The sequence below is a fragment of the Bacillus sp. FSL K6-2944 genome (assembly GCF_038005385.1).
GTDB lineage: Bacteria > Bacillota > Bacilli > Bacillales > Bacillaceae_G > Bacillus_A > Bacillus_A cereus.
This window is the reverse complement of the sequence record NZ_JBBOTE010000002.1, coordinates 900,172-957,842: the sequence shown is the minus strand read 5'-3', so window position 1 is coordinate 957,842 and position 57,671 is coordinate 900,172. Positions and strand designations below refer to the sequence as shown.

Genomic DNA, 57,671 nt, shown 5'->3' with positions numbered 1-57,671 from the left:
AATAGTGGGACTTTTTCTGTCTGAAAAATTCACCCAACATACCGAATCATCGCCACCTCATCACAATAATCAACCTTTGGACAATGCCTACAATCAATCCATACTTTCTCTGGCAATGCATCTCTATTCACAAAATCAAACCCGCACTTTTGAAAAAATTCCGTTTCATATGTTAAAGAAATAACTCTACTCACTTTTATTTTCGCAGCTTCATTCATGACATGATTCACTAACATACGTCCAATCCCTTTTCCTGCATATGTATGCGAAACGACTAACGACCGGACTTCTGCTAGGTCCTCCCCTAATACATGTAAACCAGCAACTCCAACAATTCTCTCGTCTTCTTTCATAACATATAAACATTGCAAATATTGATAAAGAGACAAAAGAGAACGTGGTAAAACAACTCCCTCTTTTGCATAAACCTCAATAAGACTATAAATTTCTTTCACATCACTCGTCACCGCATTACAGATTTTCATATTACATCCCCTTGCCCCTCAATATTAATATTTATAACTTAAAATGAATTTTAATTCATAATTTTATATAATAATACATCTCTCTTTTCTCCTCGTCAATCAATTTATACAAACAAAAAACCAAGCAATCTAATCGATGCTCGGTTCCTCATTTCGTATCGGCAATACCGTCGAATATTTAATTTCACGAAGTGTTAAACTTGTCTGTATCCTTGTAATACCAAGCTTATTCAACTTTCTAATAAACTGCTCTAGTTCTTTACGATCACGATTTGCAACCTTTAACAAATAATCGTACTCTCCTGTTAAACAGTGACATTCTAACACTTCCGGCATCGATTCTAATTCTTTCTCCAACACTTCCAGCTTGTCAAATTGATGAATATTTGTACTCATAAAAATAAAACATAATAAATCAAACCCAAGCCTTTCTTGATTTAAAATCGCAACTTGCTTATCGATGAAACCTTCCCCATCCAATCTTTTTATTCTTGCATGCATCGCAGCCGGTGATAAATTAACGCGACGTGCCAGCTCTGCATTACTTACTTGTGACTCCTTCTGCAATATATCTAAAATTTGTACATCCAAATCATCCAACACTTTAATAACAGACGACTCCATTACAATTCCCCCCTTTTTTCTTACCGATGATTATTCGAAAAAACACCTTATACCTTACAAAAAACTGAATATCATTCCGTAAATATCATTCATAACTAAAGATTTTATCGAGTTTTCACCATTATACAAAAGAATATATTACACAATAAAGAAAAATGCTAAAATTATTTACAATTCGTATTGATTACAAAAAAGGGGATTTTAGCATGCCTTATTTTTACGTCTTTTTACTATTACTAACGAGCTTATTATGGGGAGGAAATTTTGTCGTTGGAAAATCACTCGTCGATCATGCATCGCCGATGACACTGACAAATTTAAGATGGATGATTGCGATTGTTTGTTTATTACCGATGGTATGGTTTAAAGAAAAGAAAATCCTTCCACCACGTACCGCAATACTTCCTTTAATATTGATGGGAATTTCAGGGGTCGCTCTTTTTAACATCTTTCAATTTTTAGCATTAGAAAAAACATCCGCTACGAATGTAGGTCTTATCTCTACATTGAATGCAATTTCAATCGCATTATTTTCAGTATTATTTCTAAAAGAAAAAGTAAATTCACTTCAAATCCTATCCATGATTCTTTCATTCTTCGGGGTTATCCTCGTCCTATTAAAAGGTGATTTCTCGCTTTTATTTTCACTACATTTTAATAGCGGCGATTTATGGATGATTGCAGCAGTTTGTATTTGGGGAATCTATTCTGTTTGTAGTAAATGGGCAACAAAAACAACTACACCACTTATGGCAACGTTGTACTCTGGTATTTTCGGCGTTATTTTATTACTACCGTTTAACATAGGTAGCTTCACTGTTTCAAATATGAATACTTCTTTCATCACATCACTTTTATATACTGGGCTTATTTCGACAGTTCTTTGTATGGTATTTTGGAATATTGGTGTACAAAAATTAGGCGCAACTACATCAGGTATTTTTCTAAACTTCAATCCAATTTTCACAGCCATTTTAGCATTCATATTCCTCGGAGAAGAATTAACGTGGATACAAATTTTAGGGACAATTGTCGTTGTAACAGGATGTTATTTATTTTCTCATTTTAAAACTGTTGCCGTTCAGCCTGTTAGACCTTTAATGCGAAAACATTCTTAATGAAAAAACATCGTCATCTGGGTTGGCGATGTTTTTATTTTCTCTTCATTTCTTTTATATACTGCTTTTCCTCTTCTGGCGATAAACGTTCCGTCGCCTTGCCAGTATCTCCACCTTGAAGGCTCCATAAAAAGTTATGCTCCTCAACAGTTTGAGAAAAATCTCCTTTTTCCCATCTATTTATAATAGAAAATAACTTCATTTTATATTGAAAACCTGTACTATTTTCAATATCTCTTTTTACATTAGAAATTTCCTTTTTTGTCATCTCTACAAATCCCCATTTTTCAGAGGATTTTACCTTTTGGTGCACCATTTTATGCATAGTAGAAATAATTTCACCTTCACTAATTTGCGGGGCTTCTTCTGCAGCTTTTTTCTCTTTTTCGTTTGCCGCTCGCTCGGTTTGAATATTTGTATTTTCTTTTTCCACATATGCAAGCAATTTCTTTCCGCCAACTATAGAAGAGATGATTACCATAATGGTAATACATATACCTACAATCCATTTAAAAAGCATTAGCTCTTCATCGCTTCCCTAACAATATGACTATCTACATACTGCTTAAACTTCACGATTTTTCCATTTTCAAGCTGCCATACATGAACAAATTCTGCTTCAAATGATTTTCCTGTTTCTTTATAAACTCCAGAATACATACCTTCAGCAACAATTACATCTTTTCCGTTTACTTCATGATATGTATTTACACTTGCTTTATAAGCATCCCATTCTGATCCTAAACGGCTAAATACATTTTTCATTATAGCTTCCACGCCTTTATATGTTCCGCCGTACGGGAAACCTTCTGCCTCTGTCCATTCCACTTTTTCAGAGAGGGCTTCTGCTAAATGCTTTGCATTCGAAGAAGCTGATCCTTCATACGTGCTTTGAATAATTTCTAAATTTGATTTAGGCATATTACTTCCTCCCGTTTATTTATTTTTACACGAGACGTAACCAATTCGGTTACATCTTGTGTAAAAAAATATTTAAATTGTTTCATTCGTAATTCATTAGTTGTAATCATTATAGTTACAATAATTATTCAAGTCAACATTTATAAATAAAATTTACTTCGTTTTCATTACTTTCTCTTTTAAGAAACGATCTACATATCCTTCTGCTTTTACTACGAATAAATACGCACCCATTGATAATAATGCAAGATCTAATTCATATCCTGGATTCTTTCCATCTCCTAATAAACCTGCTTCTCCATTTACCTTTACAATAGCTCCAGCTAAAATAAGAGCGAATAACAATCCTACATATCGTACACCTAAACCGATAATTAATAATATACCACCAACTAATTCAACTGTTGCTACGCCGTATGCAAGACCACCTGGTAAACCGATGCTTGTAAACCATCCTGCTACGTTATCGATACCTGATTGAAACTTTGCTAAACCGTGTGCAAAAAACGTAACTCCTAACACGATACGAATAATTAAATTCCCAATATATTGATTCATTTTGAACTCTCCTTTTTGTTTTGTTATGGTGAACTTTTATTTACAAGTCAAAACAATACGGTATTTTATTTCATTCGTCAAATACTTTTTTAAAGAAAACAAAAAAACATTATCCGTTTTACGGATAATGTTTTCCTACAAAATAGCGCTAATTCAAGCTTTTATTCTATCGCATAGAAAAATTTGAAACATTTTTCCAGCGCCAATATAAGGCAGTAAAGAAACGTCCTCTTCCACAACTATTCCAACAACATTCACTTTCTCATCTACAGGTAAATCATGTGTAGCAACTTGCATCTCCCCTGCATATCTACCGTACAATTCATTATCAATTGTAATGCTGCCTTTCTTTCTTACAATTGTATGCATCGGCTGTAAAACCACTCTATTTCCTTCCCTTGATTCTACAGATCGAATAACATCACGAGCCGGATCTAGTCTATTTGTATGCACTTGCTCCACCACTTTTAATACTTCTTTATCAGTTATAAATGATTTGTAACGCAATGGAATAATCCCTCTACTCGCACTAGCTACTTCTTGCATACTTTCCAAACTTGCGCTTATATCTCCAATCAATACTTTATCAACACCACAATCTTGAACAAGTTCTAAGTACGCTTCAAGCGGGCGCATATTGCGATGTTTTTCTAACGTTGGTAACCCTTCATATAACGGACCTCGTTTTTCCGCATCTCCTGGAATAAATGCCATCGTCTTTATTCCGCACTTCTGTAAATATTGATTTTGCTTTTGTAAGAAGGACTTTGCTAGTCCTGTCTCTGGACGTGGGTAAAAATTATGCCATGCTTCTACATTCTCTACTCTTATATGTTCTGCAAGTAATTCTTTCCAAAATGGCTTTGTAATCGTACTCGCATTTAAAGCTACTTTCATCTTATGAGATACGCTTGCAATTTCTTTTGGCGCAATGCCGTAATCCATTCTTAAACCGGTAATGCCCCAGTCCAATAGTTCTTCCACATTTTCATATGTTAGCCCTAAATGGTGTAACGATTTTGGAGAAACATCAACCATTAACTCCATTTCATGTGCAAGAGCTTGTTTCCCTAATATTTGAATTAACTCTTTATACGTATTTGGATCATCTTCTGGAATGTGCAGTGATGTAAAAATAGATGTAAACCCATTTTCCTTCGCTACTTTTAGCCACTCTTCTTGTTTCTCTACTCGTTCTTTTGAAAGATAAATGGAAACTCCGATCATATAAATCTCCCTTTCTATTAATAGAAAAAGAGAAAGGAATCCCTTTCTCTATATGTTTTCTGCCATTTCTTCTTTAAATCCGAAGAAGTACGTAAAGATAAATCCGAAAGCATATGCAATTACTAAACCTAAGAAATAGAGTAAATATTTATTGTCAGCAATTAACGGAATTAAAGATAGCCCTGATACGCCAATTCCAAGAGAAGCTGTTTGCATAACTGCTTGGAATGCACCACCGACAGCCGCTCCTAAACAAGCAGTAATAAACGGTTTCCCAAGTGGTAATGTCACCCCGTATAATAACGGCTCACCAATTCCTAAAAAGCCAACTGGCAATCCACCTTTAATTACATTTCGAAGTCGTTTGTTTTTTGTTTTCACATAAATCGCAATTGCTGCGCCCACTTGGCCAGCACCAGCCATTGCGAGCACTGGTAATAAAGGTGTTACGTGTGTTTGATTAATAAATTCCATATGAATTGGTGTTAAACCGTGATGCAATCCGACCATAACGAGAGGTAAAAATGTTCCCGCAAGTACTGCGCCAGCAAATGCTCCGCCAATATTTAAAATAGCATTAATTCCGCTCGTAATACCATCTGATAAGAAACCTGCTAATGGCTGAATGGCTAACATCGTTACGATACTTACAACTAATACAGTAATGAGTGGTGTCACGATAATACCAACTGCGTTTGGCACTGCTTTTCGAACTTGTCTTTCCACTACAACCATAAGCCATGCTGCAAAAATAACTGCAAACAATCCGCCCCGTCCGGGCACTAATGCTTCACCAAACAATTTTACGTTTGCCATCGCCGGGTTGAAAATTAAAATACCAGCAATTGCCCCAAGAACCGGTGTCCCGCCAAATTCTTTCGCTGTATTCCAGCCGACTAAAATTCCTAAGAATGTAAAGATACCGCCGCCAATGAGTAGTAACATTTGTAACCACGTTGCATTTGGATCAGCACCAGCATTTTTCGCAAAGTTAGCAACCCCGTTTATAATTCCTGACGCAACAAGCCCCGGAATTAATGGGATGAAAATACTTCCTATTTTTCGTAAAAAGTTTTTCACCGGTGTATTATTTTTCTTCTTAATCTCTGATTTCATCTCTTGCCCAATATCTTCAAGGTGATGATCTGCTACCTCACCAATTCGTAGTCCTGTCAAACCTTCCATTTCAGCTGCTACTTTATTTACTGTTCCTGGACCAACGACAACTTGAAGCGTCTCATCTTCTATAACACCCATAACGCCTTCAACTTTTTTCAAAAGGTCCATATTTACTTTACTTTCATCATGAAGCGTTAAACGTAGTCTCGTCATACAATGAGCAATACTACGAATATTTTTTATTCCACCAAGTTGCTCCGAAATTTCCTTGGCCATTCTCTCTTCTTTCTTCATAATAGAATCCCCCTCCCTATTACTTTATAGTGCTTTCTTCACAAACCCTTTTGCGTATTTTAGTTTCTCCAGTGCTTCCCCATACTCACACTGCAACAACACCATAACAATGGCAGCTTTTACGTTACGTTCTGCCTTTTCATAATACTCTGCCGCTACTTCATAACTAGCGCCTGTTGCTTCCACAATAATTCGTTTTGACCGTTCTACTAACTTTTCATTTGTGGATTGAACATCTACCATTAAGTTTTTATATACTTTTCCTACACCAATCATCGAAGCTGTTGAAATCATATTCAGCACTAATTTTTGTGCTGTACCAGCTTTTAAACGCGTTGATCCTGTTAATATTTCTGCACCTGTTTCTACTTCCACATTTAAATTTGCATATTTACTTATTTCAGCATTTTTATTACAAGAAATACTCGCTGTACTCGCTCCTACGCTCTGTGCGTATTTCAAGCCGCCAATTACGTAAGGAGTTCTGCCACTGGCAGCAATTCCAATCACTGTATCTTTCTCATTTAATCCAATACTTTTTAAATCTTCTTCTGCTAACTCTTCGCGATCTTCGGCACCTTCCACCGCCTTAGTAAACGTTTTCAATCCACCTGCTATAAATCCTTGCACCATTTTATCATCCGTGCCAAATGTCGGCGGACATTCCACTGCATCTAGGATACCTAAACGACCACTCGTACCAGCACCAATGTAAATTAAGCGTCCCTCTTCTTCAAAAGATTTAATAACAGTCTGTACAACCTTTTCAATTTGTTCTATCTCTTTTTCAACTGCTAACGCAACAGTTCGATCTTCTTCATTCATACTTTGCAATACTTCTTTTATGCTCATTTCATCCAGATTCATTGTTTTCTCATTACGATGTTCTGTCGATAAATTTTCTAACATATTTCCACCCTCTTTGAAATTATATTTCACACTTTTATTATAACTTTAAGAAACCAAAAATCAATAACCCTTTCTTATTTTATGAAATAAAATTTCACAACATGACATATTTGTGTCAAAGATAATAAAAAAGATGAGTCTCCTCATCTTTTCTTCTACTTTAACTTCCGTAACCGCAACGCTTCTTCTCGCGTCTCCATAAATTGATCCAATACTTTATTACCAATTCGGTTGAAAGTAATCACATATAAAGCATCAATCATATTCAGTTGCGTCATTCTCGACGCAATACTTGCAATACGATGATCTTGTTCTACATCTGGCATACAAAGACGAATGTCCGCTTCTTTATATAGGGGTGATGATTGATCTAATTTCGTAATTCCAATAACAGTTGCACCTTGTCTCTTTGCATACTGCGCCATTTCAAGCACATCTTTCGTTCGACCAGATGTTGAAATCGCAACAAATATATCACCTTCTTTTAAATTCGTCACAAGTGGCAACATCATATGAAAATCAGATAGCATCATCGCTGTAAATCCAAGCCGCGTAAATTTATAAGCCCCGTCCATTGCTGGCGTAGCTGATCCCCCTACTCCGTAAAATATAATTTTGCCCGCATTGACAATACGATCCGCTGCTTTCTCAAGTTCCCTCTTATCTATTGCAGTAACACTCGCCTCAATTGCAGCTTTATTCACATAAGTAACTTTATTAAATAAATCATACGGTCCATCTTCTGTATTCATCACTGAAAAATCGTTAATATTATAATCAGCAATCGTTAATTCACGAACGAGTGCTATCTTAAATGCTTTAAAACTTCCGATTCCAATCGATTTACAAAAGCGAACGACACTCGCTTCACTTGCTCCTGCATTCGTTGACACTTCTTTCGTCGTTAAATTCGGTACAATCTCTGCATTCTCCATTATGTACATGGCAACCTTCTTCTCAGCTGGTGAAAATTGATCCATATTACTTTCAATTTTAAATAGTAATGTTGAAGCTTTCACTATTTAACCTCCACTTCTTACGGTTGCGTTCACTTATTTTCTCTTGCTTCAAGAAGGTAATAACCATCATCGCCAGGAGGATGAAACACATTTACAATGCGATTCCCTTTTTGATAAACAGTTCTTTCCCCCTCTGTCCACTTCTTTTCCCAACCGTTCATCCAAATCGCAACATCAGGTAAAAAAGCAGTATATTTCAGCTTCTGACCGTACTCACCATCTGCTTCTTCCGAAAAAATAGCAACCGGAAAATCTTTCACTTTTGATTCTTTCCATGCAGTAAATGGTATACATACTGCAATAAGTACGATTACACCGATAACCTTCTCCTTCGTAATCTTCACACTTCCCTCTCCTTGTCATATCACATACATAGATTTTACCATAATTACAAACCCTTCATGCTATATGATTATTGCTTTTGGGAATAAAAAAAGAGCTTACCTACATCAGATAAGCCCTTCCTGTCTATACAAAATATTTCTTCAAAAGTGGCGGTGTAATAATCGTCGTCAATATAACAACAATAACAATCGCTGTGAAATTTTCTTTCGCTAATAAATTCGCCGTAAGTCCATTTGCTGCGATGATAAGCGCTACTTCACCACGTGATACCATCCCCGCACCAATACTGATAGAAGATTCGCGATTAAATCCTGTCAGTCTTGCGCCTAAGCCGGATCCGATTAACTTTGTGAAAATCGCAACGAGAGTCATAATAATAATGAACCAAAGCTGACTTCCAATACCTTGAAATGTAATTTCCATTCCGATACTTACGAAGAATACTGGAACAAATATTGCATAAGCAATCGGTTCAATTTTATGTTCCACTTCATGCTTATACTCTGTTTGAGAAATAGCAATTCCTGCTGCGAATGCTCCAATAATGCCTGCAATTCCCATCATTTCACTGTAATAAGAAAAAGAGAAGCAAATAATAAGAGCTGCACTAATTAACGCTTCTGTTACACGAAGCGGGACAAGCATTTTCATAATCCAAGGAACGACTTTCCAAGCAATAAAAACAATACTTACAAAGAAAATAATTTTCTTTACAATGACCAGTGTTATATTCACATCTTGCGTTCCTAAAAAACTCATTACAAATGCTAATAAAATAACGACAATGACATCATCAAATACGGCAGCACCTAAAATGGTTGTACTTTCTCTCGTATTCATTTTTCCTAGATCACGTAGCGTCTGCACCGTAATACTAACCGATGTTGCGCAAAGTAATAACCCTAAAAAAATGGCATGGGATTGTATTAATCCAAACAGCAATCCTGTTACATAACCACCGATGAAAGGAAAAATAATTCCACCGGCCGCTACTGCAAACGACGATTTCAAATTCCGATTTAACTCTTCTAAATCTGTTTCAAGTCCCGCCATAAACATAAGTAACAAAACACCAATCTCACTCAATTCATCAATCAGTTCAGAACTATTAATAATACCAAGTACAGCCGGACCGATAATAATACCGACAATTAACTTACCAAGTACAGAAGGCTGACCAAGTCTTACACTAATGTCACCAGCTAATTTCGTACAAAGTAAAATGACGACAAGTTCAAAATAAAATAACATAGCATCTGCTCCTACTTTAACTTTAATCAGTGGGTCGTTAACCCCCGTCCATTTCTGCAAGTAGTTTCCCCTATTGATCCGCATTTTATTTGTCATATTTTTATTTGACAAAATATTCTGAATTATATTAAGATTAATCCAGCAATTTTAAAAAACTACATACCATAACTGCACCTCCACTCGTATATTAATATTTAAGCCCTATTACAGGCTTAGATTTTCTTCTTAATAAGAGCCCTATAAATAAAAATACTTGGACGTCTCAAGATATTTCTAGATAATGATTGTAGGATCATTTGGGACAATTCTTTCACCTCCTGTGGATTTACCACATTTGAAGAGTGTTTCTCAGTGAACGTGCGGGACTCCCTACTCGCAGGCTGAGCAGCCTGCCCCTCGAACCTAGATGATAGTAGCTCTAGGGCGGCTTTCGATTCAGGACTAGCTCTCATACACGAGGTTGTTGGTCGGCGTACACACTAGAGATATCTCGAGACGTCCAAGAAATGATTCTAATATAGAAGGGAGGTCTCTTACATGAGATTATTTGTTGGTTTAGATGTAAGTTCGTTTGATATGAAAGTTTGCTTTTTAAATGGTGATGGAGAAAAACTGGATTCTTTTTCGGTCAGTAATGACCTACCAGGAGCTACTACACTCAAAGAAAAATTATTACAGTGTGTTGCAGGGAAAGAGGTCGACATCCTTAAGATTGGCCTAGAATCCACCTCTGTTTACAGCTTTCATCCTTCTATGTTTCTTCACCATGATATAGATTTACAGCGTTTTGGAGCAAAAGTATTTCTCCTAAACCCAAAGCAAGTCGCAAATTTTAAGAAAAGCTATTCTGACATGAATAAAACCGATGAGATTGATGCCTATGTCATTGCTGATTACTTACGATTTGGCCGCAATCAAATGTCTATCGTAAAAGAAAGCCAGTACGTGGCACTGCAGCAATTAACTCGATCACGATACCAACTTGTCAAAATGTTAACGAAAGAAAAACAACACTTTCTTCAACACCTAAGTTTTAAATGTAATACATTTTCACAAGAGGTGGATACTTCCGTATTTGGTAGCGCCATGACAGAACTATTTCTTGAAAAATTCAGCTTAGAGGAACTAGCTAATATGCCTTTAGAAGAACTCGCTGAGTTCCTACAGGAAAAAAGTCGAAACCGTTTTGGTGATCCAAAATGCGTAGCAGCATCCATTCAAAAAGCTGTGAAAGCTTCTTATCGCTTGGATAAGGTTGTAGAAGATTCAATAGATGTCATCTTAGGTACATCCATCGCAGTCATTCGTACGTTTCAACAGCAAATCAAGGAATTAGAAAAGTCTATTAAAAAAATCATGGCTGGTTTGACCCAAACACTTGAATCTATTCCTGGAGTAGGTCCTGTTTTCGCTGCCGGTATCATTGCTGAAATTGGCCAAATCGAAAGATTTGACGATGAAACAAAAATAGCCAAATACGCTGGATTATACTGGCGAAAGCACCAATCTGGTCGTTTTACAGCTGAAGATACTTCATTATCCCGTACAGGTAATCATTACTTGCGTTATTACTTAGTTGAAGCCGCCAATTCAGTAAGAAAGCATGTATCAGATTATCAAGAGTATTACGTGAAAAAATATAATGAAGTACCAAAACATCAACACAAACGTGCACTCGTTCTAACCGCAAGAAAATTTGTGCGATTGGTGGATGCGCTACTACGTAGCCACCAACTTTTTACGCCTGGAAGGTGTGTGAAAGAATGACATAAATTTTTGTCATCGCTACCTTTCATTATTTTCCAGTAAATTACATTCGTTACTGGTTTAGTTTCGTGATGCCTTTTTTAAACAAATTGACCTTTGGCAACTTTAAACTTTGTTATTTCTCAGTTGACATACTACCGCAGGTCTTCCTTACTTACTCTTTTTTAATGGACTCATACTATAGTCGCAGTTATGGAAATGAAAAAACGGGGGGAGAGTCCAAAGTGAAGTCATTATTACGAAAAAAAGCGCTTAGTACTGAATCACCAAAGCAGCTAGCTAGAACATTAACTGCACTCGATTTAACATTTTTAGGAATCGGCGCCGTAATTGGGACAGGGATCTTTGTATTAACAGGTATTGTTGCAGCAAAACATTCTGGTCCTGGTATTATGCTATCATTCCTTATTGCTGCATTTACTTGTGCTTGTGTAGCCTTTTGTTATGCTGAATTTGCTTCTTCTATTCCTGTCTCAGGAAGTGTGTATACTTACGCATATATGACAGTCGGAGAAGTCGTCGCCTTCATCGTCGGATGGTGTTTAATGCTCGAATATTTACTTGCAGTCGCGGCAGTAGCTGTCGGTTGGTCTGGTTATTTGCAATCATTACTACAAGGGTTCAATATACACCTGCCCGCCATAATCGCCTCGGCCCCCGGCGTAGGAAAAGGTGGTCTCATCGATTTACCAGCTGTCTGCATTTTACTTCTTATTACTGGCCTTTTAAGTTTTGGTATACGTGAAAGTGCACGCATTAATAATATTATGGTTCTTATTAAGTTAGCCGTTATTATCGCCTTTATCGTAGCAGGTGCAAAATATGTAAAACCTGAAAACTGGACACCGTTCATCCCATTCGGATACGACGGTATTATTACTGGGGCTGCCACTGTGTTCTTCGCCTTCTTAGGATTTGATGCAATCGCAACAGCTGCAGAAGAAACGAAAAAACCGCAGCGTGACTTACCAATTGGTATTATCGGTTCTCTTCTTATTTGTACTGTTTTATATATGATCGTATCTTTCGTTTTAACAGGTATGGTTCCTTATACGCAATTAGACGTTTCTGATCCAGTTGCATTTGCATTGCATTTCGTTGGTGAGGATACAATTGCAGGACTACTCGCTGTTGGAGCGATGACTGGAATGACAACCGTTCTCTTAGTCGTTATGTATGGACAAGTTCGCGTTTCGTATGCGATGAGCCGTGACGGTTTACTTCCAAAAGCGTTAGCACGTGTAAATAAAAAAGTAAAAATCCCTTTATTAAATACGTGGATTACTGGCGTTGTTGCTGCTTTATTAGCAGGCCTTTTAGACTTACATTTGCTAGCGAATTTAGTAAACATCGGTACGTTAACAGCCTTTACATTCGTTTGCTGCGCAGTACTTATTTTACGAAAAACACACCCTGATTTAAAACGTGGATTCCGTACACCTTTCGTACCTGTATTACCAGTTGTCGCGATTCTTTGCTGCTTATATTTAATGATCAATTTGTCTAAAACAACATGGATTAGCTTTGCAGTTTGGCTTATAGTCGGCTTATGCTTCTATTTCTTCTACTCTAGGAAACATAGTCATTTAGCTATTGAAAAAACAAATGATGAAAAGAAAAAAGCATAACAAAATAGCTCGCCGTTTTAGCGGCGAGCTATTTTTCTGTACTATTATATTTTTTCGTTAACGACTGTAAAATGAAAAATATGCCGATGCAAGCTGTAAACCATGCCCAATTTCCTATTGGCGTTGCGTATTTCACAATTCCAATACCTACAAGCAATAGGAAAATAATCACCTGATATATGAGCTTCCACTTTTGCATATATTCCCTCCTTTACTTCGTTCCCTTCTTTTTATTCTTCCAGGCATTTAAACTATCAAAGAAGAAATTAATAAATAACGTGCCTAAACCCGCTAATAAAAACGTCATTAAAAATAAAACCCATATACTTTTTTCTTTTAAGAAATAATATCCTACAAGGAGCACAACCGCGATCCATACATATTCAAGAATTCTTTTTAGCTTTTTCTGTTCCAAATTATTCGCTCCTTCATTCTATACTAATTTTAGTATAACAAAAAAGAAGCCTATCATGATAAGCTTCTTTTCTTCTCTCTTATTTGTTTATGCTTTTTTCAACAAGTGAAATCGTATACTCTAATGTACGATTCATTGTTTCTACCTGTGTATCTTTTACTTTTACATCTTTCACTACAGCTTCGGCCACTGTAATTTTTTGACTCAGTGCTTTCACTGAACCGTCCGTTACATTTGCATCTTGCGCTTTTTTCACTACTACTTTTGCAGATTCAATATTGATTTGTAATTTTTCTTTCGGTGTTTTCGGTTGTTCTACTACTTTAGATTGTACAAATGTTACATTAGCTGTTTTTAATTCGTTATATGTTTGAACGATTTGCTCTCCCGTGCTCCCTACATTTTCAAACACTTGTTTTGCATTATTATAGCTTTTCTCTAGTTCTTGAAATGCTTCCTTTGAATATTGACCTGGCTTATCACCAAACTCATACGTACCAGCTAACACTTCTTTCCCTTTTCCAAGCTCTTCATATAACGCGTTCACTTGCTCTAATTTCGTACGGTTAGAAAACTCATTGTACGCTGCTAATACTTCTGAAGAACTTAACGCTTTACTATATAATTTCGCAAGCGCGATTTGTCCATTTAACGGAATGCCACCATTTCCATTGCTATCAGGATCCGCTCCAAGTGCAAATGGTACATTTGGATGATACACTTTCCCTGTAGCTGGTTGGCTATTTACTTTTTTACCATCGACATAAATAGCTACTTCACTTCCGTTATACGTTCCTGTTAAATGATACGTTTTGTTCGCTTCTAATTGAACTCCAACACGTTTATAGCTGCCACCAATGTGAGCCCATAATTCAACATATCCACTTCCTGTAGACTCAAATCCAATTCCGCCGCTCTCTGTATTTTGCAAAATACCTTGGCCACGGATTTGATTCATTGAAAATACCGTTTCTAACGTAAATGTATTTGCTACTTTCTCTTTTTGTGCTGCTGAAAATGGAAGGTATCCAAATGTATTAGATTGTCCGTTTAACTTCATAACATTCTTTTTCAATGCTTTATCATATTCAATAGTCACATTGCCCTTCACATCACCTTTTGTACCAAATGGTGAATTGTCTTTAAATGTACCATCTGCAAAATTCACATCGAAAACATCAGCCTTTGGCACTTTTACATTCGGATCAATCTCATCTTTTTTCGTAGTAATTTCTGCCGTTAAAGGCTGCGCACTTTCATTACCAAACGAATCAATTGCAACAACTTCAAGTGTATATGTTTTCCCGCCATCTAACCCTGCCAGTGTAAACGTAAGATCTTTCGGCACTGGATCACGATAAAACTCTGAGAATGCTAACAATTTATTTTCATTTCACCCGTTTGCTTATCTCTAGCCTGCACACGGTAAGAGTGAACAAGGAGGTTGTCCAACGCTTGTGGGAATGTTACTGTTGCCGCATTTTCTGTTACATTTGATACAGCAAGCTTTACATCCTTAGCAAAGTATGGCTTTTCTTTATCACGATCTTCTACATGTGTAAATGTTTCTTTCTTTGCTGGTAATTTAATTTTCCAAGGCTCGCCTGTCCAAGAATTCGTATGGAAATCACGACGATTAATCGTTACTTCTTTATCATCTACTTCTACTAATAAACCTTGGCTTAACGTACTAGCTCCTGGCGGGATATTCCCTTGTACTTTACCACCTTCAACTTCCATATAACTTACTGAAGATGTACCAACTGATGTAAAGTCTTTTTGATGTATCGATCTCGGATCATCTAATGGATAATGTGAATGACCTGAAAACGTAATAACTTGTGGGTATTCTTTTAATACTGCATTAATTTTTGCGCTATCTTGTGTTCCCCATTCATGACTACCGTATACTGTCTCTTTAATGTGTTGATGTAAAAATACAAAAATCGGTTTTTCTGGATCATCTTTTTGCGCTTTTGCCATTTCTTCTTTTAACCAATTAATTTGCTTGTCCGAATAATAGCCATGAGTTGTTCCATTCTCTGGAGACATAACAAGGAAGTGATAACCTTTTACCACTTTATGATAATAAATTGATTCCATACCTGTTTTTTCTAAGAAACGCTTCTGTGCGCCCTCTACAGATAAACCGTTCCAATAATCATGGTTACCAAGAGAATTCATTCTCACGGCATCTTTATTTGCATTTTCATTATACACTTGCATGAAACGATCATATTGCTGCACTGATCCTGTATCTGTGAAATCACCTACAATAACAAATGCATCTTGCTTTGGTGCTAGTGTATTAAACTGTTCAATCGCTCTTTTCCAGCGAAACGTATCATCTGTTCCACTGTTTTTAATATGCACATCACTTACAACTGGAAAAACTATCTTCTTCTCACTTGATGCCTTTTCTTGCTTTTTCTCTTCCGCCTTGACTGATGTACTCCATGGAAATGATACGAATGCTAATACAAAAAACATTAATAATCCAATAAGGCCTTTTACTTTTCTTAAAGCATTTCTGTCCACGTGAATCCTCCTCATAATAATTGATTCATTACAAGGGCTATTTTATCTAATACATGTTAATGTCGTTTAAATAACAAATGAACTTTATTAGATTTTTGTAAATATACAGTTAATTAGAAATTAAGTCCAACATTACTCGTACTATTGTATACAACCACCTTTTGTCTAAAAGAGTCTGATCATTCTTTTCCTATGACTATTCACATATAATCTTTTCTATAACACTAATGATAAGTTAAGGTTTAAGCCTATTAGACAATCTTAATTTTTAATATTTCCTTCTTTTTTTAACACATCGGCCATGCTTTTACAGTAACTACTCAGCCACCTTTCGGTGTCTTTTTTAAATTTTACTAGTTTCATATGCCTCCCATTTGTAAATACTGAGTATATCAAACAGGGGAGGTGAATCTTATGGTCGATCGAAAAATTATTTTAGATACATATAAAAAAGGACCTGAAGCTGTTATTTCTTTATTTGAAGAAACATTTTCTAAGTTAGAAAAACGTATACAAGAACTAGAAAATGCTTCAAAAAAAAACTCCAAAAATAGTCATAAGCCACCTTCTACAGATGGTTTGGGTAAGCCCGTTACAAAAAGTTTGCGCAAACCGTCTCATCGTCAAACGGGTGGCCAGTTGGGCCACAAGGGACATACTCTTGGTTTGACAGCGACTCCAGATCATACGATTACACATTCTCCTACATATTGTACTTGTTGTCATACTTCCTTGAACCACGAGCCTGTAAAAGGGTATCGCATTCGCCAAGTGTATGACTTACCACCTATTCAGATCGAAGTGACAGAACATAAAGTAGAACAGAAAGAATGCCCACATTGCCATTCTATCCAAGAAGCCCAATTTCCTTCGACAGTATCTCGTCCTGTTCAATATGGTCCAAATATAAAAAGACTGATTCCCTATTTAACGCATTATCAATGCATTTCTTTGAAGCGAACAAAAGAATTCTTTCAGGATTGTTTTGGACATTCTATAAGCGAAGGAACCCTGGTAAATCATACACAGGCTTTCGCTTCTCAATTGCAGCCATTCATAAAAGAAGTAAAGGAAAAGATTCTGCAGTCTCCTGTTGTCCATTTTGATGAAACTGGTATGCGTGTAGAAAACAAAACACAATGGTTACATACTGCCAGTACACCGGAGGTGACATTGCAACATATTCATCAAAAACGTGGAAAAGAAGCAATGGATGCTGGAGAAATCTTGCCATCTTTTTCTGGAATTGCGATGCATGATGGTTGGAAATCGTATGATGCGTATACAGATTGTCGTCACGTTTTATGTAATGCCCATCTCTTACGAGATTTACAAGGAATTATAGATAGTACTGGAGAACAATGGGCACAACAGATGCAGAAATTTCTAACGCAAGCGTTGACGATGAAAAAGCAATCCGAAGGTACCATGCCAAAAGCGACGCAAAAGAATCTGTTTATTATGTATCAATCCATATTGAAAGAACAACAGATTCTTTCCACGAAACAAAAGAAGAAAGGAAAGCAGACGCCTTCTCAAAATTTATGGAATCGCTTCGTCAAGTATTCTGACAGAATTCTAGCGTTTTTAGAACATCCAGCCATTCCATTTGATAACAATCAAGCAGAACGGGATATTCGGATGACGAAAGTAAAACAGAAAGTGTCTGGGACTTTCCGAAGTAAGAAAGGCGCAGAATCTTTTTGTCAGATACGAAGCTTTATGAGTACCATGAAAAAACAAAAACAATCGGTCTTACAAGCGATAAACCAAGTCATAGAAACTAGAACGGTTCCTTGGAATAACACGACTTCATAAGAGAATTTCTCTATTTGGCATAGATTCTTTCTCTGATTGGAGTATTTTCTTTTCATGTTTTCGAATCGGAAACATGTATTTGGCCTGTTTTTTTATTTGAAGAAGCTGAGTAGTTACCTTTTACATTTAATAGTAATAAAAGACAACTTAAAAGGAGGGGTTGTATTGAAGAATAAAAAAAATATCGGCTGTTTCGCTCCTTTATCTATTATTTGTCCAGACCCTTGTCCACCGCCCCCTCCTCCAAATCCAAATTGCGAGCGAGTAACAAATGAATTTGCAGGGAATTTCCTCATAACTAATAACACCATCTCCTCTGCCAAAGATGCATCACAATTAATGATACTATGGCAAAGTGATGGGATACTACTTATATCAGGTACTGTCTCGGTTTACAATAGTACTAGCAGCAACGAAGCAATTACAATTCAAATCGTTGGAACAGTAACCAATATTTTCACTGTGTTTCCTGGTAATACAATATCGTACACAGGAAAAGACCTACAGTCGATCAATATTATCAATATAACAAGTAATCCTTCACTATATTTAGAAGGCAAGTACTGTTGCGAATTTACATGTTGCTTATAGAATACCAATTTCATTATTTCCTTAATATAAAAAGCATACCGTTCACGGTATGCTTTTTATGAGATTGGATAACGTACTGTAATACAAAACTCTCCTTGATTAACAGTCGTTCCTGTCGTAGTAATTCGGACAGTAGTAAAATATCGGACAGTGAAAGTACCACTACTTTGTGGTTGTACAGTAATTGTATCAACCACTGTTGCACCTACTAAAAAATCAACTGTAATCGGGTTGGCACCTACATCATACTTCACGTAACCTGAACCATATACTTCTTGCGTGATATTATTTGTATATACAATTTGAGTACCAGCACCTGTAATAGACCAGTCTGTACATACTTGGTCTTGCACAAGTGTTTTATTAGAACAACAAGACAAACTGGAACTTCTCATTCCCATTTCGATCCTCTCCTATTCTGCTATGAAAGTGGATAACGTGTTGTAATACAAAATTCTCCCTGATACGTTCCAGCAGGTGTTGCAGGTAACACAACTTGTATACTATCAAAGCGGCGATACGTAAAAGCAATACTCGTTCCTGGGTTTAATGTTTGTGTATCAATTGTACCCCCAGCAGAATCAAGTACCTCTACAGTAATTGGGCCTGGTCCAACATCATATTTAACAAAACCAGTACCAATTACGTTTTGGTTAATATTATTTGTATAGAGAACATTATCAATTGCTGTTGCAACTACAGTAGCAGACCACGGACTACACACTTTATCTTGCACATAATTTTTATCTGGACAACAAGTTAATGCTGACCCTGAGCACTCACAAGACATAGTTGTTTCCCCTCTCTCTTTTATATTCCCTATATGTGTATGTCCCCCAGAGTCTTTTGCCTGTACTATTCATCTATTTTCAAAAAATATTCATGTGACTAGATAGATTCTGTTTTGTTTCTTTTTTTCATATATTTATAGACAAAGATACTAGCAACGATAAGAATAACGCCTCCTAATATCGGTAACATATATTGCCCAACAACATCCGCTGCTTTTTCCCAATGTGGACCTAATTTCATTCCAAAATAAACATACAAAGTCGTTAACGGGAACATTGCTACAAATGTATATATGCTAAATTTCCATATGTTCATTTTCGCCATACCACATGGAACAGAAATAAGCGTTCGAACTCCTGGCACAAAGCGTCCAACAAATGCTACAACCGGTCCATATTTCTCAAAGAAATCATCTGCTTTTTGAATTTGTTCTTCTTTAATGAAGAAGTATTTCCCGTATTTTATTAATAGAGGACGACCACCGTAATAACCGAGTGCATATAACGTTAAAGGTCCTGTCGTTCCGCCGAGGGTTCCGGCTAATACAGCAAGCCAAAAATTCATATCTCCCTCGTACACCCAATAACCAACCATGGGCAAAACTACTTCTGCTGGAATAAATTCAAACGTTAATGCTAACACAACTCCAAAATAAGAAAATTGCTTTAAAAACTCGATTATATCTAAAATAATTTGCTCCATATTTTCTACCCCAACTCCTATCCTACGTTTACGTTATGCTTTTCTTGTAATTGAACTGGCGCCATTTTTACAATTCGGTTCAAAATAAATAATACAATTCCAATATCATCTAAAATACCGATAAACGGTAAGAAGTCTGGAATTAAATCGAGCGGCATCGCAACATAACCAACTAAAAACGCAATAGATAAAATTTTCTTCTTTATTGAAACCTCTTTTGAAGTGAAAAAGTCAAATAGGAATGGAACAAATCGGCGAACATGAAATACAACTCTTAATCTACTAATAAGTTTTTTCATTTTTATATCTCCTCTCTTTGTATACAAAAAGGCCCCTACCAAACATGGTAAGGGTCCTAAAAAAGACAATAAGGAGCCTTTACCATTGCTGGTAAAGGTCTCACTAACAACGAAACGTTGCCAATAAAGCCGAGGGTTTCTCCCTGTAATGACGACTTTACTGTAATAAGTTACTCCCCTTTATATACACAATTTTATACAATCACATTAAAATATTTTGGAGGGCTTGTCAATATATTTTATATCCCACATCCTCCTGCTTAACATTCCGTAAAAACAAAAAACGTATAGGAAATTTCTTACTATCTCATAATATACATAATCATTTTTGAATGAAAGGAGAGGCTTCATTTGCATACCGTATGGAAAGGTGCCCTTTCACTTGGACTATTAAATATAGGAATCAAACTATACAGTGCCGTAGAAGAAAACGATATAAAGTTTTTAAGTCTTCATAAAGAATGCTTAACACCTATTAAATATAAAAAATTTGCTCCTGATTGTACGGATGAAGAAATTGATGATAAAGATATTGTAAAAGCCTATGAATACGCACCTCATAAGTACATTATTATGGATGAAAAAGAATTAGCTGAGTTGCAAAAAGCTCACGAACCAAGATCTATTCGTATTATATCTTTTATCCAAAATAACGAAATTGATTCTGTTCTCTACGATCGTTCTTATTTTATAGGCCCTACCTCAGGACATGAAAAATCATATTTATTATTAAAAGAAGCACTTGAACGTACGAATAAACTTGGTCTTATCCATATTTCCATTAGAAAAAAACAACATTTAGCTATTATCCGTAACTTTGAAGATGGGCTTATATTACAAACTATTCACTACCCTAATGAAATTCGCGATATAACAAATACACCTAACTTACCAAGTAACGAAAATTATCCGATTCAAAAACAAGAACTCACAGCAGCAATCAATTTAATCCACCATCTTACAAATCCTTTTGAACAAGAGATGTATACAGATGAGTATAAAGAAGCCCTTACCGAACTAATCGAAAACAAAATTGAACAACAGGAAAAAACCGAAACAATCTCTCCAACTCCAAACATCATCAATATTATGGAGACATTACAGGCAAGTATTGAACAAGCAAAAATAAAAAGAGAAAATAAAGCAGAAAAAGAGGCCAAATAAAATTGACCTCTTTTTTCTTTAAAGCGGATTACATTTTGGCATCTCAAGTCCAGACGATTGTGCTAATTTTAATAAGTAATAACATTCTTCTCTTGCCATATGATCCGCCATTCTAGCAGATAATGCACTTAATATTTCATTCGATAACTCCAGCTCTTCGACCTCATGGAGAAAATGCGAAAATAATTTTAACTCAAGTGAAACATCTTTTGTAAACTTCTTTAATGCAGGAAAATGATGAAGCTCTGTCCGTAAATACCCCGTCATTTCAACTGCCTTTAAATAAAATTGTTCAAAGTGCTTCGTAAATTCTTCGCTTTTCTCTTTTAATCTTTTTTCAACAAGATCTAATCCACCAGAAATAGACCCTGCATGGCCAGCCGCATCCGTTAACCAAACGAGATGATAATGTAATTCATGAAAAACAGGCGGAACTTCTCCTTTATTTAAAAATTCTAACACTGTTATATACTCTTCTACTTCGTTTACCATATGATTGATGAAAGTTGGCGTAAAATGAATAGTGATTTTTCCCTCGAGTTGTTTCTGTATAATACTTAATTTAAACGTTCGTATTTCCTTTGCGGCTCGTTCTGCCTCTTTTGAAAACGCAATGAGATTCACATTACGAACTTTATTTAACAGATTCGTAAATGTTTCAACAAAATAAGTGGCCTTTTTTATATCCTCTTTTTCCTTCGGAGCTAATGCATCAAGTAAAAATTGCGAATGATCAGTAAGCACCTTTAGCCAAAATTGATGCTCAAACAATGCACTTTCTTCATAATTCCTCTCCACTAAATCCCCTCCGTTTATTCGTCCTTCTCTATCACTTGAATTTTATATCCATCTGGGTCTTGTACTACAATACTCTTCTCACTTTTGTTTTCTGTATATGCAATTTTATAAAACACTAACCTCTTCTTTAAGTTCTCTATGTTAGAAATTGAAAATATTAGTACATCAACCGAATCCGTAACACTCTTCTCACGCCCACCCAAACTACGATTCATTACAAAATTAACTCTCATTGAATCAGCATCATACCAAACCCCTGTTACATCTAATTGGGGTCTTTCTAAACTAGGCTTGATTCCTAAAATCCCTTCATAAAAATACAAAGTTTCCTTTAAGTTTTTCACTTCCAATACAATGAATTGTTTCACATTCTCCACATTCATTCCCCCCGTACCTATTACTTTTTTATATGTGTCATAAAGGCCTATTATGTCTGAATACAATACGTAGTGATGAAGAATATAGGGAGGTTTATTAATGGATAAATATATGAAATCATATGTGCCATATCATAGTCCTCAAGATCCTTGTCCTCCTATTGGTAAAAAATATTACTCTACCCCTCCTAATTTATATTTAGGTTTTCAACCGCCAAATTTACCACAATTCTCACCGAAAGAAGCACTACAAAAAGGAACCTTATGGCCTATCTTTTATGATTATTACGAAAATCCTTATAAAAAAGGGCGGTGACTACTGACGTGAACCAGCCACTACCAGAAGAGTATTATCGACTTTTAGAGAATCTCCAAGAATTAGACTTTGTATTAGTTGAACTAACCCTTTACTTAGACACCCACCCAGACGATACAGCAGCTATTAACCAATTTAATGATTTTTCCTATAAACGAAGAGTATTAAAACAACAGATGGAAGAAAAATATGGACCGCTTCAACAGTATGGAAATAGCTATTCTAATGCCCCTTGGGAATGGAGCAAAGGTCCTTGGCCATGGCAAATATAAAGGAGAGAAACTATGTGGATTTATGAAAAAAAATTACAATACCCTGTTAAAGTAGGCACTTGTAATCCAGCACTTGCAAAATTATTAATTGAGCAATACGGTGGTGCAGATGGAGAATTAGCTGCTGCACTACGTTACTTAAATCAGCGTTATACAATCCCGGATAAAGTCATTGGCCTCCTTACCGATATTGGTACAGAAGAATTTGCGCATCTTGAAATGATTGCTACAATGGTTTATAAGCTGACAAAAGATGCGACTCCTGAACAGATGAAGGCAGCTGGTCTCGCCCCTCATTACGTCGATCATGACAGCGCACTTCATTACCATAACGCAGCTGGTGTTCCATTTACTGCAACCTATATACAAGCTAAAGGTGATCCAATTGCCGACCTATACGAAGATATTGCGGCTGAAGAAAAAGCGCGTGCCACATATCAATGGCTTATCAACCAATCTGACGATCCCGACATAAATGACAGTTTACGCTTTTTACGCGAACGAGAAATTGTCCATTCACAACGTTTCCGAGAAGCGGTTGAAATTTTAAAAGAAGAACGCGATAGAAAAATATATTTTTAATACACGTATCCTAGCGATATGTGTTTTTTTTACGTTAAAAGTTAAATCCTTCCTATTAAACATACAAATAGTATATTTATTCGATTTAATGCATTATTTTTTAATTTTTTCAAAATTCCCTATTGCTTTCTAGTCATCAGACCTTTAAAATAATAACAGTTACTCGACAAATTATTTGAATTTTCGACAAAAATACTCATTAGGAGGATTTTCTTTATATGCGTACAACTTTGAAACCAGCGCAAATACTTTCGATTAGTTTATTACTCTTCGCAGTTTTCTTCGGTGCTGGTAATATGATTTTCCCGCCCCTTCTTGGCCTTTCTTCCGGAGAAAATATGTGGGTTTCCATTACAGGGTTTATTATTACAGACGTCGGTTTATCTTTACTTGCTATCGTTGCTGTTGCCCTTGCTGGTGGTAGTTTTAACACTTTAGCGAGCCGTGTTCATCCAAAATTCGCAGCAGTATTCGCTATCATTATTTATCTTTCAATCGGCCCACTATTTGTTATTCCACGAACTGGATCTGTATCTTATGAAATTGGGATTGCACCACTTTTCCCAGATCAATGGTATTCTATGTTAGTTTTTAGTGCGATTTTCTTTACAGTCGTTTACTTCTTATCATTAAATCCATCCAAGCTAGTAGATCATATTGGTAAAATATTAACGCCAATTTTACTTGTAATTATTGCAATTATGGCAACAAAAGCGATTCTTTCACCAGGAACGTTTGCAGAGCCTATCGGTGACTATAAAGACATCCCGTTTTTCAAAGGATTTCTTGAAGGATTTTTAACGTTAGATGCAATTGGCGCTCTCGTACTATCAACAATTGTTGTAAATGCAATTCGTCAAAACGGTATACAAGAGAAGAAATCTATCGCGAAATATACAATCATTTGCGGAAGTATCGCTGCTCTATTCTTAACAATTGTTTACTTCTTACTCGGTTATATCGGAGCTTCAAACGGAAACTTGGGACAATTCGAGAACGGTGGTCAACTATTAGCAACTGTTATGTACCAATTCTTTGGGACAAGCGGTAATGTTTTATTAAGTATCGCCATTATCTTCGCTTGTTTAACAACAGCAATTGGTGTTGTAAGTGCATTCGCCAACTATTTCGCAACAGTATTAACAAATGTTTCTTACAAAAAGCTCGTACTATACGTTTGTATCTTTAGTTTCGTTATTTCAAACTTAGGATTAAGCTTATTAATTAAAATCACACTACCTGTATTAATTATTTTGTACCCAATTACAATCATTTTAATTTTCGTATCATTTATCGATAAATATACGAAACGTAAACCTTCTGTCTACATCGGAGCAATGATCGCAGCATTCATTATTAGCTGTATTCATGCACTTGATAATGTGGGAATGATACCAAGTTTTATCGCTAATATCGTACACACGATTCCTTTTTATAACTTAGGAATCGGCTGGATCGTTCCAGCAATAATTGGTGGTATAATCGGATACTTTATTCCGCAAACAGAAGCTGAAGGTGAAGTTTCTGCAAAGTAAAAAGAAGCAAGCATGAAATCCATGCTTGCTTCTTTTTCTCTTCACATCGTATGTTTAAACGTAAACAACTCTTCCTTTGACTGTACAGCAGATTGTTCCTCTTCTACAACTTCCTTCTTTATCTCTCCCCCTAATCGAACTTTCAACATCGCCTCTTCTAGACTTTTTACAATCATATTTCCTGAAAAAATGGTAAGCCCGAAAAATGTAATTGGGACGAGAGGAATCCATGGATGCACTGTTAAAGATCTAAAATAGACTCCAATTAGCCCTGACCATTCATGTGTGTAAGATTCTATTTCTTCTATCGGTCCTAAAAACTTAACCGTTCCGCCAAAGAATATTTCTAGTAACCCTAAGTGCAGTAAAATAGTAAGAGTCTGCGTAAACTGCTGAAAAAATACAAGTATAAACGTCATATAAAGGTGCGGGAAAAGATGCTTTATAACAATATGTCTTCTCGATCCACCTAATATGCGTGCGGCATCAACAAATTCCTCCGTTCGCAATTTACGAACTTCCTTCGCAACATACAGTGCAATAACTGGCATTACAAGCATTACAAGTAAGACAACTTGAAACGAAGCCCTTTCAAAAAAGGTTGTTGTTTCCTCCCCGCTTCCAAATGCATTTGCAGATTGAAGAAAAAAATACGCAATCATAACTGTCGGAATAACTGTAAAACTATCAAAGAAAGCCTCAATTTTTGAAAATCCTCTTTTTATATACGTTCCGAGTACGACACCGAAAAACACACCTATTACCATTCTAAGTGCCGCAATTAAAATAGATATACCAATCGTCCACTTCGCGCCTTCAATAACTAAATGTAAAAGGTCGTATCCTTTCCGATCTGTCCCGAGTAAAAATTGTAATGAAGGTGAAAACGGTGGCACTTGTGGATTTTCATCCGCATCATATTGCAATGTAACTTGTCTAATATGTCCATCATTCCATAACGTATTTCCGATGCTCAAAAGAACTAATAGGAGAAGAAACCCAATGCTTATCCAAAATCTTTTATCACGTTTTATATACGTCCACATATTATAATCTCTCCTTCATCGCAGCCGGAATGAGATAATGAAACAATTTAAATAAAATAAAAATCGGAATATATATAAGAAGCACACTAACGATGAAAACCTCAACTCTAATACCAAAATAAGATTTCAAAAACATAAAAATACCACCCGTATTAAAAATCCATTCTATAATATATAAATTAGATAACATAAAAAAGATATTCGTTTTCGCAAAGAATAATGTACTAAGCAACACATTTCGTAAAATATGACGATTTAAAATATGAAAGCGCCCCAGCCCTTTCGCCTTAGCAAATAGTACATAATCTTTTTCTAGTTCATTTTCAAAACGAAGCACGACCATTTTTACAAACATAATCGTAGTCGGGATGCTCAAACAAAGTATCGGCAATCCTCTAATTGACTCGCCTCCAATTGAAGCAATTTGAAAAGGTAAAAAACCTGTTTGTTTAAAAAACCATATAACTAAAATTTGTGATACTAAAATAAGAAGGATATCTGGAATAGATTCTAGGAAGATAAGAAATGATTTAATTCGATGTTGTATACGCGGTGAACTACTCATAATTACATAAACAATACAAAATGCTACAAATAATGAAATAAAAAAAGCAGCTAAAAAAATAATAATCGTTTCTTTATAATGGACGAACAGCTGCGGAAATAAAAATTTACCTTTCACATATTGCAAATTGGAAATATCCATTAAGTTCACAAACACTTCTTTTAAACTCTGTATGTACTTTGATACATCCAGCTTAAATCCATAAAACAATTTCGGCAGAGCCCCTAACATAATAATCCCCAAAATCGAAATAATAAATTGAATTGTCACTTCCATCCCATTCAGAAAAACTTTTTTGACCACGTTTTCCCTTCTCTCTCTTTATATTTTACTCTCTAATTTTATTCTTAATTTTCTGAATTGTAAATATTCAAACATAAAAAATCACTAGGTTATGATCCTAGTGATTCTTTATGCGCATGCCTTTCTCTTTTTGCAAACGGCATATACAAAATAAAACACCCAATAAGCGCTGCGAGTTCTAATGAAATAATATAGTAAGGATGCGGTCCTAACATATCGAGTAATGAAGCTGTTTCTGGCTTATGAGCTAAAAACATATAATTACCGCCTGTTTTATAATTCACAAACGAAACAAGCGGAATCAATATGTTTAAAAATATCATCGTACGCTTAATAGATTGCAAGGTCGGTCTATAGCCTTCCACCCAAGTCATAAAGAGTGGTGCCCAAATGAGCAATATATGCGCGATAAAATATTCAATGAAACGAAAATGCGGAAAAGCATACTGCAAGTTTGGCGTTAAAATAGCTTGTGATGCACCAATAATTCCCGTAAAAAATACAATCTCATATATGCGGTAACTTTTTGTTACGATCATAATCGACGCTAATAATAAACTAATCGTACATAATTCAAACGGTAATGAAGTAGCTAGCTCAAAAATCCCCGCTTTCCACTCCCACATATGAAGCCCAATTTCACTACCTATAAATAAAAATGCAATTGCATATCGAACCGTTATATTCCACTCACTTTGACGTAATACATCTTGGTATTGATACAGAAAAAATATCCCCACCAACATAATAAATAATATAAGGGCATGTTGCCTTGAGTATGGAATAAATGGTTTTAATGGGTGTGCGCTAAAATAAGCTTCCATCTTCCTTCCTCCTTTCCTCCATACAATATTATTGTAAGAAAGAAACGACGAGTCAATTCATTTGCTTACACTAGGACAACCTCTACCTTACATTTACATATTCATACCTTACAAAACTGTAAGGTTATTGTAAGCTAAAACGATTTGTCAGATTCTTTACCTCTTCTATACTTAATGTAGATACTAAAACGAACGAAAAGGTGATAAATAGATGAAGAAGAAAAATAAAGTGTTAATTACTAGTGTAGTAGCAATCGGAATTGCAGCTGGATCATACTTTGCATTTGCTGGTGGCGGTTCAGATGTAGCAATGGCATATAGCGGATATAAAGTAACCGAAAAACAAATCCAAAACGCGCAAAAATTTGGTGGCGAAGTTATTCCAAATGGAATTGAAACTATTTCATTCGATCCAACAAAAGGAACATATGAATTAGCTGTGAAAAAAGGCGATGAAGTGAAAAAAGGTCAGCTTCTATTTAAATACAATGATCCGACTGCGAAACAAGGTGTAACAGAAGCAGAAATGCAAAAGAAAATCGCACAAAAAGAAGTAACGTTGCTCCAAAAACAAATTGATGTAGCGAAACAAAAATTACAAAAAGATAAAAATGCAGGCCTTCCTGCTGAAGCATTAAAAGCATCAGAAGCCGAAGTTGGGCAATTAGAATCACAAATTGAAATGAAAAAGTTTGAAGTTGAAAAAGCTGATGAAATGATTAAAGCAGCAAAAGAGAAAGTAAACAATCTTTCTGTAACAAGTCCTGCTGATGGCGTAATTGATGATATCGTAAAAACTGCTGACGAAAAAACAGGTATGAGCGGAATTACTCTTCGTCACGCTGGTCAATTTAAAGTAAAAGGTCAAATTTCTGAATATGAGCTTGCTAGTATGAAAGTTGGGCAAGAAGTAACTGTTTCATCAAAAACTGTCGCTGGTAAGACTTGGACAGGAAAAGTAACAGAAATCGGTTCTACACCATTAAAGAGCATGGATGAAAATAAAACTGTTTCTAACTATCAATTCACTGTCACATTAGATAATAGTGACGAATTACAAAACGGCTTCCACGTTTACGTAACAAGTAAATCTGGCGAAGCAACTGGTACAATTGTTCCGAAAAGCAGTATCGTGAAAAAAGGTGACAAAAATGTTGTCTTCGTTGTAAAAGACGGTAAGGCGAAAGAACAAGCAGTTACTGTTGAATTCGAGACTGATAGCGAAGCAAAAGTTTCTGGAGTGAAAAAAGGAGAGGAAATTATCTCTAAACCTGAAAAAGACTTAAAAGATGGTATGGAGGTTGTCGCCCAGTGATTAACTTAAAAGGCATCACGAAATCCTTCCAAAATGGTGCAGAGTCCGTTCAAATATTACACGGAATTGACGTAACACTGAACCAAGGAGAATTCACTTCAATTATGGGACCTTCTGGTTCTGGTAAATCAACACTAATGAACATTATCGGTTGCTTAGATAAACCGACGACAGGTACGTACGAACTAGCCGGTCAAAATATTTCAAACATGACTGAAACAGAACTTGCACACGTACGTAATAAAGAGATCGGATTCGTATTCCAAAACTTCATGTTATTACCGAGACTTACAGCGCTTCAAAATGTAGAACTACCTCTTATTTACGCTGGAGTCGATAAAAAAGAAAGACGCGAGCGCTCATTAGCCGCTTTAACAAAAGTCGGTTTAGCTGATCGCGCTACTCACTTACCGAACGAATTATCCGGTGGTCAAAAGCAACGTGTCGCCGTTGCCCGCGCAATCGTAAATAACCCGAAATTCATTTTAGCCGATGAACCGACGGGAGCACTTGATACGAAAACAAGTACACAAATTATGGACCTCTTTTACGAATTAAATAAACAAGGCTCAACAATCATTATGATTACCCATGACCGTGAAATCGGGGAAGCTGCAGCACGTCAAATTGTAATTCGTGACGGAAATATCGTCCAAGATTGGAGAGGTTAATTTTGAATACGAGTGAAAATATACGCATGGCCCTTTCCTCTATCTTTGCTCATAAAATGCGTTCTATCTTAACGATGTTAGGTATTATTATTGGGGTTAGTGCCATCATTACTATTATCTCGATTGGGGATGGAACAAACGCAAAGTTCCGCGAACAAATCGGGAATGAAAAAAAAGATCAGTTTTCTGTAAATTATAAGACAGAAGATTACTCAGATATGGACGGCAAAATTTCCTCAAGCATGTATGAAAGTATATCCAAAATTTCTGGTGTGCAAGAAGTTTATCCAGATGTAAAAGGAAAAGAAAAAGTATATGCAGGAAAAAAAGAATTAGATCTTGATATTACCGGTGCAAAAGGTGATTATTTTGAAGATACATCTAAATTCAAACTTGAGCACGGCAGATTTTTAACAGCAGCTGATTTAGACAGACCTGAACACACAATTGTATTAAATACAGATGCTTTTGATAAATTATATTCTTCATGGGAACCAAACTTATATGTAGATATAAAAGGTACACCATACAAAGTAGTTGGCGTATATTCAATAAAAGCAATGATGGGTGGCATGACATTTAAAGAAGGTGTCATTTCAGCAGAAAACTGGCCTGTACTATTCGGGAAAAACAACTACGATTCTGTAACGGTAAAAATTGCTCCTGGTCAAGATAAGGAAACTGTTCAAGAAGCAGTTGTAAAATCATTAAATGAAGCAAAAAAACCAGAGCATTCAGGTAAATTTGAAGTACCAGATCCACAAGAATTCTTAAAAGAAATTGATAGCTTCACAGGTATATTAAAAAGTGTATTCGGTGGTATTGCTGCTATTTCCTTACTTGTAGGTGGTATTGGTGTAATGAACATTATGCTAGTATCTGTAACAGAGCGTACACGTGAAATTGGTATCCGTAAAGCATTAGGTGCAACACGTGGTAAAGTATTAATGCAATTCTTAATCGAAGCTTGTATTTTAACAGCACTTGGTGGTTTTGTCGGATTTATGCTTGGAATCTTCTTCGCATGGATTGTCGCAATGTTTGCAGGATGGCCACTTGTCGTTTCACTAAAACTAGGACTTATCTCCGTTGCCCTATCTATGTTAATCGGTATACTATTCGGTTTACTACCAGCTAACAAAGCTGCCAAACTGGATCCAATTGAATGTTTACGATATGAATAAACAAAAACGTAGGAGTTTATACTCCTGCGTTTTTTATTTACCTATTAAATCGAGTTTCTTCTATTATATATGTTTCACGTTACAACTATCATTCTAATACTCTTCATTATTTATAGGTACTAAGGCTATTATCTAATCCTATTATTGCAAAAATACTATGTAACAGACGAAAATCAAGGCGTAATTTTTTCCATACTTCGACTGATTTTGTAACAATTATATCGATATTTTATTAAATTTCACCTCATTTATATATTTTCACGCCTAAAAAGATTATCGTTTCATAACTAAATTTCCATTCAAACAGTAAAATAAGCTATTTTTGTAACACTATAGATATCATCAAGAAATATTACTGTAATATTATTAACGTTACAGTAATTGAAATACTACTCATTTTGTGTTTCATATGCCCTAATACGCCAAAAAACAACAAGGAAGCGCTATCAGGATATTTATGGAATTGTTACAGAATATTAATGCCCCATTACGAAAGCTTTGTAATTTTATGTTTTTCGCAAATAAGAAAATAATGGTTGCTATAATGAGGTCAACGAAAACAAATGCAATGGAGGCTATTATGAAAAAATTTATGGGTATAGCAACAGCAGCGGTTTTTGGTCTTGGGATTTTCACAACATCTGCTAAAGCAGAAACAATCGTAACGACTGACGTACTAAACGTACGAGAAAACCCAACTACTGAATCAAAAGTTGTAGGAAAATTATTAGATGGATATAAAGTAAATGTTTTACATACAGAAAATGGTTGGTCAAAAGTTCAATTGAATAGCGGTAAAGAAGCTTTCATAAGCGCTGACTATACAAAAGACACTTACTACGTAACAGCAAACGTATTAAACGTACGTGCTGGGGCAAACACAGACTCAGAGATTCTTGGTAAGTTGAAAAAAGATGATGTAATTGAAACAACACACCAAGTACAAAATGATTGGATTCAATTTGAATATAACGGAAAAACAGCTTATGTTCATGTTCCTTACTTAACAGGTAAAGCACCAGTTAAAGTTCAACCAGTAGCTAAAGTTGAAAAAACGACTACAGTTCAAGATACAGCTAAAGTTCGTGAAGCAGCTAAAGCTCAGGAAGTAGCTGAAACTCAAGCAAAAGCTAAAGCAGTGGAAGCAACTAAAGCTCGCGAAGCAGCTGAAGCTCAAGCAGAAGTTAAAGCTCAAGAAGCGGCTAAAGCTCGTGAAGCAGCTAAGGCTCAAGAAGCAGCTAAAGCTCAGGCAGATGCTGAAGCTCAAGCAGAAGTTAAAGCTCAAGAGGCAGCTAAAGCTCGTGAAGCAGCTAAAGCTCAAGCAGATGCTGAAGCTCAAGCAGCGGCTAAGGCTCAAGAAGCAGCTAAAGCTCGTGAAGCAGCTAAAGCTCAAGAGGCAGCTGAAGCTCGTGAAGCAGCTAAGGCTCAAGAAGCGGCTAAAGCTCAAAAACCAGCTACACAACAACCTGTTGCAAAAGAAACTGAAACAAGTACACCATCATCTTCTCGTGAGTTACGTGTTGTAGCAACAGCTTACACAGCAGATCCACTTGAAAATGGTTATAAAGCAGGCGACCAAGTAAAATCAGCTTTAGGCCACAACTTAACAGCTAATCCAAACATGAAACTAATTGCAGTTGATCCAAGTGTCATTCCATTAGGTTCAAAAGTATGGGTTGAAGGTTACGGAGTAGCAATCGCTGGTGATACTGGTGGAGCTATTAAAGGTAATAAAATCGACGTTTTAATGCCAGATAAAGGTTCATCAAGTAGCTGGGGACGTAAAACAGTTACAGTTAAAGTATTAAACTAGTTATAAAAAAGAGCCAGTCTCATCGTTGAGACTGGCTCCTTTTCTATAATTATTACATTCTTTCTTTCTCTTGAAAGTAAGCAATATTGTCTCGAAGCCACTCCCTCTCCGACATAAACAAGTTTCCACGTTTTTTGTATACCTTATCAAATATCTTTAAAACTTCTTCATGATTAGCAAACTTATGTAAGAAACGAAGAGCAATGATAATCTCTGCTTCATCCGTAGGCTCTACTTCATTTTTACGTCTTCTAGCAACAATTTTATTCACACGTTCGCAAATTGCTCTCATTGCCATTTCGTCGCCATACGTATAAATAGCTCGAACAGCTTCATATTTCACCATAACATTTCTATCATGTAAAGCTTCAATATAAACTATTTGTAAGTCCGATCCCCCTATTTTTGCTAAAACCTCAATAACGGTTGAACGAACATAGGCACTATTACTATATAAAAGCTTTGTTAACGGCAGAATCGATTGCTTCGTTCCAATCTCAAACAATGTATAACAAATATGTGTAATCTCATCTTTATTTTCTTCAGTATCCAACAACTTTAGCAACGCACTTTCCGCTTCTAACGATTTATATAACTTTAAGGAAGCAACTGCCCAATAACGAACACTATCGTTTTTATGATAAATATACGGAATGATTTTATTTGTACTACTTATTTCTGGCAATGTATAAATATTACTAAGCAGTTCACTTAACAAAGTCGGGCTTTGTTCACATTCCAAACGATCTATAAGATAATCAGCAATATAGATTTCCTTCGTATTGATGGCGAGTTTCGTCATTAAATAATAAATATCTTTCTTCATAGATACCTTTTTTGCTTTGATTACCTTCTGCTGTAAATAAAGAAAAGTTAATAAGTCATTTAACGCTTTTGCTTCATCATACGCACGATGCCAAATCTCTGTTTCCTCATCAGCCATCCGCCTTAATAAATCATCTATATACTCTTCCATCTCCTTCTCTCCCGTCCAAATTAAGTCTATCTCTTTGCATTCTATATACGATAGATTACTATTTCAACAGAAAAAAGAGGATGTCACAGCATCCTCTCCTTCTCTTCCCTATTCCACACAAGTAAACTGCGTCCAAGCTCCTACATAATCTAGTAAGAATAACTCCTCTTCTGCAATTGTACCGACAATATTTTTCCGTTCATCTATCGGCATTTCTTTCAGAATGATTTGCAGTTCACCTTTATACTTACCAAATGAATTGTTTCCAATTACAACTTGCCCTCTTTCCTGCAGCACACTTTCACGCACTGGGAAGTCATAATCTTTGTACTTTTTACGTACTTCTGTAGAACGTACCATATACTCTGTTATGTCGCCGCGCCTTACGTGTAATTCTTGCAGCGTAGCTCTCTTCTCTACTTCAGTCGCTTCGTCTACAAAGTGCACTTTTAGCTGTAACATGTAGCGATTTAAGTTTCCTAGTTTCTCTAACTCTTCCTCACTCGCATAAGCATTTCCGATAATGACATCATCAATTAACCCTGTTGCCCATAAATGCTTCGCTTGTACTTCAATTGGTAAATTACGATGCTCTTCTAATGTACATAATCCATCGTTAATATCCCATGGACCGATGTTTGCGACATGTGATGTAATAAAGGCTGCACTGCGAATACCATGCTTTTTAAAGCGTTCACTACAGCGAATGAAATAATCGTATGGAAGACCAGTGAATTTTTGCGGATAAAAATTATGGCAACCAATTAAAGCTGATTTATTCGCTTGATGCGAAAGAATATTTTCTAAGTACGCAATATCGCTACTTACATTTAACTCAATTTTTAAACCGTACGGATTATTCGTCATTTTCGCTTCCGTTAATCCGTCAAAACCTACATCTAAACGAATACCGTCTGCGCCTAATTCTGCGAAAAATGATAGATCGCTATAACTAATACCAAGCTGATCAAACACAGCTGGAGCTACATCTAAAATAACTTCCATATTGTTATCTTTTGCGTGATTGATAATCTCTTTAAATTCAGCTACAATTTCTTCTTTCGGACGATTCACAGATAACAAACAAGTAAATATTCTTGAGAAACCGTGTCGTGCCGCTGCGGAAATATAAGCCATATCTTTTTCTTTCGTTGAATGTTCTGGATAAAGTGAAATTCCTAATTTACGCTCCATGCTTTTGCATCTCCTTCACACGTTGTATTAATGCCATGCTCGTAAATCTATATTTTGCAGATAAACACGTTGCACATAAAATTGTCGGTACAATAATTACGTACGGTGATTGCAATCCTAACATTACATATGCACCCATTGAACAACCGATAAATAAAACTGATACTAGTAGTAACACTAATAAAGATTTACTTTGTACCCATTTCGAATAATGGGCAATACACTGTCCGACCACGAATGTAATTAAGATGATAATTGCTCCGAGCATTCTGTTTTCTCCTCTCCTGCTAATTGTTGTTTCTCATACATTTTGAAGAATGGATAGTAAATAACGAATGAGATGACAAAGTTAACAAGTACAAGTACACCAGCCATAATTGTCCAGTCCGTACTAATTACCGCTGCAATTGGTGCTAACATCGTAAATGGCAGTTTCGCCATCATAAGTGGAATCATACCTGAAACAACTGCAAAATATGATACTGTCGTTGTCACTAACGGTGTAATAACGAACGGAATAATTAGAATTGGGTTCATTACAATCGGTGCCCCAAAAATAATTGGTTCGTTAATATTGAATAAACCTGGTACGAATGATAATCTACCTAACTCTTTTAGGAACTTAGATTTAGAGAACATAAACATAATTACTAAAGCTAACGTTGAGCCTGATCCGCCAATCCATACGAACCATTGAATAAATTGCTCTGTAAATAAGTTTGGTAACTGATGTGCATTTCCTGTAGCCGTGAATACTTCCATATTTTCAAGAATTGCTGAATCCCACATCGGACGAATAATTGGTCCTAAAATCGCTGGTCCATGTATACCGAATGACCAGAAAAACACGATTAAGAATACTGTTAATAAACCACCGAATAAATTATTTCCTACTAATACTGATTTTAATGGTGCGATTAAATATGTGATCGTTGTATTCACATCAAATTTCAAACCGTAGCGAATGCCCCAGAATAAAAGAATAACTGCTAATGTTGGAATTAATGCTGCAAACGAATTTGAAACTGCTGGTGGTACACTATCTGGTAATTTAATGGAGATATTATGCTTAATCATAAAATGATAAATTTCTACTGCAATTAATGCTGTAACAATTGCGCCGAATAAAGACGTTGCACTTAATGTTCCTACTGAAATATATCTACCTGCATCAATAACACCTGGTACAGCTTTCGTAATTTGAATTGGTTCAACTGATGCTAGTAAAAAGGCGAGTACAGATAATAACCCTGCACTTAACTGATTGAGCTGATAAAAGTTCGCGAGCGAAGCCCCTACACCAAACGCTGCGTATAATGCCATTAGTCCTACTGTAAATCGGAATGGAATATCTAAAATATGGCGAAACGGTGCAATCCATTCCATATATGCATCAATTGGTAAATTTAAAAAGATAACAAAAAATGATCCGACGATCGTTAACGGCAATGTAGAAATAACCCCGTTTCGAATTGCTAATAAATGTCGTTGTCCTGCAATCTTTTGCGTTGTTGGCATAATCTTTTGTTCCATAAAACTCATAAACCCATTCATCAATAGCCCTCCTCTTTCTCTCTACTATAAAAGAATGAAATAAACTTTATAACATTATAATGTTTATATTTAAAAAGATATAATTATGCTAAAACTAATTGTTCTGCTTGCTTAAGCACCTTCAAACCATCACACATGCCATAATCTCGTTGGTCTATAATCGCAACTGGTATATTGTATGAATTTGCAAGAAATTCTACAGCTGGAAATAAATATTTCACCTGTGGGCCAATTAAAATGACATCGGCTTCCTTAATTTCAAGCTTCACTAGTTCTGAATCAACTGCCTTAATTTTATAATTCTTCCCCTGTTTCTTTGCCTCTTCTTGCATTTTTCTTACGACCATACTCGTTGACATACCTGCTGCACAACATAATAAAATGTACATCTTATACGGTCACTTTCTCTTCTACTCGTTTATGAAGAGCAATAAATTCTTCAGCCAGTTCTTTCACTGTAATTGCATTCATTAAATGATCTTGTGCGTGCACCAACAGTAAACTAATTTCTGCATGATTTCCTCTTGCCTCTTCTTGAATTAAATCCGTTTGAATACGATGCGCTGCTGAAATTTCCTCACTAGCAAGTTTCATCTTTTCACCGGCATTCCCGAAATCTCCTTGTCTTGCAAAAGCAATTGCTTCAAGCGCCGCACTTCTCGCATTGCCACCATGTAAAATTAACGCAAATGGAGTTTGCATATCAGCCATTTTAAATTCCCCCAAGCTATATGTTTTCTATATTTCCATCTTATTATGAAAACGTATACAATTAAACATAAAAAACTTCCGTTATGTAACGGAAGTTTTTATATACTTTTTCAAAATGATAATAAAATCTCTTGAAAATCTTCAATTACCTCGGTCTGAGTAAGTTTCTCTATCGTAGTTTGACTAGACATAATATCATATAAAAAATCATAAAGCCTTTGCAAATCTTCATTATTATTGCGCTTTACACTAAATAAAATAATTACTTGTACTTTTTTATCTCCCCAATCAACAGCCTTTTCAAGTGTGCAAAACATCAAAAAAGTTTCCTCACTTAATAACTGCATCGGATGCGGGATTGCAACTGAATTCCCAACCGCTGTCGGAGACGTATTTTCTCTTTCCATAACAGAAGCATAAAAGTTTTCTGGTACATAGCGTTTCTCAGCAGCTTTCTCACATAAAAACTGAATAACATCCTCTTTCGTAGAAGCACTATAATTTAAAAAGATTAAATCTTCCTTAATATAAGGCTGCACACTAGTATTCACATGCGTAAACAACCGCTGACCAATCGATTTAATCTCTTTATCATCAAATATTGAATTCACTTTTATAACTGGAACAGGCAAGCCACTCGGTATATGAATCGTACTAATAATACAATCTATTTTTTCTTTATAAAGATCTTCTACTTTCAATTGATAATAGCCTGTAATACCTACAATCTCTAATTTATCTCGGAACTGTGATAAAATTTTATATTTTAATAGTTGGGCACTTCCTTGACCAGTCGCACAAACTAATAAGCATCTTTTCTTTTGATTTTGCTCCTGCAAACGGCTCATAGCTCCACCGAAGTGAATTGCAATATAACCAATTTCACTTTCAGGGATCGATTCACTCGTATATTCACCAATGATATCTCCAACGAGAACCGCAATTTCAAAAGCATACGGATAATTCTTTTTCACTTCTGCCAAAAGAGGATTTCTCGTATTTAACTTATACTTCAAACGATTTAATAACGTTTTTAAATGAATACCAAATCCAAATAATAATTCTTCATCATAATAAAAAATAAGATTCCGTTCTTCCGCTACTTTAAAAAGAATATGTTGCATAAATGCATATATATCTTTCCCTAATAGCTCTTCTATATTTTCATAGCGATTTCTCGTTGTAACAGCAGTACTTAATAAATGCATCGTCACATATAATACTTCTTCTTCTGGAAATGAAAATTTTAACGCTTTCTCTAAATCTCCTAAAATCTGCTTCGCAATTGTATATTCTTTCTTTATTATAAGTTCTGATTGCTCCGCATGCAGTCCTTTCATATAATGTTGACTTTGACAACGCTTTAATGCGATTGCAATATGAATGACTAAATTATCAATTTCTATATCAGATAAATATATTGTTCCGCCTTCAATATACTTTAATATAATTGAACGAATGAGTGATATATGCGGTAGCGATAAATATGTCTCCGTCTGCTCAAATTGCTCATGAAACGGAGTATGGTCATAACGCGGTAAACCATATTGTGATAAACAAGAACGAATATTAAATTCCTCTCCAACAATACGTATACCATAATACGGTCTCTTCTCAATTTGTAATTTATAGCGACCACATATATCTGTAACATCTTTCATAATTAAATTGACCGTTGATTTGCTCACATACATCTCTTCCGCTAATTCTGAAAGCTTCACATATCCCTCTGTCATTAAAACACGCTGCAGAATGTACGCTATTCTTTCTTCATAAGAAGTTGGGATCTTTTCCGTCTGTTTTTGAAATAGACTCACACAAAAGTCTTCAAATTTCTTCTTTTGTATAATTTCTAATTCGTACCCAGTCCCTCTTTGCGATTCGATTTTCGCTCCATTTTCTTCCAATATATCATTTAATAATTTTATATCCTTTTGAATCGTCTTCGTCGATACATGTAAACGGCCCGCTAAAAAAGCTCGATTTAACATCGATTTCTCTTCTAAAAATTCCTCTAAAATAGAAATTAATCGCTGATGCACCTTTGTCATAGCTCTTCCTCTCGCTCTTTATATATAAAGGGGGAAAAGCTGCTGAAATCAGTAGTTTTTCCCCTTTATATTCTCTCTATTTCTTTAATGTAAATCCGAATTTATCCCATGCTTGTAAATAGTCTAGTAAGAAAATCTCTTCTTCTACAATTCGACCAACTACATTTGTTTTTCCTGTATTCACCATATCTTTTAATGCAATTTGTAATTCGCCTTTATACTGACCATATTGTTCATTATCAATTAATAAATCCCCACGCTTAATTTCACGCGTATTATGAGGTTTAAACTCTTCTTTTTTATATTTCACACGACTTTGTGTAGAACGAATCATATATTCAGATACATCTCCGCGATAAAAATGTGGTTCGTTTAATACGATAATTCTTTCTAGTTCTGTCGTTGTATCATATATTTCTATATCAAATGTTTGTTTCTCTTTATTTAATGCACCTAGTGCTTGTAATTCTTCTTCTGACGCATATGCGTTTGCAATAATAACATCATCAATTAATTCCGTCGCGAATAAATGTTTCGCCTGTGTTGTCATCGGTAATTCACGATGCTGCTCTAATGTACATAACCCTTCTGTTACTGGCCAAGGTCCATATGTTGCATCAAATGATGAAATAAAAGCAGCCGTTCTCATACCGTAATCTTTAAATTGTTTCGAGCATTTAATGAAATGATCGTATGATAACCCTGAATAACGATGCGGATAAAAATTATGACAACCAATTAAATTTTCACGATTTGGTCTATGACTCATAATGTTATCTACATACTTCGTACCATTGCTCATATTAATCTCAATTTTCAAACCATACGGATTATAAGTCATAATTGATTCTTCTAATCCTGAAAAACCAACATCTAAACGAATACCGTACGCACCCAATTCATGGAAGAATGATAAATCATTATACGAAATACCTAATTGTTCAAAAACAGATGGACTAATATCCACTAATACTTGGAACCCTAATGCATTCGCATGTGAGATCGTTTCTTTAAATTCTTCAATAATTTTCTCTTTTTCTCCATCCACAGATAATAAACATGTGAACACACGTGTAAACCCATATTTACTTGCTAATGTTAAATACTCCTTATCTTTCTCTACTGTTGAATGTTCTGGATAAATAGAAATACCTAATCGTCTCATATGTACACGCCTCTTTCTTCATCATATTGTAAACCTTTTCAAATATATGTAGTGAAAAAGTATATATCCCCTTCTTGTTCACTACTCCTTTGAATCCGCTTTCTTTAAAGAAAAAACAATTTCTATCATTCTTAACACCTACAAGTCTATACATCTATACTTTACATCTTTTTTTCATAGTTGTGTAGCCTTTACACAAATTTGTCAGTTTTTCACCTTAAAAATTGTTATCCGTTTTCAAGACACCTTCCTTGACTGTTGCATTGGCCAATACATATACTCGAAAGAAAAGAGAAAATTTTATATAGGGGATGAATATATGGGAGAAGCAATACTCGTAAAACGAGAACCGTTATGGACAAAAGAGTTTGTTGCTTTAATTTTTGCAAACTTATGTATGTTTTTAGGGTTTCAAATGTTAATTCCAACCTTACCTGTTTATGTGAAAGAAATTGGTGGCACAAGTTCAAATATCGGATTTGTTGTCGGCATGTTTACCGTTGCGGCACTTTTTGTTAGACCGCTAACTGGGAACGCCTTGCAAAAATTCAATAAAAAAATCATTTTAATGATCGGTACTGCTATCTGTTTACTCGCTATGGGCAGTTACCTTTTCGCCTCAACTATTTTTCTCTTGCTTGCTGTTCGTATTTTGCACGGAGCTGGTTTCGGTATTACAACGACTACATATGGAACTGTCGTTTCTGATTTAATTCCCTCAGCTCGCCGCGGAGAAGGCATGGGATATTTTGGTCTTTCTGGAACACTTGCAATGGCCCTCGGTCCACTTATCGGACTATGGCTTATGCAAACATATAACGTAACTACTCAGCCACCTTTCGGTGTCTTTTTTAAATTTTACTAGTTTCATATGCCTCCCATTTGTAAATACTGAGTATATCAAACAGGGGAGGTGAATCTTATGGTCGATCGAAAAATTATTTTAGATACATATAAAAAAGGACCTGAAGCTGTTATTTCTTTATTTGAAGAAACATTTTCTAAGTTAGAAAAACGTATACAAGAACTAGAAAATGCTTCAAAAAAAAACTCCAAAAATAGTCATAAGCCACCTTCTACAGATGGTTTGGGTAAGCCCGTTACAAAAAGTTTGCGCAAACCGTCTCATCGTCAAACGGGTGGCCAGTTGGGCCACAAGGGACATACTCTTGGTTTGACAGCGACTCCAGATCATACGATTACACATTCTCCTACATATTGTACTTGTTGTCATACTTCCTTGAACCACGAGCCTGTAAAAGGGTATCGCATTCGCCAAGTGTATGACTTACCACCTATTCAGATCGAAGTGACAGAACATAAAGTAGAACAGAAAGAATGCCCACATTGCCATTCTATCCAAGAAGCCCAATTTCCTTCGACAGTATCTCGTCCTGTTCAATATGGTCCAAATATAAAAAGACTGATTCCCTATTTAACGCATTATCAATGCATTTCTTTGAAGCGAACAAAAGAATTCTTTCAGGATTGTTTTGGACATTCTATAAGCGAAGGAACCCTGGTAAATCATACACAGGCTTTCGCTTCTCAATTGCAGCCATTCATAAAAGAAGTAAAGGAAAAGATTCTGCAGTCTCCTGTTGTCCATTTTGATGAAACTGGTATGCGTGTAGAAAACAAAACACAATGGTTACATACTGCCAGTACACCGGAGGTGACATTGCAACATATTCATCAAAAACGTGGAAAAGAAGCAATGGATGCTGGAGAAATCTTGCCATCTTTTTCTGGAATTGCGATGCATGATGGTTGGAAATCGTATGATGCGTATACAGATTGTCGTCACGTTTTATGTAATGCCCATCTCTTACGAGATTTACAAGGAATTATAGATAGTACTGGAGAACAATGGGCACAACAGATGCAGAAATTTCTAACGCAAGCGTTGACGATGAAAAAGCAATCCGAAGGTACCATGCCAAAAGCGACGCAAAAGAATCTGTTTATTATGTATCAATCCATATTGAAAGAACAACAGATTCTTTCCACGAAACAAAAGAAGAAAGGAAAGCAGACGCCTTCTCAAAATTTATGGAATCGCTTCGTCAAGTATTCTGACAGAATTCTAGCGTTTTTAGAACATCCAGCCATTCCATTTGATAACAATCAAGCAGAACGGGATATTCGGATGACGAAAGTAAAACAGAAAGTGTCTGGGACTTTCCGAAGTAAGAAAGGCGCAGAATCTTTTTGTCAGATACGAAGCTTTATGAGTACCATGAAAAAACAAAAACAATCGGTCTTACAAGCGATAAACCAAGTCATAGAAACTAGAACGGTTCCTTGGAATAACACGACTTCATAAGAGAATTTCTCTATTTGGCATAGATTCTTTCTCTGATTGGAGTATTTTCTTTTCATGTTTTCGAATCGGAAACATGTATTTGGCCTGTTTTTTTATTTGAAGAAGCTGAGTAGTTACCATATAACTTCACAATTCTTTTTTTATGTGCATTATCGTGCACAATTGTTTCATTAATATTAACGAAACTACTTCAAATCCAAAAAACGAAACAGCCTCCACAACAATCATCTAGTACTTTTCTCGATGGATTTATTGAGCGTAAAGCTTTACTTCCTTCATTATTAATATTATGTATTACATTAATGTACGGAGGAATCGGAAGTTTTATCACACTATTTGCTACAGAAGTCGGCATAGCTGATATTAGTCTCTTCTTTTTATGTAACGCACTAGCAATCGCTGTGACTCGTCCATTCTCTGGAAAGCTATATGATGCGAAAGGCCATACATTCGTCATCATTCCGGGAGTTATTATAACGTTTACAGGTATTATTTTATTGTCGTATACGACGACAATTCCGAGCTTAATTATTGCTGCAGCATGTTACGGAAGTGGTTTTGGAGCGATCCAACCTGCACTACAAGCATGGATGATTGACCGCGTAGCACCGCATCGACGCGGCGTAGCAACTGCTACATTCTTCTCCGCATTTGACCTTGGAATCGGCGCTGGAGCGATTATCTTTGGATTTATTGCTCACTTTACAAACTATGCAACTGTATATCGTTACTCCTCTCTATTACTTATTGCTTTTCTCTTCATTTACATTACAAGCATAAGAAAACAAAAGCATGGCGATAAAAACACGGAAAAAGCTGCTGGATAATTCAGTGGCTTTTTTATCATGTTAAAAGAATTGTTTTCCCTCATTTTGCTGTTCTAAAACTACATGCATTTCCCTACATATTTTTTTAACGTTCATCAAAAAATATACGATGAACTTGCAGACGCTTTCCTTGATATTCGACTGAACAACATTATTCTAAAAAGTGTGATTTCTTTACAAAATTAAGATTTATACAAGATAAAAACCAATGAAATGCAGTTGTTTCTTTAAGGGATTGTAAACTTTTATTCCCTTTGTAAATTTAGTGTAAATTTTACTAGCAAACCGTTTACAGTGACTCAAGGTTCAGTTAATAATTACATCGTACATGAAATTTAAGGAGTGGAATGCGTGGAATATAATGTTCAAGATATGATCTTCCAGTTCATTGGTGGATTAGGTATTTTCTTATTCGGGATTAAATACATGGGCGATGGACTGCAACAAGCAGCTGGAGATCGTCTTCGCGATATTCTAGATCGTTTTACAACAAACCCACTTATGGGTGTACTAGCAGGTATGTTAGTTACTGTATTAATCCAATCCAGTTCAGGAACAACCGCTTTAACAGTCGGACTTGTAAGTGCCGGATTTATGACATTAAGACAAGCAATCGGTGTTATTATGGGTGCAAACATCGGTACGACAGTTACTGCATTTATTATCGGAATTAAAATCGGAGAATATGCTCTCCCAGTTATGGCAGTTGGAGCAATCTTACTATTCTTCTTTAAAAATAAAAAAGTACATTCTGTAGGTCAAGTTGTATTCGGTTTTGGTATGTTATTCTTCGGTTTAGAATTAATGAGCGCAGGTATGAAACCTCTTCGTTCTTTAGAATCATTCCAAGAATTAACAGTGAGCATGAGTGATAATCCAATTTTAGGAATTGTTGTCGGTACAGTCTTTACTTTAATTGTACAAAGTTCAAGTGCAACAATCGGTATTTTACAAGAACTATTCGGTCAAGGTGCAATCGATTTACAAGCAGCTCTTCCTGTATTATTCGGTGATAACATCGGTACAACAATTACAGCTGTATTAGCAGCAATCGGTACTTCAATTGCAGCAAGACGTGCAGCATTAGTTCACGTTATCTTTAATATTATCGGTACAATTATCTTTACAATTTTATTAATACCATTTACAAGTTTAATTCAATATTTCCAAACATCATTAAACTTGAATCCAGAAATGACTATTGCATTTGCACACGGAACATTTAACGTAACAAATACAATCATTCAATTCCCGTTCATTGCAGTGTTAGCATGGATCGTAACAAAAATTATTCGTGGTGAAGATGCAGCGATTGACTTCAAACCACAACATTTAAATCCAATCTTTATTGAACAATCTCCAGCCATCGCTTTAACTGAAGCTCAAAAAGAGATTATCCGTATGGCTGAGTTCTCATTACATGGATTAAAAGAAGCAAATCAATTTTTAAATACACAAGACAAAAAACACGCAAACATGGCTACTCAATTAGAAGGAGCTATTAACAATTTAGATAAAAAAATTACCGAGTATTTAGTTTTACTATCAGAAAAGCCACTTTCACCTACGGATTCTGAAAAACATTCTGTTTTAGCAGGTGTTGTTGGAGATATTGAACGTGTCGGTGATCATGTAGAAAACCTTGTAGAACTTGTAGATTTCCAAATTTCAAACCGTGTTTCACTATCAGATGAAGCATTAGCTGAATTAAACGAAATGCTTGAGTTAACAATTTCAACACTGCAAGACTCAGTTGAAGCTTTAACAAACTTCGATACTGAACTAGCTCAAACTGTTATTGCCAAAGAACGCAAAATCGACCAAATGGAACGTGTTCTTCGTAAACGTCACGTATTACGTCTAAACGAACGCAGCTGTTCAGGTGATGCAAGTATCATCTTCGTCGATATGGTAAGTAACTTAGAGCGCATTGGCGATCACGCTGTAAATATCGCTGACGGTGTTTTAGGTGAACAAGGAAAAATCAATCTAAAACAATCATTATAATAAGAAAGAGACGCTAACTTAAGCGTCTCTTTTTTCATTATATTTTAACAACTGTTCTTCCTTTTAACTTTCCTTGCAATATAAGTGCAAACTTCTTCTCTAATTCTTCTAATGTACATTCTTCTGTATAAGATAGTAACTCTTTATTTCCCCATTCTTTCGCTAAAAGCGTCCAAACATCTCTTCTCACATCTACTGGGCATTGCACGGAATCTATCCCTAAAAGGCTTATACCTCGTAAAATAAACGGATATACCGTTGTTTGTAGTTCCTGGCCTGCCACATTACCGCATGTCGTTACACAACCACCATACTTTACTGTTTTTAAAGCTGTTTCTAGCATATGTCCACCTACAGTATCGATAACTCCCGCGTATATCCCTTTTAACATCGGTCTTCCTGATTCATCATTCAATTCCGCGCGATGAATCACCTTTTTCGCTCCTAGACGTAGTAGCATATCTTCCTCTTCCATTTTTCCTGTCGCTCCTACTACGTTAAACCCTAGCTTACTTAATATACTAACAGCTACACTCCCTACGCCGCCTGTAGCACCCGTTACTAAAACATCTCCCATACTAGGCTTGACTCCTGCTCCAATAAGCTTATATACCGACAAAGCCGCAGTAAAACCTGCTGTCCCATACATCATACTTTCCTTTAATGACATTCCTTCCGGTAAAGGCACGACCCAAGATGATGGCACGCGAATATATTCTCCGAAACCACCAGAGGTATTCATACCTAAGTCATATCCCGTTACAATAACTTGATCTCCTGCTTTAATGGTAGCATCTTCACTACTCACAACCACTCCTGCAGCATCAATTCCTGGCGTATGAGGATATGTTCTCGTAACACCCTTATTACCAGTAGCTGAAAGAGCATCTTTATAATTTAATGAAGAATAATGAACTTGTATGAATACGTCTCCCTCAGGTAAACTACTTACTTCTCTCTCAACAACTTTTCTTACAAACTGATGATTTTCCTTTTCGTTCACAACGATTGCTCGGAATGATGTATGATTCATTATGCTCTCTCCTTTATCCGTCAAATTCTTCTTTATTATATAGAAGAAATAAGTAAGCTTACTCATCTCTTCTTGGCTATATTTCAACAAATCTTACTTCTCTATCACTTTCTCACAATATATATTTTCATTTCTACTAAAACAACTTATACTTATTCTACATCTCAAAAATATAATATAGAAAATCTGACTTTTTATAAATATATTGAATTTTTACGAAATGTAAATGTTTTGTAATGTTTTTTTTCGCTAAATTTCATTATAATAAGTGGATATGAGTGTCGTATTTCAATCCAAATGAAGGAGTACAGGAAATGGAGCAAAACCCATCTTTGCAAGAAAATACACGCAATAAACCGAAAAAAAATAAGAAAAAAATAAAAATTATTATAAGCGCTATACTATTCGTTTTATTAATAGGCGGCGGTTATACTTGGTTTTTAGTAAATAAAGCATCTTCTGCTGTTCGAAATGCCGCACACGATTTAGCACGCGGTGATAAATCTGATTTACGTGATAAGGCTGTAAAACCTATTACAAACAATGTCTCTGTTTTAATAATGGGTGTTGATGAAAGCGATGTCCGTGGAAAAGAATATGGTGAAGCTATAAGAACAGACGCGCTTTTACTTGCAACATTTAATAAAGATAGCAAAACTGTTAAACTATTAAGTATCCCACGTGACACATATACTTATATTCCAATAGAAAAGAAAAAAGATAAAATTACACACGCTCATGCATTCGGTTCTGCTAAAAACGGAAAAAATGGTGGACCACAAGCAAGCATTGATGCAGTTGAAAAATTAATGAATGTTCCTGTCGATTATTTTGTAAAATTCAACTTTAAATCATTTATAAAAATCGTCGATGACTTGGGCGGTGTTGAAGTTGATGTACCAGTTGAATTTACTGAGCAAGATAGCAATGATAATGCTGAGGCTATTCACCTAGAAAAAGGTGTTCAAAAGCTAAATGGCGAAGAAGCTCTTGCTCTTGCTAGAACAAGACACATCGATAGTGATGCAATGCGTGGACAACGTCAACAACTCGTTATCGAGGCTATTTTAAAGAAACTAACTAGTGTTGGTTCTGTAACAAAAGTTGGCAACATCATTGATGATATTAACGGCCAATTCGTTACAAACTTAACATTTGATGATATGCTTTCATTCTATAAATATGGATCGGATTCGGAAATTGAGAAATTACAAATCCAAGGTGATGATTGCTATATGGCAAAAGGTGACGATACTTGTAGCAAATCTGCTGGTGGTGGTCGAACTTACTACTACAATCCAGATAAAAAAGAATTAGCTAATGTTACAAATGAACTTCGTACTCATCTTGGACTACCTGCATATACAAAGTTTGACTCAGACTCTGATTCGAAAAAGACAAAAGAATCTAAGTCTGAAAATTCAAGTGAACGCGAATCAAGTAACCATGAAGTGAAAAATAAGAACAAAAATAGCAGTGAAGATACAGAAACATCGTCTAACGACAATGAATAGTAAAGAAGCCGTACTCTATGGAGGTAGAGTACGGCTTCTTTTTATTTCTTCAGAATTAAAAATCAGAACTTTCTAACTATCTTTTTTAATATTTTTAAATTATAATAAATAGTAGCAATCTATTCCAATTATCAGGGGGCTCATACATATGAAAGCTGCAGTAAAACATAACATCTCAGATTTTAAAGACTACTTAAAATCCAACGATATATACATGGAAGAAAATATAGATGAAAATGATGGCTCTGTTCATTTTTCAGTAGGATTAGAGACTGAAGCTGGCGCAAAAATTCAACTTATCGCTGCTTTCCAAAACGAACATCCTACGGTGGATATATACTGCTTCAATGTTGCTCACGTACCTGATGCAACATCAACAAATGATATTTTACATGTCATCAATGAATTAAATACATCTTATCGCTTTGCAAAATTCACATTAAATAAGCAAAATGCAATTGATATTTCAACATCTCTTGCATTCTCAGAACCAAACTTTAATCCAGCACTTGTCTTTGAACATACGAGAATGCTATATAAATTAGCGAATGACGAATATAAAAACTTAATGAAAGTTATTTGGGCATAAATAAAAGGATGGGCTGCAAGCAGCCCATCCTTTTATTTCGATATCATATCAATCCACATCTTAATAGCAGTGCCGACAATTAAAATCGATAACATATATTGTAGTACTTTTTGATTTATCCTCTTCCCGACTCGCGCTCCAAGTGGCGCAGCAAATATACTTGCAACCGCAATAATTAGAGCTGGAATGATAACTACTTGTCCAGTAATCACTTTTCCAGTCGTAATCCCTACTGAGGAAATAAACGTAATAGCGATAGATGTCGCTATCGTCATGCGCAATGGTAATTTTAAAATAACTAGCATAATAGGAACTAAAAGAAACGCACCTCCAGCTCCAATAATGCCCGAAACACCTCCTACAATAAACGCTAACACACTTGCTAACCATTTATTATACTTAACTGCTCCACTATTATTTTTCTTCGGTACAAACATCATCATAGCTGCAATGGTCGCCAATACTGTATAAACAACATTTACAGCGTGTTCATCTAATAGATTTGCACTAAAACTTCCTATAAAACTTCCTATTAATATACTAGCTCCCATATACATAACTAACGTTTTATTCATGTCATTACTTTTCCGGTATGCCCACGCGCCTGCAAAAGTTGCAAAGAATACTTGTACCGCTGTAATACCGCTCACTTCATGTGACGTATAGCCAGTAAATCCTAGCAATACTGGAATGTATAAGATCATCGGATAATTAATAATCGCGCCACCAATCCCAACCATTCCTGATATAAATGATCCTATAAACCCAATTATAAAAAGTAATACGACTAAGCTCATCTTACATCCCCCGCCTTCTAAAAAGAAGGTGATTTAAATGAATAAGTTTACATTCCCATCCGAAGCATCTGCTAAATATGCCCCTACACCTGCAAACTCTACGCCTTCCATAATCTCTTCCTCTTTTAACCCTAATAAATCTACTGTCATTTGACAAGCTACAAGTTTAATCCCCTGTTCTTTTGCCAAATCAATTAAATCTGGCAAAGGCATTGCATTATGTTTTTTCATAATGCCTTTAATCATCTTTGGTCCCATACCAGCAAAATTCATTTTGGATAACCCCATCTTATCAGCACCGCGTGGCATCATTCTTCCAAATACTTTTTCTATAAATGTTTTCTTTACATTCACATATTCATCTTTCCTTAAAGCATTTAATCCCCAGAAAGTATGAAAAATAGTTACCTCTTGATCATACGCCGCTGCGCCATTTGCAATAATATAAGCAGCCATTGCTTTATCGTAATCTCCGCTAAATAAAACGATTGTTGTTTTCTTCTGTTGTTCCATATTGTTCTCCCTCCAATTACCTATAGGGGTATTTTTATTTATAAAAATTGTTTCTCCCTATTCTACTTTTCCTTCCCAAGCTAACATACCACCTACCACATTGATTACTTGAAAACCGTAACTTTCTAAAAATTGAACAGCTCTTGCACTTCTCCCGCCTGAACGACAAACGATAATATATTCCTGATTTTTATTTAATTCATGCATACGAAACTCTAATAGTCCTAGTGGAATATTACATGCTTCTGGAATTTTCCCTTCAGCTACTTCTTCTACTTCACGTACATCCACAATATTTACCGCTTCTTTACGCAACAATTTTTCTTCTAATTCTTTTGTAGTCATTTCTTTCATTTTAAATTTCCTCCTCACAAACCATTCATACCACCTGAAACGTTTATTACTTGCTGAAACCCTAGTTTTTTCAATACCTTTGCTGCTTGCTTACTTCTCATTCCACTTTGGCAAATAACGATTACTTCCTTATTCTTATCTAATTGATTCGCCTTACTTGCTAGATCATTTAGGGGGATATTTTGAAAGCCTTTCATATGATTCCCTCTATATTCACCTACTGTACGGACATCAATAAAATACTTCCCCTTTTTCCCCACTATACTTTTCAATTCTTTGCCATTTATATTTTGAACACCTTTCACTGGTAAAAATCGTGAAATAACAAACCATGCAGCAAGTACAATGAAAAGCGTACTTAATATTGTGTTCATATAACCAACCTCTCTATATTTACAAAACTATTGCTTCACTACGCCTTCCTAATCCAAAACTTCAGCACATCGCCTTCTTCTTCAAGCTTTACGATGTCATGGCCACATTTATTTGCCCACGCTGGAATATCCTTAACTGACCCTTTATCCGTTACATGTATTTCTAACACTTCTCCAGTTTGCAAAGTATCCATTGCTCTCTTTGTTCTTACAATCGGCATTGGACATGCTAAACCTTTCGCATCTAACACTTGTTTTATATTCATCATCAATTCCTCCATTTTTTATTTATTTCATTATTCGTGCACTGCACAACGATTTGGACCAATCTCCATTTCACGCTCTTTATCCACACTTGGGTGAATTTTACCCATATTGGTTTGACGAATTTCTTCATATGCATTTGGCTGAGGTGGTAAGTTTTCTGTTACAACTTTACGGAACTCTCCCTCATCCTCAATATTTAATCCTGCATTATGCTCAAATAAATCTTTTAATTTTGCACTAACAATACCACTTTCGTTCATTTCACTTATTTTTGAATAATGAGCCGGTAACACAACTAAATTTTGAGATAGCTCTTTATATCGGCTATACAAAGTATTACGTAAATCACTCACCCAATCTTCAGCCTTACCAGCAAGATCAGGACGCCCAATTGAATCTACAAATAAAATATCGCCTGATAATAAATAAGAATCATCTACAATGAATGACGTACTTCCAATCGTATGCCCTGGTGAGTATAACGCGTCAATTTCAATTTTAGTACCCCCCACCGTAATAACAGATCCTTCAACGAGCGGTTCGTATGAGAAAACGACTTCCTCCGCATCTTTTGGCGGTAACCAATACGTACCCCCTACTTTTTCCGCTAACTTACGTCCTCCAGAAATATGGTCTGCATGTAAATGTGTATCCATTACATTCTTAATCGTAACGCCATGCTCTTTCGCAAACTCTTCATATGCCTCGGCTGTCCTTACCGCATCAATAACTGCTGCTTCACCGTTTGAAACGACCATATAAGATAAACAGCCTTTTCCTAGGCGGTTAAACTGATACATACTTCCGCCATTTTTTAAATCTCCAACTTTTATAGGCTTTACATATTCACTCCAAGCTTTCATGCCACCAGCTAAATAATAAATATTTTGTAATCCCGCCTCTGTTAATTGCTCTGCCACAAATATAGAAGACCCTTCTTTTGCACATACTACTAAAACATCTTTATCTTTAGGTAATTCACTTACAATATGATCTACACCATCTAACAAGTCAAAGTAAGGTTTATTAATAGAAGAAACTTGTTTCCCTTCAATTTTCCAATCTTCATAATCCGTCTCATTACGAACATCTAAAATGAATAACTCTCCGAATAAAACTTTCTCTGCCACATCTTTTGCTTGTAACGGTTTAACATTCATTTTATTACCCCCATAGGTATATTTTCTTTCAAAAAAATTTACTTCTCTATATTCCCTTTCCACTCTAACATGCCTGGGATGACATTTTTCACATTTGCATAACCTTTCTCTTTCAACATGTGGCAAGCTACATCACTACGGTTACCAGTTCGACAAATAACATAAATTTGCTTCATCTTATCTAATACTGCACTGTCTAATTCACCTAATGGCACCGAAATGGCGGATGGAATATGGCCAAAAGCAAATTCCGCTGCTTCGCGAACATCTAATACAATGCTCTCTTCTCCATGAGACAATATAGACTGTAATTCTGCATTCGTAATTGTATGTGGATATTTCACAACTTCATTCACTTCATGCTCGTTTGCTTTCCTAACATAATGCACCAATACATCACCCTCGTGTTTCGTCCCGATATATTGATGTCCTACTTTACTCGCCCAACTTTTTATATCTACCGTAGATCCTTTATCTGTTGCCTTAACTTCAATCACTTGCCCTGGTGCCAATCCTTCTATCGCCTTCTTCGTTTTCACAATAGGCATCGGACAAGCCAAACCTTTACAATCTAAACTCATATCCACTTTTATACTCATAATCGATTCCTCCACAATTCATATACAAATACCTGTAGGGGTATATTAAAACGTTTTTGAAAATCTGTCAACACTTACGTTTGACAGATTATCGGCTTTTTACAAGTAATTGAACAGCTTCTTTAATTAACTCTTCATTTGAGCCATTACCACTTTCAAACTGTTCACGCAAACACTGCTCTAAATTCGTTCCAACAACGAGTCCAATTGTACGATCAAGTGCAGAACGAGATGCTGTTAACTGTGTAATAACTTCTCGGCAATCTTTTCCTTCTTCCATCATACGAAGCACACCACGAACTTGACCTTCAATACGTTTCAATCTATTTTTCATATCTTGATTATATTCCATTCTATAATCACCTGTTATGAAGTGACCTTTGTCAATAGTTTTTCACCCATAATATTTTTCTTGATGGCATACAAAAGCTTCAGAAATAAGATCTATCGACAGTTAACCACTCTGTTATTCGTGGATTGGTTACCTCAGGTTAATGGTTCGTCGTTAGGCTCTTATAATCTCACTGCGTGGATCACACCTTTTCAAATTCTAATAAATAGCTTGTTTATCAGAATTTCAGCCATGCCAGAAGAGGTGAGTCATAGATAGCCAGACCTGTAATTCACTATCTCTGAAGCTCATCTATGCCATCAATTGATACCTTTGGTTTCTAACTATGAATGAATCAATCAACTTCATATCCTTCCCTCTTTATTTTCGGTGAATTTTACCTGTTTCTAATCCCCATATAAAACACCCCAGTTCTCTTGCGATAGCTGTAACGGCAACATTTCTAGGTTTCCCTTGATATATCATGCGATAATATTTTCTTTGTAACCTTTCTACAGCCTGATCCGCATAAGCAATCACTTCGCTTCGTTGCCCTTTTTGTCTTGCTTTCACTCGCTTCGATTTTAATCCGATTGTTCCTTTTACCAACGCATTTGCACATTCTACAAGAGTAGACCTAACGGTCGAATTTCCTTGTTTTGTAATCGAACGTCGACTGATTTTTTCTCCACTTGAGCTTTCGCTTGGTGTCAATCCTACATAAGCCATAAATGCTTTAGCCGTGGGAAAACGAGTGAAGTCTGCAATTTCCACATGAACAGTCATTGCCGATGTTGTATCTATACCTTTTAAGCATCTTAAATTTGCGATTGGTTCTTCGTACCTTTCACGATGAGATAATTCTTCTAATCTCAGACTGAACCGCTCAATTTTATCGACTAGAACATCATACTGTAATAGGTATTCGCCTAACGTTTCTTTGAATAATCCTTGTAGATCAAGATTCTTTAACCATTTCATATAAGCGATTGTCCAGCTTGATTTCCCTTCATACACATAGCCATGCCTTAAAAGGAATGCTTTTATCTGTTGTTTTATTTTTTTCAAAGATGTTTTAAAATCACCTAACATGCGGATATACTCTTTCACGGCAACATCCTCTTCTTCTGGAACATATACTTCTTTATAGGTGCCATTTGCTAAATTAAGAGCAATCATTTTGGCATCGAATTTATCATTTTTAACCATTTTATTTTTTGATGAACTGTACATTGTTGTGGGAGCTAAAATATCACAATCAATTCCATTTTGTTCAAGAAGATTATGAAGTGAATACCCTAAACAACCAGCCTCATATCCAGCTTTAATTTTTATATCTTCACCATATTTTGTTTTCAGTTTCTCAACGAATTTTTTTACGAGAGATACATTTGAAGCACATCGTGCTTCTCTTACAATTTCCCCAGTTGTTCCGTGTAGTGCACATAAGCTAAAACTTTCCTTGTGGACATCCATCCCAATATAGATTATATTTTCCATAGTGGCCTCCTATTATCATAGGGTATAACCCCATTCATAATGTTTTCATTCATTATTATGGGTTAAAATCCCTGACTTGATAATCTAGGAGGTCGCTTCATATTATCTCATTACCATTATGTCACCATTTATAACCTATGACAATATATTATACCCTATAGGGTATTTTGTAAACCCCTATTTTTAATTTTTGTCTTATATGTTCGCGAAACAAAAATTAAAACCTTAATCTATAGGTTTTCATCTTTCACTAAATCTTGAAGTAGAAGATGAAAAATATCAATATACAACACGTTCTGGCAATACTGTCCCATACAATTTAAAACCACCATCTACATTCTTTACCTTATATCCTTTTTCCATTAACATACGCGCTGCAACATACCCTCTCATACCAAGTTGGCAAGTGATATATATTTCTTTTTCCATTGGCACTTCATCCAATCGATCACGTAATTCATCTAACGGAATATTAATAGAGCCTTCAATCATTCCCTGTTTTAGTTCGTTAGGCTCTCGAACATCAATAAGGTACCCACCATTTTCAACAATGTGATCTATTTCATGCCATTGCACTGTGTCCACAAAACCATCTACTATATTACTTGCGGCATACCCCACCATGTTTACTGGATCTTTTGCAGAAGAATACGGCGGGGCATATGATAATTCTAAATCTGGTAAATCGATTACAGTTAAATTTGCCTTCATTGCCGTTGCAATAACATCGATACGCTTATCTACTCCATCACGCCCTAAAGCCTGTGCTCCGTAAATTTTTCCGCTTTCTTTATTAAAGATTAATTTTATTAGCACTGGCGTAGCATTCGGATAGTATCCCGCATGAGAATTTGCCTGTACATGTACTACCTCATAGGGTATATTTAATCGTTTTAATATTTTCTCATTTACTCCAGTCGAAGCAACTGTTAAATCAAAAACTTTAGCCACAGAAGTTCCCATCGTACCTTTATATAAAGAATCTGTATGCCCATGAATAATATCTGCTAACATGCGACCTTGACGATTAGCTGGCCACGCTAAAGGAATCATCGTTTCTGTTTCTGTAACAAAATCTTTCACTTCAATTGCATCACCAATTGCATATACATATGGGTCAGATGTTTGAAATTTCTTATTTACCTTTATCGTTCCTTTAACTCCTAATGCTAATCCTGCATCTTTCGCTAAACTACTCTCTGGTTGTACACCAATTGCTAAAATAATCATATCTGTTTTTATAACTGAGCCACTTTTTAAACGTACAACAGTCCCATTCTCTTCTAACGCATCTACACCATCTTCAAAAACAAGCTCAACATTGTGCACCTTCATATGCTCATGTACATATGCCGCCATTTCGTAATCAATTGGTGGCATCACTTGATTTGCCATCTCTACAAGAGTAACCTCAATCCCGCGTTCTCTTAAATTCTCAACCATTTCCACTCCAATAAATCCTCCACCAATAACCGTCACATGACGTGGTTTCTTCTCATCAATATACGCTTTTATACGATCTGTATCAGGTACATTTCGTAACGTAAACAACGCCTTCGCTTCTTCAATGCCCGGAATAGGTGGAACAATTGGTTTCGCCCCTGGTGAAAGAATCAAAACATCATATTCCTCGTTATATGTTTCATCTGTAGTTACATTCTTTATCGTAATTGTTTTCTCTTCTTTATTAATCTTTACAACTTCACTCAATACACGTATATCTAAATTAAAACGTTTTGACATCCTTTCAACAGTTTGTACTAATAACTTTTGTCTTTCTGTAATGACACCGCCAATATAATATGGCAATCCACAGTTTGCGAACGAAATGTATTCACCGCGTTCAAACATAATAATTTCATCTTCCTCACTTAAACGACGAAGCCTTGCAGCTACTGATGCCCCGCCAGCAACTCCGCCTACTACAACAATTTTTCTAGACATATGTCAAACCTCCATACTATTTATTATTTAATTCCCTCATATATCACACATATAAAACCTATACCTGTACGGGTATATAATAAATTATAAAAAATTTAATTTCAATCAATATGTCTTTCACAAATTTGAAACAAAAAAAGAACTTAGATATTTCCAAGTTCTTTACGAATGAATCAATCCATCGTTCTATTATCATACTTCCTATAATCTCTTTGTAAAACTATACTCCATGTTCCCGCCTAGGGCTGCCGCTGTATCACCAGTTTCTCTAAAATCATGTGTATATATTTTTTCAAATGAACCGAAATCTACTTGCTTATAAAATTCAAAACAAGGGAATCCATCATGCTCCCCTTGAATATCAATACTACCATCCTGTTTCACACATACATTTAATACATAATCCACAGGAGGTGCATATACATTTAATGGATTACTTGCACTCGCACTCATTTTGAATTGCACACCTTCAGAATTCCATGTGATATCAGTGCACACAATATTTTCTGTACTTGCTTTCCCTGTTCTTTTACTCACAGAACCATCTGGACTTGTAATCTTCTCGGTCGTAATACCCGTGTTCGCATATGAAAACACTTCTTCTTTATAGAAATCAACTACTACCTCTTGCTCAACTCTAGAGCGCATCGCATTTACCGCATACGGTGTGAATTCACGTGAATCACCTTCGAATTGAATT

At 35.8% G+C, this 57,671-nt stretch carries 61 protein-coding genes and 3 pseudogenes (1 of these 64 running past the window's edge); 20 read left to right on the top strand and 44 right to left on the bottom strand.

Annotation, left to right across the window (positions count from 1 at the left end):
- Positions 1–29: 29 nt before the first annotated feature.
- Positions 30–485 (bottom strand): N-acetyltransferase, encoded by a 456-nt coding sequence (locus MHH55_RS26005; protein WP_000686669.1) that lies wholly within the window; start codon positions 483–485, stop codon positions 30–32.
- Positions 486–614: 129 nt separating this feature from the next.
- A complete protein-coding gene (locus MHH55_RS26000) occupies positions 615–1,109 on the bottom strand; it encodes an Lrp/AsnC family transcriptional regulator (protein WP_078187206.1) in 495 nt (164 codons plus the stop codon).
- A 206-nt stretch (positions 1,110–1,315) separates the two neighbouring features.
- On the opposite strand from MHH55_RS26000, the gene MHH55_RS25995 reads away from it, so the two are divergent.
- The gene (locus MHH55_RS25995; RefSeq protein ID WP_078187205.1) at positions 1,316–2,227 is read left to right on the top strand and encodes a DMT family transporter; all 912 of its coding nucleotides are present in this window, start codon (positions 1,316–1,318) and stop codon (positions 2,225–2,227) included.
- A 34-nt stretch (positions 2,228–2,261) separates the two neighbouring features.
- Here the strand turns inward: MHH55_RS25995 and MHH55_RS25990 are convergent, their stop codons facing one another.
- The 9 genes from MHH55_RS25990 to MHH55_RS25950 all read right to left on the bottom strand — a co-directional run bounded on the left by MHH55_RS25990 (position 2,262) and on the right by MHH55_RS25950 (position 9,966).
- The gene (locus tag MHH55_RS25990; RefSeq protein WP_000897995.1) at positions 2,262–2,747 is read right to left on the bottom strand and encodes a PRK06770 family protein; all 486 of its coding nucleotides are present in this window, start codon (positions 2,745–2,747) and stop codon (positions 2,262–2,264) included.
- Complete coding sequence (locus tag MHH55_RS25985) at positions 2,747–3,148, bottom strand: nuclear transport factor 2 family protein (RefSeq protein WP_078187204.1); 402 nt, start codon at positions 3,146–3,148, stop codon at positions 2,747–2,749. The genes MHH55_RS25990 and MHH55_RS25985 overlap by 1 nt, the downstream gene beginning before the upstream one ends.
- Before the next feature lie 153 nt (positions 3,149–3,301).
- Complete coding sequence (locus MHH55_RS25980; protein WP_078187203.1) at positions 3,302–3,706, bottom strand: DoxX family protein; 405 nt, start codon at positions 3,704–3,706, stop codon at positions 3,302–3,304.
- A 153-nt stretch (positions 3,707–3,859) separates the two neighbouring features.
- Positions 3,860–4,933, bottom strand: a complete 1,074-nt coding sequence (locus tag MHH55_RS25975; protein ID WP_075677774.1) for a DUF871 domain-containing protein — start codon at positions 4,931–4,933, stop codon at positions 3,860–3,862.
- Positions 4,934–4,981: 48 nt separating this feature from the next.
- On the bottom strand, positions 4,982–6,346 hold the full coding sequence (locus MHH55_RS25970) for a PTS transporter subunit EIIC (RefSeq protein WP_078187202.1): 1,365 nt from the start codon (positions 6,344–6,346) through the stop codon (positions 4,982–4,984).
- Positions 6,347–6,370: 24 nt separating this feature from the next.
- Positions 6,371–7,255 (bottom strand): N-acetylmuramic acid 6-phosphate etherase, encoded by an 885-nt coding sequence (murQ, locus tag MHH55_RS25965; RefSeq protein ID WP_078187201.1) that lies wholly within the window; start codon positions 7,253–7,255, stop codon positions 6,371–6,373.
- Between the two features lie 155 nt (positions 7,256–7,410).
- Entirely contained in the window at positions 7,411–8,274 is an 864-nt protein-coding gene (locus MHH55_RS25960) for a MurR/RpiR family transcriptional regulator (RefSeq protein ID WP_000648173.1), read from the bottom strand.
- Positions 8,275–8,303: 29 nt separating this feature from the next.
- Entirely contained in the window at positions 8,304–8,618 is a 315-nt protein-coding gene (locus tag MHH55_RS25955) for an outer surface protein (protein ID WP_078187200.1), read from the bottom strand.
- 124 nt (positions 8,619–8,742) lie between these two features.
- Positions 8,743–9,966, bottom strand: coding sequence for a cation:proton antiporter (locus MHH55_RS25950; RefSeq protein ID WP_063245573.1), 1,224 nt, complete (start codon positions 9,964–9,966; stop codon positions 8,743–8,745).
- A gap of 441 nt (positions 9,967–10,407) precedes the next feature.
- On the opposite strand from MHH55_RS25950, the gene MHH55_RS25945 reads away from it, so the two are divergent.
- Both MHH55_RS25945 and MHH55_RS25940 read left to right on the top strand, forming a co-directional pair.
- Positions 10,408–11,637, top strand: a complete 1,230-nt coding sequence (locus MHH55_RS25945) for an IS110 family transposase (protein ID WP_340880302.1) — start codon at positions 10,408–10,410, stop codon at positions 11,635–11,637.
- Positions 11,638–11,804: 167 nt separating this feature from the next.
- Positions 11,805–13,265: an amino acid permease gene (locus MHH55_RS25940; protein ID WP_002040681.1), complete on the top strand. Its 1,461-nt coding sequence runs from the start codon at positions 11,805–11,807 to the stop codon at positions 13,263–13,265.
- 28 nt (positions 13,266–13,293) lie between these two features.
- On the opposite strand, the gene MHH55_RS25935 is transcribed toward MHH55_RS25940, so the two are convergent.
- From MHH55_RS25935 to MHH55_RS25925, 3 genes and pseudogenes are all read right to left on the bottom strand, one after another.
- On the bottom strand, positions 13,294–13,464 hold the full coding sequence (locus MHH55_RS25935; RefSeq protein ID WP_001174838.1) for a hypothetical protein: 171 nt from the start codon (positions 13,462–13,464) through the stop codon (positions 13,294–13,296).
- 12 nt (positions 13,465–13,476) lie between these two features.
- On the bottom strand, positions 13,477–13,680 hold the full coding sequence (locus MHH55_RS25930; RefSeq protein ID WP_000435797.1) for a hypothetical protein: 204 nt from the start codon (positions 13,678–13,680) through the stop codon (positions 13,477–13,479).
- 79 nt (positions 13,681–13,759) lie between these two features.
- Positions 13,760–16,218 (bottom strand): annotated as a pseudogene (locus MHH55_RS25925) (LamG-like jellyroll fold domain-containing protein).
- A gap of 414 nt (positions 16,219–16,632) precedes the next feature.
- On the opposite strand from MHH55_RS25925, the gene tnpC (MHH55_RS25920) reads away from it, so the two are divergent.
- Entirely contained in the window at positions 16,633–18,036 is a 1,404-nt protein-coding gene (gene tnpC / locus MHH55_RS25920; protein ID WP_100910632.1) for an IS66 family transposase, read from the top strand.
- A 113-nt stretch (positions 18,037–18,149) separates the two neighbouring features.
- Here the strand turns inward: tnpC (MHH55_RS25920) and MHH55_RS25915 are convergent, their stop codons facing one another.
- Entirely contained in the window at positions 18,150–18,332 is a 183-nt protein-coding gene (locus tag MHH55_RS25915) for a hypothetical protein (RefSeq protein ID WP_340881625.1), read from the bottom strand.
- Between MHH55_RS25915 and MHH55_RS25910 the strand changes: the two genes are divergently transcribed.
- Positions 18,244–18,627, top strand: coding sequence for an S-Ena type endospore appendage (locus MHH55_RS25910; protein ID WP_225989749.1), 384 nt, complete (start codon positions 18,244–18,246; stop codon positions 18,625–18,627). The genes MHH55_RS25915 and MHH55_RS25910 overlap by 89 nt on opposite strands.
- Before the next feature lie 56 nt (positions 18,628–18,683).
- Here the strand turns inward: MHH55_RS25910 and MHH55_RS25905 are convergent, their stop codons facing one another.
- The 4 genes from MHH55_RS25905 to MHH55_RS25890 all read right to left on the bottom strand — a co-directional run bounded on the left by MHH55_RS25905 (position 18,684) and on the right by MHH55_RS25890 (position 20,420).
- Positions 18,684–19,028: a DUF3992 domain-containing protein gene (locus MHH55_RS25905; RefSeq protein WP_000525819.1), complete on the bottom strand. Its 345-nt coding sequence runs from the start codon at positions 19,026–19,028 to the stop codon at positions 18,684–18,686.
- A gap of 20 nt (positions 19,029–19,048) precedes the next feature.
- Positions 19,049–19,417 carry a DUF3992 domain-containing protein gene (locus MHH55_RS25900; protein WP_001277537.1) on the bottom strand — a complete coding sequence of 123 codons (369 nt, stop codon included), beginning with the start codon at positions 19,415–19,417 and terminating at the stop codon, positions 19,049–19,051.
- 98 nt (positions 19,418–19,515) lie between these two features.
- Positions 19,516–20,121: a DedA family protein gene (locus MHH55_RS25895; protein ID WP_000435017.1), complete on the bottom strand. Its 606-nt coding sequence runs from the start codon at positions 20,119–20,121 to the stop codon at positions 19,516–19,518.
- A 17-nt stretch (positions 20,122–20,138) separates the two neighbouring features.
- A complete protein-coding gene (locus MHH55_RS25890; protein WP_000733844.1) occupies positions 20,139–20,420 on the bottom strand; it encodes a YkvA family protein in 282 nt (93 codons plus the stop codon).
- Between the two features lie 351 nt (positions 20,421–20,771).
- Here MHH55_RS25890 and ku point away from each other — a divergent pair, with 351 nt between their 5' ends.
- On the top strand, positions 20,772–21,584 hold the full coding sequence (ku, locus tag MHH55_RS25885; protein ID WP_000557737.1) for a non-homologous end joining protein Ku: 813 nt from the start codon (positions 20,772–20,774) through the stop codon (positions 21,582–21,584).
- Positions 21,585–21,602: 18 nt separating this feature from the next.
- Here ku and MHH55_RS25880 read toward each other — a convergent pair whose 3' ends face one another.
- The gene (locus MHH55_RS25880) at positions 21,603–22,382 is read right to left on the bottom strand and encodes a DUF2935 domain-containing protein (protein WP_000440988.1); all 780 of its coding nucleotides are present in this window, start codon (positions 22,380–22,382) and stop codon (positions 21,603–21,605) included.
- 14 nt (positions 22,383–22,396) lie between these two features.
- On the bottom strand, positions 22,397–22,825 hold the full coding sequence (locus MHH55_RS25875) for a VOC family protein (protein WP_176116596.1): 429 nt from the start codon (positions 22,823–22,825) through the stop codon (positions 22,397–22,399).
- A 34-nt stretch (positions 22,826–22,859) separates the two neighbouring features.
- Between MHH55_RS25875 and MHH55_RS25870 the strand changes: the two genes are divergently transcribed.
- The 4 genes from MHH55_RS25870 to brnQ2 all read left to right on the top strand — a co-directional run bounded on the left by MHH55_RS25870 (position 22,860) and on the right by brnQ2 (position 25,464).
- Positions 22,860–23,075 carry a spore coat associated protein CotJA gene (locus tag MHH55_RS25870; RefSeq protein WP_000362187.1) on the top strand — a complete coding sequence of 72 codons (216 nt, stop codon included), beginning with the start codon at positions 22,860–22,862 and terminating at the stop codon, positions 23,073–23,075.
- Positions 23,076–23,083: 8 nt separating this feature from the next.
- Positions 23,084–23,347 (top strand): spore coat protein CotJB, encoded by a 264-nt coding sequence (gene cotJB, locus MHH55_RS25865; protein ID WP_001075543.1) that lies wholly within the window; start codon positions 23,084–23,086, stop codon positions 23,345–23,347.
- Positions 23,348–23,359: 12 nt separating this feature from the next.
- Entirely contained in the window at positions 23,360–23,929 is a 570-nt protein-coding gene (gene cotJC, locus MHH55_RS25860; protein ID WP_078187025.1) for a spore coat protein CotJC, read from the top strand.
- A gap of 218 nt (positions 23,930–24,147) precedes the next feature.
- Positions 24,148–25,464, top strand: coding sequence for a branched-chain amino acid transport system II carrier protein BrnQ2 (gene brnQ2, locus MHH55_RS25855; protein WP_001260934.1), 1,317 nt, complete (start codon positions 24,148–24,150; stop codon positions 25,462–25,464).
- Positions 25,465–25,505: 41 nt separating this feature from the next.
- On the opposite strand, the gene MHH55_RS25850 is transcribed toward brnQ2, so the two are convergent.
- From MHH55_RS25850 to MHH55_RS25840, 3 genes are all read right to left on the bottom strand, one after another.
- Entirely contained in the window at positions 25,506–26,510 is a 1,005-nt protein-coding gene (locus MHH55_RS25850; protein ID WP_000269976.1) for an ABC transporter permease, read from the bottom strand.
- Between the two features lies 1 nt (position 26,511).
- Positions 26,512–27,378, bottom strand: coding sequence for an ABC transporter permease subunit (locus MHH55_RS25845; RefSeq protein WP_000239670.1), 867 nt, complete (start codon positions 27,376–27,378; stop codon positions 26,512–26,514).
- Between the two features lie 89 nt (positions 27,379–27,467).
- Positions 27,468–28,202 (bottom strand): YwaF family protein, encoded by a 735-nt coding sequence (locus MHH55_RS25840; RefSeq protein WP_000388698.1) that lies wholly within the window; start codon positions 28,200–28,202, stop codon positions 27,468–27,470.
- 211 nt (positions 28,203–28,413) lie between these two features.
- On the opposite strand from MHH55_RS25840, the gene MHH55_RS25835 reads away from it, so the two are divergent.
- The 4 genes from MHH55_RS25835 to entC all read left to right on the top strand — a co-directional run bounded on the left by MHH55_RS25835 (position 28,414) and on the right by entC (position 33,185).
- Positions 28,414–29,517 carry an efflux RND transporter periplasmic adaptor subunit gene (locus MHH55_RS25835; protein WP_000728807.1) on the top strand — a complete coding sequence of 368 codons (1,104 nt, stop codon included), beginning with the start codon at positions 28,414–28,416 and terminating at the stop codon, positions 29,515–29,517.
- Positions 29,514–30,188: an ABC transporter ATP-binding protein gene (locus MHH55_RS25830; RefSeq protein ID WP_000609104.1), complete on the top strand. Its 675-nt coding sequence runs from the start codon at positions 29,514–29,516 to the stop codon at positions 30,186–30,188. Before MHH55_RS25835 ends, MHH55_RS25830 begins: the two co-directional genes overlap by 4 nt.
- Positions 30,189–30,214: 26 nt before the next feature.
- Positions 30,215–31,372: an ABC transporter permease gene (locus tag MHH55_RS25825; protein WP_002197439.1), complete on the top strand. Its 1,158-nt coding sequence runs from the start codon at positions 30,215–30,217 to the stop codon at positions 31,370–31,372.
- A gap of 457 nt (positions 31,373–31,829) precedes the next feature.
- Complete coding sequence (entC, locus tag MHH55_RS25820) at positions 31,830–33,185, top strand: cell wall-binding protein EntC (RefSeq protein WP_071739640.1); 1,356 nt, start codon at positions 31,830–31,832, stop codon at positions 33,183–33,185.
- A 52-nt stretch (positions 33,186–33,237) separates the two neighbouring features.
- Here entC and MHH55_RS25815 read toward each other — a convergent pair whose 3' ends face one another.
- From MHH55_RS25815 to MHH55_RS25780, 8 genes are all read right to left on the bottom strand, one after another.
- Complete coding sequence (locus MHH55_RS25815; RefSeq protein ID WP_048538586.1) at positions 33,238–34,161, bottom strand: HEAT repeat domain-containing protein; 924 nt, start codon at positions 34,159–34,161, stop codon at positions 33,238–33,240.
- A 108-nt stretch (positions 34,162–34,269) separates the two neighbouring features.
- The gene (locus MHH55_RS25810) at positions 34,270–35,355 is read right to left on the bottom strand and encodes a DUF871 domain-containing protein (RefSeq protein ID WP_078187024.1); all 1,086 of its coding nucleotides are present in this window, start codon (positions 35,353–35,355) and stop codon (positions 34,270–34,272) included.
- On the bottom strand, positions 35,345–35,623 hold the full coding sequence (locus MHH55_RS25805; RefSeq protein ID WP_000900048.1) for a hypothetical protein: 279 nt from the start codon (positions 35,621–35,623) through the stop codon (positions 35,345–35,347). The genes MHH55_RS25810 and MHH55_RS25805 overlap by 11 nt, the downstream gene beginning before the upstream one ends.
- Positions 35,599–36,909, bottom strand: a complete 1,311-nt coding sequence (locus tag MHH55_RS25800) for a PTS sugar transporter subunit IIC (RefSeq protein WP_001013053.1) — start codon at positions 36,907–36,909, stop codon at positions 35,599–35,601. The genes MHH55_RS25805 and MHH55_RS25800 overlap by 25 nt, the downstream gene beginning before the upstream one ends.
- Before the next feature lie 83 nt (positions 36,910–36,992).
- Positions 36,993–37,298, bottom strand: coding sequence for a PTS sugar transporter subunit IIB (locus MHH55_RS25795; protein ID WP_048655905.1), 306 nt, complete (start codon positions 37,296–37,298; stop codon positions 36,993–36,995).
- 1 nt (position 37,299) lies between these two features.
- Entirely contained in the window at positions 37,300–37,620 is a 321-nt protein-coding gene (locus MHH55_RS25790; RefSeq protein ID WP_000774631.1) for a PTS lactose/cellobiose transporter subunit IIA, read from the bottom strand.
- A 110-nt stretch (positions 37,621–37,730) separates the two neighbouring features.
- Positions 37,731–39,671, bottom strand: coding sequence for a BglG family transcription antiterminator (locus MHH55_RS25785; RefSeq protein ID WP_048538587.1), 1,941 nt, complete (start codon positions 39,669–39,671; stop codon positions 37,731–37,733).
- 76 nt (positions 39,672–39,747) lie between these two features.
- Positions 39,748–40,836: a DUF871 domain-containing protein gene (locus MHH55_RS25780; RefSeq protein WP_001253349.1), complete on the bottom strand. Its 1,089-nt coding sequence runs from the start codon at positions 40,834–40,836 to the stop codon at positions 39,748–39,750.
- 319 nt (positions 40,837–41,155) lie between these two features.
- Here MHH55_RS25780 and MHH55_RS25775 point away from each other — a divergent pair.
- The 4 genes and pseudogenes from MHH55_RS25775 to MHH55_RS25760 all read left to right on the top strand — a co-directional run.
- A pseudogene (locus MHH55_RS25775) lies at positions 41,156–41,662 on the top strand (MFS transporter); the annotation flags it as partial.
- A gap of 96 nt (positions 41,663–41,758) precedes the next feature.
- Positions 41,759–43,162, top strand: coding sequence for an IS66 family transposase (gene tnpC, locus MHH55_RS25770; RefSeq protein ID WP_100910632.1), 1,404 nt, complete (start codon positions 41,759–41,761; stop codon positions 43,160–43,162).
- A gap of 119 nt (positions 43,163–43,281) precedes the next feature.
- Positions 43,282–43,989: pseudogene (locus tag MHH55_RS25765) on the top strand (MFS transporter); the annotation flags it as partial.
- 351 nt (positions 43,990–44,340) lie between these two features.
- Positions 44,341–45,996, top strand: coding sequence for a Na/Pi cotransporter family protein (locus MHH55_RS25760; RefSeq protein ID WP_000456278.1), 1,656 nt, complete (start codon positions 44,341–44,343; stop codon positions 45,994–45,996).
- A gap of 37 nt (positions 45,997–46,033) precedes the next feature.
- Here MHH55_RS25760 and MHH55_RS25755 read toward each other — a convergent pair whose 3' ends face one another.
- Positions 46,034–47,029: a YhdH/YhfP family quinone oxidoreductase gene (locus tag MHH55_RS25755; RefSeq protein WP_001016960.1), complete on the bottom strand. Its 996-nt coding sequence runs from the start codon at positions 47,027–47,029 to the stop codon at positions 46,034–46,036.
- Between the two features lie 314 nt (positions 47,030–47,343).
- On the opposite strand from MHH55_RS25755, the gene MHH55_RS25750 reads away from it, so the two are divergent.
- Positions 47,344–48,543 carry an LCP family protein gene (locus MHH55_RS25750; RefSeq protein ID WP_048655907.1) on the top strand — a complete coding sequence of 400 codons (1,200 nt, stop codon included), beginning with the start codon at positions 47,344–47,346 and terminating at the stop codon, positions 48,541–48,543.
- A 148-nt stretch (positions 48,544–48,691) separates the two neighbouring features.
- Positions 48,692–49,132, top strand: a complete 441-nt coding sequence (locus MHH55_RS25745; RefSeq protein WP_000642362.1) for a hypothetical protein — start codon at positions 48,692–48,694, stop codon at positions 49,130–49,132.
- 32 nt (positions 49,133–49,164) lie between these two features.
- Here MHH55_RS25745 and MHH55_RS25740 read toward each other — a convergent pair whose 3' ends face one another.
- The 11 genes from MHH55_RS25740 to MHH55_RS25690 form a co-directional block, all read right to left on the bottom strand.
- Positions 49,165–49,929 carry a sulfite exporter TauE/SafE family protein gene (locus MHH55_RS25740; RefSeq protein WP_048655908.1) on the bottom strand — a complete coding sequence of 255 codons (765 nt, stop codon included), beginning with the start codon at positions 49,927–49,929 and terminating at the stop codon, positions 49,165–49,167.
- A gap of 33 nt (positions 49,930–49,962) precedes the next feature.
- Complete coding sequence (locus tag MHH55_RS25735) at positions 49,963–50,442, bottom strand: DsrE/DsrF/DrsH-like family protein (protein ID WP_000437746.1); 480 nt, start codon at positions 50,440–50,442, stop codon at positions 49,963–49,965.
- Between the two features lie 57 nt (positions 50,443–50,499).
- On the bottom strand, positions 50,500–50,796 hold the full coding sequence (locus MHH55_RS25730; protein WP_000661810.1) for a rhodanese-like domain-containing protein: 297 nt from the start codon (positions 50,794–50,796) through the stop codon (positions 50,500–50,502).
- Between the two features lie 14 nt (positions 50,797–50,810).
- Entirely contained in the window at positions 50,811–51,170 is a 360-nt protein-coding gene (locus MHH55_RS25725; RefSeq protein ID WP_001092318.1) for a rhodanese-like domain-containing protein, read from the bottom strand.
- A 38-nt stretch (positions 51,171–51,208) separates the two neighbouring features.
- Positions 51,209–51,439 carry a sulfurtransferase TusA family protein gene (locus MHH55_RS25720; RefSeq protein WP_002182462.1) on the bottom strand — a complete coding sequence of 77 codons (231 nt, stop codon included), beginning with the start codon at positions 51,437–51,439 and terminating at the stop codon, positions 51,209–51,211.
- A 27-nt stretch (positions 51,440–51,466) separates the two neighbouring features.
- Entirely contained in the window at positions 51,467–52,597 is a 1,131-nt protein-coding gene (locus MHH55_RS25715) for an MBL fold metallo-hydrolase (RefSeq protein WP_048655909.1), read from the bottom strand.
- A gap of 38 nt (positions 52,598–52,635) precedes the next feature.
- Complete coding sequence (locus MHH55_RS25710) at positions 52,636–53,196, bottom strand: sulfurtransferase TusA family protein (protein WP_000023951.1); 561 nt, start codon at positions 53,194–53,196, stop codon at positions 52,636–52,638.
- Positions 53,197–53,284: 88 nt separating this feature from the next.
- On the bottom strand, positions 53,285–53,548 hold the full coding sequence (locus MHH55_RS25705; protein WP_000456206.1) for a metal-sensitive transcriptional regulator: 264 nt from the start codon (positions 53,546–53,548) through the stop codon (positions 53,285–53,287).
- Between the two features lie 360 nt (positions 53,549–53,908).
- Positions 53,909–55,027, bottom strand: a complete 1,119-nt coding sequence (locus tag MHH55_RS25700) for an IS110 family transposase (protein ID WP_340880263.1) — start codon at positions 55,025–55,027, stop codon at positions 53,909–53,911.
- Between the two features lie 279 nt (positions 55,028–55,306).
- A complete protein-coding gene (cdr, locus tag MHH55_RS25695; RefSeq protein ID WP_078187585.1) occupies positions 55,307–56,971 on the bottom strand; it encodes a CoA-disulfide reductase in 1,665 nt (554 codons plus the stop codon).
- A 201-nt stretch (positions 56,972–57,172) separates the two neighbouring features.
- Positions 57,173–57,671: the 3' portion of a DUF3238 domain-containing protein gene (locus MHH55_RS25690; RefSeq protein ID WP_000182101.1), read on the bottom strand. Its footprint extends 86 nt past the window's final position; the window shows 499 of its 585 coding nt (coding positions 87–585); the start codon falls outside the window, past its right edge; its stop codon occupies positions 57,173–57,175.

Bases quoted from the DNA above. Each gene is read 5' to 3' on its own strand.
- MHH55_RS25950 (WP_063245573.1), bottom strand. From the start codon at position 9,966: ATGACAAATAAAATGCGGATCAATAGGGGAAACTACTTGCAGAAATGG.
- MHH55_RS25835 (WP_000728807.1), top strand. From the start codon at position 28,414: ATGAAGAAGAAAAATAAAGTGTTAATTACTAGTGTAGTAGCAATCGGA.
- tnpC (WP_100910632.1), top strand. From the start codon at position 16,633: ATGGTCGATCGAAAAATTATTTTAGATACATATAAAAAAGGACCTGAA.
- MHH55_RS25945 (WP_340880302.1), top strand. From the start codon at position 10,408: ATGAGATTATTTGTTGGTTTAGATGTAAGTTCGTTTGATATGAAAGTT.
- MHH55_RS25755 (WP_001016960.1), bottom strand. From the start codon at position 47,029: ATGAATCATACATCATTCCGAGCAATCGTTGTGAACGAAAAGGAAAAT.
- MHH55_RS25890 (WP_000733844.1), bottom strand. From the start codon at position 20,420: ATGAAAAAACTTATTAGTAGATTAAGAGTTGTATTTCATGTTCGCCGA.
- MHH55_RS25725 (WP_001092318.1), bottom strand. From the start codon at position 51,170: ATGAACACAATATTAAGTACGCTTTTCATTGTACTTGCTGCATGGTTT.
- brnQ2 (WP_001260934.1), top strand. From the start codon at position 24,148: ATGCGTACAACTTTGAAACCAGCGCAAATACTTTCGATTAGTTTATTA.
- MHH55_RS26005 (WP_000686669.1), bottom strand. From the start codon at position 485: ATGAAAATCTGTAATGCGGTGACGAGTGATGTGAAAGAAATTTATAGT.
- MHH55_RS25915 (WP_340881625.1), bottom strand. From the start codon at position 18,332: ATGAGGAAATTCCCTGCAAATTCATTTGTTACTCGCTCGCAATTTGGA.
- MHH55_RS25990 (WP_000897995.1), bottom strand. From the start codon at position 2,747: ATGCTTTTTAAATGGATTGTAGGTATATGTATTACCATTATGGTAATC.
- MHH55_RS25715 (WP_048655909.1), bottom strand. From the start codon at position 52,597: ATGAATGTTAAACCGTTACAAGCAAAAGATGTGGCAGAGAAAGTTTTA.
- MHH55_RS25980 (WP_078187203.1), bottom strand. From the start codon at position 3,706: ATGAATCAATATATTGGGAATTTAATTATTCGTATCGTGTTAGGAGTT.
- MHH55_RS25995 (WP_078187205.1), top strand. From the start codon at position 1,316: ATGCCTTATTTTTACGTCTTTTTACTATTACTAACGAGCTTATTATGG.
- MHH55_RS25780 (WP_001253349.1), bottom strand. From the start codon at position 40,836: ATGAGACGATTAGGTATTTCTATTTATCCAGAACATTCAACAGTAGAG.
- MHH55_RS25705 (WP_000456206.1), bottom strand. From the start codon at position 53,548: ATGGAATATAATCAAGATATGAAAAATAGATTGAAACGTATTGAAGGT.
- MHH55_RS25815 (WP_048538586.1), bottom strand. From the start codon at position 34,161: ATGGAAGAGTATATAGATGATTTATTAAGGCGGATGGCTGATGAGGAA.
- MHH55_RS25710 (WP_000023951.1), bottom strand. From the start codon at position 53,196: ATGAGTATAAAAGTGGATATGAGTTTAGATTGTAAAGGTTTGGCTTGT.
- MHH55_RS25975 (WP_075677774.1), bottom strand. From the start codon at position 4,933: ATGATCGGAGTTTCCATTTATCTTTCAAAAGAACGAGTAGAGAAACAA.
- MHH55_RS26000 (WP_078187206.1), bottom strand. From the start codon at position 1,109: ATGGAGTCGTCTGTTATTAAAGTGTTGGATGATTTGGATGTACAAATT.
- cdr (WP_078187585.1), bottom strand. From the start codon at position 56,971: ATGTCTAGAAAAATTGTTGTAGTAGGCGGAGTTGCTGGCGGGGCATCA.
- MHH55_RS25905 (WP_000525819.1), bottom strand. From the start codon at position 19,028: ATGGGAATGAGAAGTTCCAGTTTGTCTTGTTGTTCTAATAAAACACTT.
- MHH55_RS25800 (WP_001013053.1), bottom strand. From the start codon at position 36,909: ATGAATGGGTTTATGAGTTTTATGGAACAAAAGATTATGCCAACAACG.
- MHH55_RS25940 (WP_002040681.1), top strand. From the start codon at position 11,805: ATGGACTCATACTATAGTCGCAGTTATGGAAATGAAAAAACGGGGGGA.
- MHH55_RS25735 (WP_000437746.1), bottom strand. From the start codon at position 50,442: ATGGAACAACAGAAGAAAACAACAATCGTTTTATTTAGCGGAGATTAC.
- MHH55_RS25785 (WP_048538587.1), bottom strand. From the start codon at position 39,671: ATGACAAAGGTGCATCAGCGATTAATTTCTATTTTAGAGGAATTTTTA.
- MHH55_RS25810 (WP_078187024.1), bottom strand. From the start codon at position 35,355: ATGGAGCGTAAATTAGGAATTTCACTTTATCCAGAACATTCAACGAAA.
- MHH55_RS25985 (WP_078187204.1), bottom strand. From the start codon at position 3,148: ATGCCTAAATCAAATTTAGAAATTATTCAAAGCACGTATGAAGGATCA.
- MHH55_RS25805 (WP_000900048.1), bottom strand. From the start codon at position 35,623: ATGCTCGGAGCAATTATCATCTTAATTACATTCGTGGTCGGACAGTGT.
- MHH55_RS25700 (WP_340880263.1), bottom strand. From the start codon at position 55,027: ATGGAAAATATAATCTATATTGGGATGGATGTCCACAAGGAAAGTTTT.
- tnpC (WP_100910632.1), top strand. From the start codon at position 41,759: ATGGTCGATCGAAAAATTATTTTAGATACATATAAAAAAGGACCTGAA.
- MHH55_RS25895 (WP_000435017.1), bottom strand. From the start codon at position 20,121: ATGGAGCAAATTATTTTAGATATAATCGAGTTTTTAAAGCAATTTTCT.
- MHH55_RS25745 (WP_000642362.1), top strand. From the start codon at position 48,692: ATGAAAGCTGCAGTAAAACATAACATCTCAGATTTTAAAGACTACTTA.
- MHH55_RS25790 (WP_000774631.1), bottom strand. From the start codon at position 37,620: ATGGCTGATATGCAAACTCCATTTGCGTTAATTTTACATGGTGGCAAT.
- MHH55_RS25850 (WP_000269976.1), bottom strand. From the start codon at position 26,510: ATGTGGACGTATATAAAACGTGATAAAAGATTTTGGATAAGCATTGGG.
- MHH55_RS25970 (WP_078187202.1), bottom strand. From the start codon at position 6,346: ATGAAGAAAGAAGAGAGAATGGCCAAGGAAATTTCGGAGCAACTTGGT.
- MHH55_RS25840 (WP_000388698.1), bottom strand. From the start codon at position 28,202: ATGGAAGCTTATTTTAGCGCACACCCATTAAAACCATTTATTCCATAC.
- cotJC (WP_078187025.1), top strand. From the start codon at position 23,360: ATGTGGATTTATGAAAAAAAATTACAATACCCTGTTAAAGTAGGCACT.
- entC (WP_071739640.1), top strand. From the start codon at position 31,830: ATGGAATTGTTACAGAATATTAATGCCCCATTACGAAAGCTTTGTAAT.
- MHH55_RS25900 (WP_001277537.1), bottom strand. From the start codon at position 19,417: ATGTCTTGTGAGTGCTCAGGGTCAGCATTAACTTGTTGTCCAGATAAA.
- MHH55_RS25935 (WP_001174838.1), bottom strand. From the start codon at position 13,464: ATGCAAAAGTGGAAGCTCATATATCAGGTGATTATTTTCCTATTGCTT.
- MHH55_RS25795 (WP_048655905.1), bottom strand. From the start codon at position 37,298: ATGTACATTTTATTATGTTGTGCAGCAGGTATGTCAACGAGTATGGTC.
- MHH55_RS25740 (WP_048655908.1), bottom strand. From the start codon at position 49,929: ATGAGCTTAGTCGTATTACTTTTTATAATTGGGTTTATAGGATCATTT.
- MHH55_RS25750 (WP_048655907.1), top strand. From the start codon at position 47,344: ATGGAGCAAAACCCATCTTTGCAAGAAAATACACGCAATAAACCGAAA.
- MHH55_RS25825 (WP_002197439.1), top strand. From the start codon at position 30,215: ATGGCCCTTTCCTCTATCTTTGCTCATAAAATGCGTTCTATCTTAACG.
- murQ (WP_078187201.1), bottom strand. From the start codon at position 7,255: ATGTTAGAAAATTTATCGACAGAACATCGTAATGAGAAAACAATGAAT.
- MHH55_RS25730 (WP_000661810.1), bottom strand. From the start codon at position 50,796: ATGAAAGAAATGACTACAAAAGAATTAGAAGAAAAATTGTTGCGTAAA.
- MHH55_RS25870 (WP_000362187.1), top strand. From the start codon at position 22,860: ATGGATAAATATATGAAATCATATGTGCCATATCATAGTCCTCAAGAT.
- MHH55_RS25720 (WP_002182462.1), bottom strand. From the start codon at position 51,439: ATGATGAATATAAAACAAGTGTTAGATGCGAAAGGTTTAGCATGTCCA.